45 protein-coding genes (2 of these 45 cut by a window edge) are annotated in these 57,671 nt (G+C 70.7%); 19 read left to right on the top strand and 26 right to left on the bottom strand.

Features of this window, described 5'->3' with window-relative positions; all coding sequences use genetic code 11:
• Positions 1–1,008, bottom strand: partial view of an ABC transporter ATP-binding protein gene (locus IEZ13_RS01500; protein WP_183215854.1) — the 5' portion only. 729 nt of this gene lie to the left of the window's left edge; 1,008 of the gene's 1,737 nt are visible here — the first part of the coding sequence; the start codon lies at positions 1,006–1,008; its stop codon lies beyond the left edge, outside the window.
• Entirely contained in the window at positions 1,002–1,616 is a 615-nt protein-coding gene (locus tag IEZ13_RS01495; RefSeq protein ID WP_183215852.1) for a TetR/AcrR family transcriptional regulator, read from the bottom strand. The genes IEZ13_RS01500 and IEZ13_RS01495 overlap by 7 nt, the downstream gene beginning before the upstream one ends.
• Positions 1,617–1,704: 88 nt before the next feature.
• On the opposite strand from IEZ13_RS01495, the gene IEZ13_RS01490 reads away from it, so the two are divergent.
• Complete coding sequence (locus tag IEZ13_RS01490) at positions 1,705–3,375, top strand: sulfatase-like hydrolase/transferase (protein ID WP_183215850.1); 1,671 nt, start codon at positions 1,705–1,707, stop codon at positions 3,373–3,375.
• Between the two features lie 56 nt (positions 3,376–3,431).
• Here IEZ13_RS01490 and IEZ13_RS01485 read toward each other — a convergent pair whose 3' ends face one another.
• Complete coding sequence (locus IEZ13_RS01485; protein ID WP_183215848.1) at positions 3,432–4,403, bottom strand: Acg family FMN-binding oxidoreductase; 972 nt, start codon at positions 4,401–4,403, stop codon at positions 3,432–3,434.
• Positions 4,404–4,463: 60 nt separating this feature from the next.
• Between IEZ13_RS01485 and IEZ13_RS01480 the strand changes: the two genes are divergently transcribed.
• Positions 4,464–5,003, top strand: coding sequence for a GNAT family N-acetyltransferase (locus tag IEZ13_RS01480; protein WP_183215846.1), 540 nt, complete (start codon positions 4,464–4,466; stop codon positions 5,001–5,003).
• Positions 5,004–5,013: 10 nt separating this feature from the next.
• A complete protein-coding gene (locus IEZ13_RS01475) occupies positions 5,014–5,691 on the top strand; it encodes an adenosylcobinamide amidohydrolase (protein ID WP_183215845.1) in 678 nt (225 codons plus the stop codon).
• Here the strand turns inward: IEZ13_RS01475 and IEZ13_RS01470 are convergent.
• Complete coding sequence (locus IEZ13_RS01470; protein ID WP_183215844.1) at positions 5,680–6,114, bottom strand: hypothetical protein; 435 nt, start codon at positions 6,112–6,114, stop codon at positions 5,680–5,682. The genes IEZ13_RS01475 and IEZ13_RS01470 overlap by 12 nt on opposite strands.
• 126 nt (positions 6,115–6,240) lie before the next feature.
• Here IEZ13_RS01470 and IEZ13_RS01465 point away from each other — a divergent pair, with 126 nt between their 5' ends.
• The 4 genes from IEZ13_RS01465 to IEZ13_RS01450 all read left to right on the top strand — a co-directional run bounded on the left by IEZ13_RS01465 (position 6,241) and on the right by IEZ13_RS01450 (position 11,636).
• Positions 6,241–7,218, top strand: a complete 978-nt coding sequence (locus IEZ13_RS01465) for a class I SAM-dependent methyltransferase (RefSeq protein ID WP_183215843.1) — start codon at positions 6,241–6,243, stop codon at positions 7,216–7,218.
• A gap of 713 nt (positions 7,219–7,931) precedes the next feature.
• Positions 7,932–8,441 carry an FBP domain-containing protein gene (locus tag IEZ13_RS01460; RefSeq protein WP_183215841.1) on the top strand — a complete coding sequence of 170 codons (510 nt, stop codon included), beginning with the start codon at positions 7,932–7,934 and terminating at the stop codon, positions 8,439–8,441.
• Positions 8,442–8,511: 70 nt separating this feature from the next.
• Positions 8,512–10,167: an NAD(P)/FAD-dependent oxidoreductase gene (locus IEZ13_RS01455; protein WP_183215839.1), complete on the top strand. Its 1,656-nt coding sequence runs from the start codon at positions 8,512–8,514 to the stop codon at positions 10,165–10,167.
• 2 nt (positions 10,168–10,169) lie between these two features.
• Positions 10,170–11,636, top strand: coding sequence for an ATP-binding protein (locus IEZ13_RS01450; protein ID WP_183215837.1), 1,467 nt, complete (start codon positions 10,170–10,172; stop codon positions 11,634–11,636).
• Between the two features lie 46 nt (positions 11,637–11,682).
• Here the strand turns inward: IEZ13_RS01450 and IEZ13_RS01445 are convergent, their stop codons facing one another.
• From IEZ13_RS01445 to IEZ13_RS01420, 6 genes are all read right to left on the bottom strand, one after another.
• Positions 11,683–13,242 carry a glucuronyl esterase domain-containing protein gene (locus tag IEZ13_RS01445; RefSeq protein WP_229794397.1) on the bottom strand — a complete coding sequence of 520 codons (1,560 nt, stop codon included), beginning with the start codon at positions 13,240–13,242 and terminating at the stop codon, positions 11,683–11,685.
• A 164-nt stretch (positions 13,243–13,406) separates the two neighbouring features.
• A complete protein-coding gene (locus IEZ13_RS01440) occupies positions 13,407–14,066 on the bottom strand; it encodes a hypothetical protein (protein ID WP_183215835.1) in 660 nt (219 codons plus the stop codon).
• 33 nt (positions 14,067–14,099) lie between these two features.
• On the bottom strand, positions 14,100–15,413 hold the full coding sequence (locus tag IEZ13_RS01435; RefSeq protein ID WP_183215833.1) for an MFS transporter: 1,314 nt from the start codon (positions 15,411–15,413) through the stop codon (positions 14,100–14,102).
• Positions 15,414–15,490: 77 nt separating this feature from the next.
• On the bottom strand, positions 15,491–17,260 hold the full coding sequence (locus tag IEZ13_RS01430; RefSeq protein ID WP_189285725.1) for a S9 family peptidase: 1,770 nt from the start codon (positions 17,258–17,260) through the stop codon (positions 15,491–15,493).
• Positions 17,261–17,276: 16 nt separating this feature from the next.
• Positions 17,277–19,043 carry an N-acetylglutaminylglutamine amidotransferase gene (locus IEZ13_RS01425; protein ID WP_183215829.1) on the bottom strand — a complete coding sequence of 589 codons (1,767 nt, stop codon included), beginning with the start codon at positions 19,041–19,043 and terminating at the stop codon, positions 17,277–17,279.
• 16 nt (positions 19,044–19,059) lie between these two features.
• Positions 19,060–21,636: a carboxylate--amine ligase/circularly permuted type 2 ATP-grasp protein gene (locus IEZ13_RS01420; protein WP_183215827.1), complete on the bottom strand. Its 2,577-nt coding sequence runs from the start codon at positions 21,634–21,636 to the stop codon at positions 19,060–19,062.
• Positions 21,637–21,826: 190 nt separating this feature from the next.
• On the opposite strand from IEZ13_RS01420, the gene IEZ13_RS01415 reads away from it, so the two are divergent.
• A complete protein-coding gene (locus tag IEZ13_RS01415) occupies positions 21,827–22,897 on the top strand; it encodes an NAD-dependent epimerase/dehydratase family protein (RefSeq protein ID WP_183215825.1) in 1,071 nt (356 codons plus the stop codon).
• A 117-nt stretch (positions 22,898–23,014) separates the two neighbouring features.
• Positions 23,015–25,141 carry a SulP family inorganic anion transporter gene (locus IEZ13_RS01410; protein WP_183215823.1) on the top strand — a complete coding sequence of 709 codons (2,127 nt, stop codon included), beginning with the start codon at positions 23,015–23,017 and terminating at the stop codon, positions 25,139–25,141.
• A gap of 472 nt (positions 25,142–25,613) precedes the next feature.
• On the opposite strand, the gene IEZ13_RS01405 is transcribed toward IEZ13_RS01410, so the two are convergent.
• From IEZ13_RS01405 to IEZ13_RS01365, 9 genes are all read right to left on the bottom strand, one after another.
• The gene (locus IEZ13_RS01405) at positions 25,614–26,402 is read right to left on the bottom strand and encodes a ComEA family DNA-binding protein (protein ID WP_183215821.1); all 789 of its coding nucleotides are present in this window, start codon (positions 26,400–26,402) and stop codon (positions 25,614–25,616) included.
• A gap of 38 nt (positions 26,403–26,440) precedes the next feature.
• Complete coding sequence (locus tag IEZ13_RS01400) at positions 26,441–26,944, bottom strand: hypothetical protein (RefSeq protein ID WP_183215819.1); 504 nt, start codon at positions 26,942–26,944, stop codon at positions 26,441–26,443.
• A complete protein-coding gene (locus IEZ13_RS01395; RefSeq protein WP_183215817.1) occupies positions 26,941–27,528 on the bottom strand; it encodes a YcxB family protein in 588 nt (195 codons plus the stop codon). The genes IEZ13_RS01400 and IEZ13_RS01395 overlap by 4 nt, the downstream gene beginning before the upstream one ends.
• A 63-nt stretch (positions 27,529–27,591) precedes the next feature.
• Positions 27,592–31,410 carry a discoidin domain-containing protein gene (locus tag IEZ13_RS01390; RefSeq protein WP_221244914.1) on the bottom strand — a complete coding sequence of 1,273 codons (3,819 nt, stop codon included), beginning with the start codon at positions 31,408–31,410 and terminating at the stop codon, positions 27,592–27,594.
• Positions 31,411–31,511: 101 nt separating this feature from the next.
• Positions 31,512–33,047 (bottom strand): alpha-amylase family glycosyl hydrolase, encoded by a 1,536-nt coding sequence (locus IEZ13_RS01385; protein WP_183215815.1) that lies wholly within the window; start codon positions 33,045–33,047, stop codon positions 31,512–31,514.
• A gap of 4 nt (positions 33,048–33,051) precedes the next feature.
• Positions 33,052–33,924 carry a carbohydrate ABC transporter permease gene (locus IEZ13_RS01380; protein ID WP_183215813.1) on the bottom strand — a complete coding sequence of 291 codons (873 nt, stop codon included), beginning with the start codon at positions 33,922–33,924 and terminating at the stop codon, positions 33,052–33,054.
• Positions 33,925–33,926: 2 nt separating this feature from the next.
• Positions 33,927–34,853 carry a carbohydrate ABC transporter permease gene (locus IEZ13_RS01375; protein WP_183215811.1) on the bottom strand — a complete coding sequence of 309 codons (927 nt, stop codon included), beginning with the start codon at positions 34,851–34,853 and terminating at the stop codon, positions 33,927–33,929.
• 2 nt (positions 34,854–34,855) lie between these two features.
• Complete coding sequence (locus tag IEZ13_RS01370; RefSeq protein WP_183215809.1) at positions 34,856–36,235, bottom strand: ABC transporter substrate-binding protein; 1,380 nt, start codon at positions 36,233–36,235, stop codon at positions 34,856–34,858.
• Positions 36,236–36,436: 201 nt separating this feature from the next.
• Entirely contained in the window at positions 36,437–37,438 is a 1,002-nt protein-coding gene (locus IEZ13_RS01365; protein WP_183215807.1) for a LacI family DNA-binding transcriptional regulator, read from the bottom strand.
• Positions 37,439–37,852: 414 nt separating this feature from the next.
• On the opposite strand from IEZ13_RS01365, the gene IEZ13_RS01360 reads away from it, so the two are divergent.
• From IEZ13_RS01360 to IEZ13_RS01340, 5 genes are all read left to right on the top strand, one after another.
• Complete coding sequence (locus IEZ13_RS01360) at positions 37,853–38,377, top strand: methyl-accepting chemotaxis protein (RefSeq protein WP_183215805.1); 525 nt, start codon at positions 37,853–37,855, stop codon at positions 38,375–38,377.
• A gap of 105 nt (positions 38,378–38,482) precedes the next feature.
• Positions 38,483–38,842, top strand: a complete 360-nt coding sequence (locus IEZ13_RS01355) for a YchJ family protein (RefSeq protein ID WP_306421488.1) — start codon at positions 38,483–38,485, stop codon at positions 38,840–38,842.
• 25 nt (positions 38,843–38,867) lie between these two features.
• Complete coding sequence (kynA, locus tag IEZ13_RS01350) at positions 38,868–39,719, top strand: tryptophan 2,3-dioxygenase (protein WP_183215801.1); 852 nt, start codon at positions 38,868–38,870, stop codon at positions 39,717–39,719.
• Positions 39,716–40,960: a kynureninase gene (gene kynU / locus IEZ13_RS01345; protein ID WP_183215799.1), complete on the top strand. Its 1,245-nt coding sequence runs from the start codon at positions 39,716–39,718 to the stop codon at positions 40,958–40,960. The genes kynA and kynU overlap by 4 nt, the downstream gene beginning before the upstream one ends.
• 305 nt (positions 40,961–41,265) lie before the next feature.
• Positions 41,266–42,264, top strand: a complete 999-nt coding sequence (locus IEZ13_RS01340) for an amidohydrolase family protein (protein ID WP_229794395.1) — start codon at positions 41,266–41,268, stop codon at positions 42,262–42,264.
• A 762-nt stretch (positions 42,265–43,026) separates the two neighbouring features.
• On the opposite strand, the gene IEZ13_RS01335 is transcribed toward IEZ13_RS01340, so the two are convergent.
• Positions 43,027–44,052 (bottom strand): Gfo/Idh/MocA family protein, encoded by a 1,026-nt coding sequence (locus tag IEZ13_RS01335; protein WP_183215797.1) that lies wholly within the window; start codon positions 44,050–44,052, stop codon positions 43,027–43,029.
• A gap of 280 nt (positions 44,053–44,332) precedes the next feature.
• Between IEZ13_RS01335 and IEZ13_RS01330 the strand changes: the two genes are divergently transcribed.
• On the top strand, positions 44,333–45,103 hold the full coding sequence (locus IEZ13_RS01330) for a methyltransferase domain-containing protein (RefSeq protein WP_229794394.1): 771 nt from the start codon (positions 44,333–44,335) through the stop codon (positions 45,101–45,103).
• Between the two features lie 123 nt (positions 45,104–45,226).
• On the opposite strand, the gene IEZ13_RS01325 is transcribed toward IEZ13_RS01330, so the two are convergent.
• The 4 genes from IEZ13_RS01325 to IEZ13_RS01310 form a co-directional block, all read right to left on the bottom strand.
• A complete protein-coding gene (locus IEZ13_RS01325; RefSeq protein WP_203833617.1) occupies positions 45,227–46,714 on the bottom strand; it encodes a glycoside hydrolase family 130 protein in 1,488 nt (495 codons plus the stop codon).
• Positions 46,711–47,793 carry a glycosyltransferase gene (locus IEZ13_RS01320; protein WP_183215793.1) on the bottom strand — a complete coding sequence of 361 codons (1,083 nt, stop codon included), beginning with the start codon at positions 47,791–47,793 and terminating at the stop codon, positions 46,711–46,713. Before IEZ13_RS01320 ends, IEZ13_RS01325 begins: the two co-directional genes overlap by 4 nt.
• Before the next feature lie 2 nt (positions 47,794–47,795).
• The gene (locus IEZ13_RS01315; RefSeq protein ID WP_183215791.1) at positions 47,796–48,959 is read right to left on the bottom strand and encodes a glycosyltransferase; all 1,164 of its coding nucleotides are present in this window, start codon (positions 48,957–48,959) and stop codon (positions 47,796–47,798) included.
• A 161-nt stretch (positions 48,960–49,120) separates the two neighbouring features.
• Positions 49,121–50,122 carry a glycosyltransferase family 4 protein gene (locus tag IEZ13_RS01310; RefSeq protein ID WP_183215789.1) on the bottom strand — a complete coding sequence of 334 codons (1,002 nt, stop codon included), beginning with the start codon at positions 50,120–50,122 and terminating at the stop codon, positions 49,121–49,123.
• Between the two features lie 82 nt (positions 50,123–50,204).
• Here IEZ13_RS01310 and IEZ13_RS01305 point away from each other — a divergent pair, with 82 nt between their 5' ends.
• Positions 50,205–51,893 carry an alpha-glucosidase gene (locus IEZ13_RS01305; RefSeq protein ID WP_183215787.1) on the top strand — a complete coding sequence of 563 codons (1,689 nt, stop codon included), beginning with the start codon at positions 50,205–50,207 and terminating at the stop codon, positions 51,891–51,893.
• Here the strand turns inward: IEZ13_RS01305 and IEZ13_RS01300 are convergent, their stop codons facing one another.
• Positions 51,894–52,679 carry an SDR family NAD(P)-dependent oxidoreductase gene (locus IEZ13_RS01300; RefSeq protein ID WP_183215785.1) on the bottom strand — a complete coding sequence of 262 codons (786 nt, stop codon included), beginning with the start codon at positions 52,677–52,679 and terminating at the stop codon, positions 51,894–51,896. It abuts the gene before it with no gap.
• A 64-nt stretch (positions 52,680–52,743) separates the two neighbouring features.
• Here IEZ13_RS01300 and IEZ13_RS01295 point away from each other — a divergent pair, with 64 nt between their 5' ends.
• On the top strand, positions 52,744–53,325 hold the full coding sequence (locus IEZ13_RS01295) for a TetR family transcriptional regulator (RefSeq protein WP_183215784.1): 582 nt from the start codon (positions 52,744–52,746) through the stop codon (positions 53,323–53,325).
• A gap of 200 nt (positions 53,326–53,525) precedes the next feature.
• Entirely contained in the window at positions 53,526–55,619 is a 2,094-nt protein-coding gene (locus IEZ13_RS01290) for an N-acetylmuramoyl-L-alanine amidase (protein ID WP_183215782.1), read from the top strand.
• Here the strand turns inward: IEZ13_RS01290 and IEZ13_RS01285 are convergent.
• Complete coding sequence (locus IEZ13_RS01285) at positions 55,584–56,786, bottom strand: FAD-dependent monooxygenase (RefSeq protein ID WP_183215780.1); 1,203 nt, start codon at positions 56,784–56,786, stop codon at positions 55,584–55,586. The two genes, IEZ13_RS01290 and IEZ13_RS01285, sit on opposite strands and share 36 nt — an antisense overlap.
• A 102-nt stretch (positions 56,787–56,888) precedes the next feature.
• On the opposite strand from IEZ13_RS01285, the gene IEZ13_RS01280 reads away from it, so the two are divergent.
• Positions 56,889–57,671, top strand: the 5' portion of a protein-coding gene (locus IEZ13_RS01280) for a TetR/AcrR family transcriptional regulator C-terminal domain-containing protein (protein WP_183215778.1). The gene runs 108 nt beyond the window's last position; the window shows 783 of its 891 coding nt (coding positions 1–783); its start codon is at positions 56,889–56,891; its stop codon lies off the right edge, out of view.

Raw genomic sequence — 57,671 nt, 5'->3', positions numbered from 1 at the left:
GAGTTCGAGTTCGCCGTGCCGCGACAGCGTGGTGACCGGCGCCGTGGGCGCCGCCACGCTGGACGCGGTGCTCAGCACCTCCTCGATCCGCTCGGCGCAGACCTCGGCGCGCGGCACCATCATGAACATGAAGGTGGCCATCATGATCGAGAAGAGGATCTGCATGAGGTAGCTGATGAACGCGGTGAGCTCGCCGACCTCCATGCCGCCCGAGTCGATCCGGTGACCGCCGTACCACAGCACCGCGACGCTGGACAGGTTCACGATCAGCAGCACGGTCGGGAACATCAGCGCCATGATCCGGCCGACCCGCAGCGACACGTCGGTGAGGTCGCCGTTGGCGATGCCGTAGCGCTCCCGCTCGTGGTCGTCCCGGACGAACGCGCGGATCACCCGGATGCCGGTGATCTGCTCGCGCATCACCTGGTTGACCCGGTCGAGACGCTCCTGCATCGACCGGAAGAGCGGCCGCATCCGCACGATGATCAGGCCGATTACGATGACCAGCAGCGGCACGATGGCCAGCAGCAGCGAGGACAGCGGCACGTCCAGCCGCAGCGCCAGCACGATTCCGCCGACGCACATGATCGGCGCCGAGACCATCAGCGTGAAGGTGAGCAGGACCAGCATCTGGATCTGCTGGACGTCGTTGGTGATCCGGGTGATCAGTGAGGGCGCGCCGAACTGGCCCACCTCACGTGTCGAGAAGCCCTGCACCCGGTTGAAGATCGAGGCGCGCAGGTCCCGGCCGACGGCCATCGCCGTCCGGGCGCCGAAGAACACCGCCACGCCCTGAGCGGCGATCTGGACCAGCGTGATGCCGAGCATCCCGGCGCCGACCCGCATCACGTAGCCGGTGTCGCCCTGGATCACGCCGTTGTCGATGATGTCCGCGTTGAGCGCGGGCAGGTAGAGCGTCGCGATGGTCTGGAGGAACTGGAAGAGCACCACCAGGGTGATGTCCTTCCGGTACGGGCCTAAATGTACTTTCAGTATCTTGATCAGCACTTCTCGTGCTCCGTTTCCCTCAACTGGATGCCGTCGAGCAGGAGGGACGCCAGGTCGGCGCCACTGAATTCGCCCGGCTCGCCGAAGGGGCCGAAGGCGTTGGCCCCGCAGTGCAGCAGGAGCAGCCGGGCCGCCCGCTCGGGGGTGATCCGCAACCGTGCCGCGTCGGGGGTGAAGACGCCGACGATGGCGTCGTGCAGCTGCTGCCGCGACGCGGCCATCCGGGCCTGCGCCTCCGGGTCCGGCGCGTTCGTGAAGATGAGCTTGCGGGCCTCGCTCATCAACTGCGCGTTCTCGGTGAACCGGCTGTGCACCAGCTCGGCCGCGGCGGCGACCCGGCCCCGCAGTGGGGTGGCCGGGTCGATCGCGGCCAGCGCGTCGAGGGTCGGCTGCGGGTCCAGCGCCTTGACCACCGAGCAGACCACGAGCTGGCTCTTGCTCTCGAAGACGCCGAAGATGGTGCCCTCGGCCACCCCGGCGGCATGGGCGATCTGCCGGGTGCTCACCTCCAGGCCGTGCTCGTGCAGCAGCGGGATGGTCGCCTCGATGAGGGCGGCCCGTCGTTCCTCCGGCGCCATGGCCGGGACGCGTCTTCGCCGGGAATCCATGGCGGCCAGCGTAATGAGCGAGCGCTCACTCATCCAGTGATTTAACCCGCGTCGAACCGGACCCGGGGGTCTGGCGTATGAAGAGAGCGTGAGCCCAACGAAGCCGTACCGGCGGATCATCCGGCACCTGACCACGGGATTCGCCGCCGTGCTGGTGTTCCTGGCGCTGATCGTGCCGGATCAGATCTTCCGGCTGCCGCCCGGCAATTCGGTCTTCACCGCGCTCCTGCGAGTTCCGGTCGAGGCGCTGATCGCCGGGGCACTCCTGCTCCTGCTTCCGGATCGGGGGCGCCTCGGCCGGTCCCGTCGCCCGCTCGCCGCCGGGCTCGGCGTCACCCTCGGGCTGCTGACCGTGGTCAAGCTGATCGACATCGGCTTCTTCGCGGTGCTGGCCCGCCGCTTCGACCCGGCCCTCGACTGGATCCTGTTCGACGACGGCTACACCGTGCTGGCCGACTCGATCGGCCGGGGCGCCGCCATCGCCGTCGCGATCGGCCTGGTGCTCTTCTCGATCGGGCTGGTGGCCACCATGACCTGGGCGGTGCTGCGGCTGAGCGGCATCCTCCAGAACCACCGCGCCTGGGCCTGGCGGGGCCTGGGCGCGGTGGGCGCCGCCTGGATCGCCCTGACCGCGATGAGCTTTCAGCTGATCGGCGGCATCCCGGTCGCCTCGCACACCGCCGCCGACCTGGCCGCGCACACCGCGCTCGCGCTGCCCAACGACCTGGCCGACCGGAAACGGTTCGCCGGGGAGGTGCGGGTGGACGCCTACGCGGACCGGCCGGCCGACAGCATGCTGACCGCCCTGCGCGACAAGGACGTGATCCTCTCGTTCGTGGAGAGCTACGGCCGCAACGCGCTGGAGGACCCCCGCTACAACACGGCCGTGCTGAACAGCCTCGCGGCCAACAGCGAGAAGCTGGCGGCGGCCGGGTTCGCCGCACGCACCGGCTGGCTCACCTCGTCCACCGCGGGCGGCGGCAGCTGGCTGGCCCACTCCACCTTCCAGTCCGGGCTGTGGATCGACAACGAGCGCCGCTACCGCAGTCTGGTCGCCACCGACCGGCTCACCCTCACCCGGGCCTTCCGTGACGCCGGGCACCGGACCGTCGGCATCGAGCCCGGGCACACCTTCGCCTGGCCGGAGGGCGACTTCTACGGGTACCAGCAGCTCTACGACTCACGGAACGTCGGCTACCAGGGCCCCTCGTTCAGCTGGTCCCGGATGCCCGACCAGTACGTGCTCTCCGCCTTCAACCGGCTGGAGTACTCCCGGACCGACCGGGGCCGGATGTTCGCCGAGATCACCCTGACGTCCAGCCACACCCCGTGGACGCCGGTGCCCGGCATGCTCGACTGGGACGCGATCGGCGACGGCAGCGTCTACGGCCCGTCGGCGGCCGCCGCGCCGAGCCCGGAGAGCCTGTGGAAGGACGAGAGCCGGGTCCGTACCGAGTACGCCCGCTCGATCGCCTACTCGATCGACAGCCTGCTCGGCTTCCTCACCGAGTACGCCGGTGACGACACCGTCATGATCTTCCTGGGCGACCACCCGCCGGCCCCGCTCGTCGCCGGGACCAGCGGCAACCGCGACGTCCCGGTCACCATCGTCGCCAAGGACGCGAAGGTTCTCGACCGGATCGCCTCCTGGGGCTGGGAGGACGGCATCAAACCCGGCCCGGCCGCCCCGATCTGGCGGATGGACACCTTCCGGGACCGTTTCCTGGCCGCCTTCGGACCCGAGGGCGACCCCCACTGACCACTCCTCCCGCCCTGAACCGGCCGGTTCCCCCTCGGGGGAGCCGGCCGGTTCTCTCAGCCGGGCACGATGTCGATGATCTGGCCGGCCGGCAGCCGGGGCGTCCTCGGTGGCGCCGAATGCGCCGGGTCCAGGGTGCCCAGCCGCATCGCGAGGTAGGGGAAGCCGACGTCGCCGAGCATCCGGCGCAGCGTCCGCCGGGTGTACGCGATCTCCACCGGCCCGCTCAACGGCAGCAGGTTGACCGCCTGCTCGGTCGCGGCCAGCCACAGCGCGCTCAGCGCCTCCCCGGCGCGCAGCCAGTCCTCCGGGCCGTCGCCGTCGCCGTACAGCACCGCGTACGTCGCCGCCCGGTCGTGCCCGCCACCGGCCGCCAGCGTGCCCCTCGTCCCGAAGTCACGCTCGGCGACCGTGGTGAGCGGCACCTCCTCGGGCAGCGCCGAGGCCGGGATCCCGGTCCCCTCGGCGCGCTCGCCGCCCACCCAGGCCGCGGTCTCCGCCACCAGCCGGCCGTCGGCGGACTCCGCGTGCTGCGCCCGGTCCACCGCCACGGCCAGCGCGATCACCTGGTCGCGGCCGAGGACGTGCAGCCGGCTCCCGGTCTCCTTGGTGACCTTCGCGAGGTGGCGCAGCGTGTCCTCGGGCACCCGCTCGTCGGTCACCGTCCGCCGGTCGGTCCGCCGGACCTGGAGCATCTGGAAGTGCCTGGTCGCCTCCGGGCGCGCCGGCACCTGCCGGACCGGCCGGATGACCGCCAGCGGCTCGTCGGCCGAATACTCCACCTCGTGGCGCCAGCCCTCGGCGTCCAGCGCCACCCGGGCGTGGTGCAGCGCTGTTCCGCAGCTCAGCAGCAGCATCCGGCCGGAGGGGTCCTGTTCGTGCAACTGGCGCTCGGCCACTCCGTACAGTTCGAGGGCGCCGTCCCGGACCACCCAGCGCCACGGCTGCGTGTTGTGGATCGACGGGGCGAACCGGGCGGCGTCCGCCGCCTGCACCAGCGCCCGCTTGACCTCGTCGGCGTGTCTCATACCTCTATCGTGCTTGCCCCGGTCGGCCGCCGGTACGGGCTTTGGGCCTACGCTGCCCCCGTGTTCTCGATCGAACTCACCGAAGACGCCGAACTGCGCCCCCTCGAACCCTGGCAGGCCGCCGAGTTCCTCGCCCACATGGACCGGGCCCGGGCCACCGTCGACCCGTGGATTCCGTGGGCCAGCGTCAGCACCGACCTGGCCAGCGCGACCGCCACCCTCCAGCGGTACGCCGACAACACCGCCCGCGACACCCAGCGGCTGTACGGCATCTGGCTCGACGGGACGCTGGTCGGCGGCACCATGTTCGTGGCCTTCGACGCCAGGAGCGGCAACTGCGAGGTCGGCTGCTGGCTGGAACCGGCCGCCACCGGGCGCGGGCTGATCACCCGGGCGGTCCGCGTGCTGATCGACTGGGCGATCAGGACCCGCGGCATGCACCGGGTCGAGTGGCACTGCAACCCGGCCAACACCGCCAGCTCCAACGTGGCCCGCCGTCTCGGGATGACGCGGGAGGCGCTGCTGCGGCAGTCGTACCCCTGGCAGGGCGTCCGCAACGACACCGAGATCTGGGCGGTCCTCGCCACCGAGTGGGCATAGGGTGGAGAGGATGTTCGCGGAACCGTCCCTCACCCATCGCCAGGAGGACGGCCTGGACGTGCCGATGCTGCTCTGGCGCTTCCCGCAGCCGCTGCTCGCCGCCTCCAGCGCGGTCCTCGGCGGCGGCACCGGGCCGCGTGAGTGGCTGGTCAACGCGTCCGTCGCGATGTCCTACGCCCGGCCCGACCCGGACGTGCACCTGGCCGGTCTGGCCGCCGGCCTCGGGCTCACCGGACCCGGCATCGGCCTGCTCACCGGCGTCGACGTGACCGACGTGGTGGCCGCTGACGACGACGGCGTGCAGGTCCACGCGACCGTCGGCCTGGGCGCCCCGATCCAGGCGGCCGACCCCGAGGCGACCGGCTTCGGCCACCGGCCCGGCACGATCAACATCGTCGTCTGGGTGCCGCAGCGGCTCGCCGACGGCGCCCTGATCAACGCGATCGCCACGGCCACCGAGGCGAAGGTTCAGGCGCTCGCCGAACTCGGGCTGGCCGCCACCGGCACGGCCACCGACGCGGTCTGCGTGCTCTGCCCGCTGGACGGGCCGCCGGCCGCCTACGGTGGCCCGCGTTCCCGGTGGGGCGCGCCGCTGGCCCGCGCCGTGCACCGCGCGGTCCTCGACGGCGGCGCCACCAATCTCGCCACCGGCCGCTCCTGGTCGGGCCGGGTCGAGTCACGGACGTAGGACGCCGCTGTCGATCAGGATCCGCCGGCCCTCGCCGTCGCGGAGGAACTCCACGAACGCGGCGGCCTCCGCGCCGGCCCCGTCCACGAGCACGACCCGCAGTTGCCCGATGGTCTCCACCTCGCCGGCGGCCACGGCGACCGGCTCGTCGGTCACCACGACCTCGGCCGATTCGTCCTCGCCCGGCGCCACCAGCACCTCGATGCTCGGATTCCGTGCCTCGAAGCCCTGCTCGACCGCCGGGAAGTCCTCCGCCAGCGACTTCGCCACGGCCACCCGCAGCTCGACCAGGCCGGCCTGCGGCCCGCTGCCCGGATCCACCGGCCCGGCCGGCCCCGACCCGTCCCTCGACCCGGATCCGACGCCCGCGCAGCCACCCGTGGCCAGCAGTCCGGCGACCAGCACGACCATCAGTTTTCGCATGCGTGTTTGACTGCCGGAAACGCGGGGACGTTCCCTACACCGACACAGTGCGATGACAAACTGTCACAAAAAGTACAACCGTTCTGCCGTTGCATACGTCACACCCGCACCGGCATGCTGAGGAGCGTGCCGGAACGCATCGCCGAAGTCACCGCCCTGCTCGCCGAGGTGCTGGCGCCGCGTGCCCCGCTCACCGTGATCGTCGACGGCGGCGATCCCGGCGCCGCGGCCGCGTTCGCCGCCCGCCTGGCCGCCGCCTTCCCGCCCACCGCCCGCGCCTGGAACGTCGACGCCGTCCTCGGCCTGACCGGCCCCGGCCCCGGCATGTTCGACTCCGCGCTCAACGTCCTCGAACCGGCCACCGACCAGGTCCTGGTCTTCCTCCGCGGCGGCCCCCGCCACCGGTTCGCCGAGGGCGACGGCGAGCGCCGCGCCCAGGTGGTGATCGACCACCGCGACCCGGACTGGCCGGTGATCCGCCACCTGCACCCCGACCTGGCCGACCCCGACCGGTGGTACCTGTCGGAGAGCCAGGCCTTCTTCGCCGCCCGCGCCGCAGGCTGGGACGCCAAGTTCGGCGACGACATGCCCCGCTACGCCGAGGCCGTCCGCCTGGCCGGCGTCCGCCCCGGCCACGTCGTGCTGGACGTGGGCTGCGGCACCGGCCGGGCGCTGCCGGCACTGTCCGCGGCCGCCGGCCCCACCGGCCGGGTGCTGGGCCTCGACTTCACCCCCGGCATGCTGGAGGCGGCCCGCAAGGCCGGCCGCGACGACGACGCCACGCTGGTCCTGGCCGATGCCCGCCGCCTGCCGGTCGCCGCCGCCTCCACCGACGTGATCTTCGCGGCCGGTCTGGTCCACCACCTCCCGGACCCGCTCGCCGGCCTGGCCGAGCTGGCCCGGGTCACCCGCCCCGGCGGCGTCCTGGCGATCTTCCATCCCACCGGCCGCGCCCAGCTGGCCACCCGTCACGGCCGCACCCTCCGTCCCGGCGAACCCATGAGCGAGGAGTGCCTCGGCCCCCTGCTCTCCGGTTCCGGCTGGCGCCTGCGCAGCTACGAGGACGTCCCGGACCGCTTCCTGGCCCTGGCCGACCGCCTCTGACCAGGCATTTCATTTTCGGTACGGGCTACGCCGCCCGCGCCGAATCCCGGCCGTCCCGCCGAGCCCCGCGAGGCCCGGCCGGGTCAAGCCTGTGCCGCGCCCGCCGGGCGTAGATCGGTGGCCGGGCGCGCCGCCGCCCTCTCCATTGCCGCCCCGGCCGCCCTCATTCCCGCTCCGCTGCCGCCGCCCCGCCCCAGTCGCCCAGCCCGCGGCAGTTCCCGGTTGCCCTGCCCGTGACCGTTCCCTACCGCTCAGCCCCGTTCACTGCCGTGGGTCGGCTCGGCGGTCACTGCCGTGGTCCACTCCGAAGTCGGAGTGGCCGCACACGCAAGCCCCCGCGTGCGCGCTCCCCGAGGTCATAGGTCGGGTAGGTCGCCACGGTGGGGTGAGCGTGTGCGTCTGCGAGGGCTGGGCGTGTGGGTGCTCACGGTGTCGGGGTGGTGTGCGATGGCTGGGGTCATTGGGTGGGTGGGCGCTCACGGTGTTGGGATCGCGCGGCCGCCCCGCTCGGGGGGAGGGCGGGGAGGCGGGGCGGCAATGGAGAGGGCGGCGGCGCGCCCGGCCACCGATCTACGCCCGGCGGGCGCGGCACAGGCTTGACCCGGCAGGGACTCGCGGGGCTCGGCGGGACTGCCGGGATTCGGTGGGGGGCGGCGCAGCCCGTACCGGAAATGGGGTGAGGCGAAGCCTGGTGTTGGGTTAGCTTCGCGGGCATGTTGGCACTCGGGGAGAGGGAGATTCGCAGCTCCTTCGTTAATTGCAGCAAGGGCGAGGCGAGCCGGATCAAGATGCCGCCGGGGTTGTCGGACGGCAGCATCCCCTGGACCGACCTGGACTTTCTCGGCTGGACCGATCCGGGGGCGCCGATGCGTGCGCTGCTCGTGGTGCCGGGGCAGGACGGGCCGACCGGGATCGTGCTGCGCCGGCCGGAGGCGATGCGGGCCAGTGCGACGCGGTCGAGCATGTGCCGGGTCTGTCTGACCGATCATGCCGCGTCGGGGGTATCGCTGTTCGTGGCGCCGCTGGCCGGGGCGGCGGGGCGCAACGGGAACAGCGTGGGGGAGTACCTCTGCTCGGACCTGGCCTGCTCGCTCTATCTGCGGGGCAAGCGCCAGCCGAGGATGCGGCTGGTCCGCCGGGAGGAGACGCTCACCCTGACCGAGCGGATCGACCGGGCGATGGCCAACCTGGCCGCCTTCACCACGCGGGTCGCCGCCGGCTGACGGTCACCCGGGGACCGCGCGGCATGGAAGGCTGTCGGGGGCTGCTTGAGAAGAGAGCTGAGGACCACACATGGGCCAAGCCGCGATCCTCACCGTCGACGACGACCCGTCGGTGTCCCGCGCCATCGCGCGCGACCTGCGCCGCCGTTACGGCGACCGGTACCGGATCGTCCGCGCGTCGTCCGGCGCCGAGGCGCTCGAGGTGCTGCGTGAGCTGAAGCTGCGCGGGAGCCGGGTGGCGGTGATGCTGGCCGACTACCGGATGCCGCAGATGAACGGCATCGAGTTCCTCGAGGAGGCGATGGACCTCTTCCCGTTCGCCCGGCGGGCACTGCTCACGGCGTACGCGGACACCGACGCCGCGATCCAGGCGATCAACGTGGTGGACGTCGACCACTACCTGCTCAAGCCGTGGGATCCGCCGGAGGAGAAGCTCTACCCGGTGCTGGACTCGCTGCTCGACGCCTGGCAGGCGACCGGCGACCGGGAGCAGCCGGACATCCGGGTGGTCGGGCACCGGTGGAGTGAGCCGTCCTTCCAGATCCGGGACTTCCTGGCGCGCAACCTGGTGCCGTACCGGTACTTCGGCGCCGACGAGCCGGAGGGCCGCCGCCTGTTGGAGGCCGCGGAGGCCGGGCCGGAGGCGGTGCCGCTGGTGGTGACCGCGGACGGGCGGGCGCTGTCCCGGCCGACCGTGCAGGAGGTGGCGCGGGCGGCCGGCCTGTCCACCGACCCTGGCCGCGACTTCTACGACCTGATCATCGTGGGCGGTGGGCCGGCCGGGCTCGGCGCCGCGGTGTACGGCGGCTCCGAGGGCCTCAAGACGCTCCTGATCGAGCGGCAGGCGGTCGGCGGCCAGGCCGGGCAGAGCTCCCGGATCGAGAACTACCTCGGCTTCCCGGACGGCATCTCCGGCGCCCAGCTCACCGACCGGGCGCGCCGGCAGGCCGACAAGTTCGCGGCCGAGACGCTGACCACCCGGGAGGTGGTGGGGCTCCGGACGGACGGGTCCGCGCGGACCCTCACGTTCGCCGACGGCGGCGAGGTCTCCGCGCACGCCGTGGTGCTCGCCACCGGGGTCTCGTACCGTCCGCTGCTGGCCGACGGGGTTGCCGGCCTGACCGGTTCGGGCGTGTTCTACGGGTCGGCGGCCACCGAGGGGCCGGCTTGCGCCGGCACCGACGTCTACATCGTCGGCGGCGCCAATTCGGCCGGTCAGGCCGCGTTGTTCTTCTCGAGGTACGCACGCCGCGTCACCCTCCTGGTACGCGGCGACTCGCTCGAGGCGTCCATGTCGTACTACCTGATCCAGCAGCTCGCCCAGGTGGAGAACATCGAGGTGCGGACCCGCTGTGAGGTGGTCGGGGCGCAGGGCACGGGCCACCTCCAGGCGATCACCGTCTGCGACAGCAAGAACGGTACGAAGGCGACCGTCGAGTGCGGATACCTGTTCGTGTTCATCGGCGCGGAGCCCCGGACCGACTGGCTCGGCGACACGGTGCTGCGCGACGAGCGGGGCTTCATCCGGACCGGGCCGGATCTGCTCGTCGGCGGAGAGCGGCCGCGGGGATGGGATCGCGACCGGGATCCGTTCTATCTGGAGAGCAGTGTCCCCGGCATCTTCGCCGCCGGCGACGTTCGAGCCAGCTCGGTGAAACGGGTGGCCTCGGCGGTCGGCGAGGGAGCGATGGCCGTCGCGCTGGTCCACCGCTACCTGGAGGCATAGCCATGTCCGACGTCGAGGAGATCCGGCTCGAGCCCTGCGAGCCGGGGGTTCTCACCCCGGCCGACCTGAGGACGCTGTTCCTGTTCGAGAAGCTGACCGACGAGCAGCTCGGCTGGCTGGCCACGCACGGTTGCACCATGCGGGTTCCGGCGGGCGGCCTGGTGGTTCGCGAGGGCGACCCGGCCGAGGCGTTCTTCGTGCTGCTCAGCGGCACGATCGCGCTGACCCGGCGGGTCGGTGAGGACGAGGTCACCACGATCCGGACCGAGCAGCGCGGCGTCTACATGGGCGCCACCCAGGCGTACCTGCGTGACGACGGTGTGCCCCGCAACTACATGGCGTCGATGCGGGCGCTGTCCGACAGCGAGTTCTTCATGGTGTCGGCGGCCGACTTCGGGTGGCTCATGCGGGAGTGGTTCCCGATGGCGATCCACCTGCTGGAGGGCCTGGCGCTGGGGATGCGCAGCTCGCAGGCCGCGATCGGGGAGCGGCAGCGGCTGGCCGCCCTCGGCGCGCTCTCGGCCGGCCTCATGCACGAGCTGAACAATCCGGCGGCGGCCGCCGCCCGGGCCACCAGCGCGCTGCGCCAGCGGGTCGCCGCCATGCGGATGAAACTCGGCAAGCTGGCGGCCGGCAAGGTGGCCCCGGACCGGCTCACCGCACTCCTGGAGTTGCAGGAGGAGGTGATCGAGCGGGCCGCCAAGTCACCCACGCTGACCGCGATGCAGACCGCCGACCTGGAGGACGCGCTCGGCGAGTGGATGGACGAGCGGAACATCACCGGCGGCTGGGACGTGGCCCCGGTCTTCGCCCAGGGCGGCATCGACACCGCGTGCCTCACCGAGCTGGAGTCCCGGCTGGCCTCGCCGGAGCTGCTCGACCAGGCGATCCACTGGATCGGGTACGCGCTGGAGACCGAACAGCTGATGAGCGACATCGAGGACGCCACCGGCCGGGTGTCGTCGCTGGTGCACTCGGCGAAGCAGTACTCGCACCTGGACCGGGCCGCACACCAGTGGATCGACGTGCACATCGGCCTGGAGAGCACGCTGGTCATGCTGGCCCACAAGATCGGCGACGGGGTCGAGGTGGTGAAGGAGTACGACCGGGAGCTGCCGCAGATCCCGGCCCACCCGGCCGAGCTGAACCAGGTGTGGACCAACCTGATCGACAACGCGGTCCAGGCCATGTCCGGTGCGGGCACGTTGACGATCCGGACGTTCAGGGAGGACGACCGGCTCGTGGTGTCGGTCGGGGACACCGGCCCCGGGGTGCCGCCGGAAATCCGTAAGCGGGTCTTCGAGCCGTTCTTCACCACCAAGCCGGTCGGTGAGGGCACCGGGCTGGGCCTGGACATCTCCTACCGGATCGTGGTCAACGGGCACGGCGGCGACATCTCGGTGGAGTCGCGGCCGGGTGACACGAGGTTCCTGGTCCGGCTGCCGTTCGCCGAACCCGCGTCGAGCTGAGGCGCCCGGGGGCGGCGGCCCCGTCGCGGCCGCCCCCGGCACCCCCTCAGGCGATCAGGCAGGAGATCGCCGGCCAGGTCCAGTTGCCGTTGTGCATCACGGTGAAGCCGAACGAGTTGCCGCTGCCGTTCGGCCGTGCGGTCAGCACCGTGTTGTTGCTGCTCAGGGTGGTCGCCGCATTCCAGCTGTTCTGGAAGTACTGCGGGGACCGGGCCGTGACGGTGACGACCCAGTTGGAGCCGCCGCTGACGTTGACGGTCAGGTTGAAGCGGTCGGCCCACTGCTGGCCCGCCGTGTAGGTGGTCGAACAGGAACCCGTCGGCGGTGAGCTCGACGAGGCCGAAGGGGTCGGCGAGGTGGAGCCGTCGAGACCGGGGGTCGTCCAGTCGCGCCATTCGGCCAGGTTTCCGGCGGCGCGGCTGGAGATCCGCATGACGCCCGCCGCGTTACCGGTCTTCAGCAGGAACTTCTGGATGTTCTGCCGGAGCGGCTCACGCCACTCGGCCCGGTTGGCGCAATGGTTGCCGTCCTGTACGTCCGACCAGTACGTGATGTTCCCGCCCGCCCCGAGCGCCTTGTAGACCTCCGCCCCGGCGAGCGCGGCCACACTCGCCGACCGTGGCCCGAGGTTGGCGATGTGCGGGTTGTCCATGATGAACAGCCCTCGCGGAGCGATCATCGCCACCGTCTCGTGGGTGTCCACCGGCAGCCGGGCGGGGCTGCCGGTGAACGAGCCGAACGCGTCGCCGAGCCACGGCTGCTCCCCGTACGCGCTGCTCAGGCTCTGTGCGCCCTCGCCGGGGACGCCGCGGAAGATCGGCGCGCCGGCGGTGCCCGACTCGATCGGCATGGTGAGGGCGATCCGCTGGTCGAACGCGCCGGTCACGAACGTGCCCTTGCCGAACCGCGAGCATCCGGTGACCCCGGTGGCGTCGCCGCGCAGGATCGAGCCGCCGGACTGCTCCAGCACGTCGATGATCCGGCTGACGCCCCACGCCCAGGCCACCAGCAGGCCGGTGGTGCTGTTCGAGCCGTAGACGCTGTAGAAGGCGCCCTGCTTGTTCGCCCGGCCGGTGCCCTCGCGGCCCACCGAGTACGGGTCGTATTTGATCACCGCGGCGCCGGCGGCCTTGATGGTGGCGGTGTCCGCGCCGAACCCGCCCAGCACCACCACCGCGGGGAACGGCCCGGTGCCGCTGGGCAGCTCGACCCCGGCGGAGAAGGAGGCGCTGCGGCCGTTGTGGCTGACGTTCACCGTGATGTTCGACGCCGAGACGGTGCCGGTGACGCTCGACGGCTTGGCCGGCTTCTCGCCGTAGACGAACTTCTCGGCCAGCTTCTTGATCTCGTTGCGCTGGCAGCGCCAGTCGGCCTGCGAGGTGATGCGGGTGCCGTTCAGCCGCTTGAACGGATCCGGCAGGCGGGTCACGGTGGGCAGCGAGCCGGCGTCCGGCAGCGCCGGGGCGGGACAGCTCACGCCCTCGTCCTCGACTCCGGCCGCGGCGGCGCGGGACTCGGTCGCGGCGGTCGCGCCGACGGCCACGGCGAGGGCCGTCAGCAGGGCGATGGCCGTTCTCCTGAGCAATGGGGGCGGGGACGGGCGCACGGGTCCTCCTCGGGGAGCGGGGGATCCCGGCGCGGCCGTGGGGATGCGGCCGGCACCGGGGCTGACACTCATCGATGGGCTGAGTATTTGACCCCGGTGCGCGACTGTCAATAACTATCGGAAACGTAACGGTAATGAATATCTGCTTATTACCTGTTCAGAGGCTATTCGACGGACTTTTCGATCGAGTCTATCCCGGCAGTTTCCGAAAGTTTCGGCTCCTCGGTGACGGTGGGCTCGCTGGTCGCCGTGGGCTCGGCCGTCTCCGCGGGTGACGACTGCGCGGGCGCGGACGGGCCGGTCTCCCCGGTGGCCGGCGCGGTCGGCTCGGCCGACGGCGTCACGCCCGACGGCTTCTCACCGGAGTCCTCGCTCACCGACTGGAACAGGATGGTCGGGCTGCCGGTGTCCCGCCCGTTCGTCACATCCGCCGCCGACCGTCCCGCGAACAGCTCCGCGGTCGTCAGCGTGCCCATCCCCAGGACGAAGAACGCGGCGGCCGCCAGCCCCACCCGCTTCCAGTGCACCCGGCGGTCGTTCTCCCCGGACGGAGCCTCGTCGGTGGCGGGCACGTCCGGGGTGCCGACCGCCGCCGGCGCGACCGTGAACGCCGTTTGCAGCCGTCTCGTCCCCCGGTCGATGAACCGGTGGTAGATCTCCGTGGCGATCGAACTGATCAGGCTCGCCACCGCGGCTCCGATCAGGGTGCCGGCGAGCCCCAGGAAGGAGCCGGCCACGGCGGCGGAGACGGCCGCGAGCGTGCCGGCGACGGTCTTCGGAATGTCGATACCGGACCAGAAGCGGCCCTGTGCCTGCTCGGACATGTCCTCCAGATCCTCTGCGCTGGACTCGGCGGGTCAGCTCTTCGCCTTAACCCCTCGGTCCGCCGCCAAACCCCGCCGCTCCGCCAGAACCGTCCACAGCGGGGGGACCACGATGCCCTCCCGGCGCCGGGCCAGCCGCCGGGTCCGCAGAATGCCTGCCACGCCCACGGCCGCCACCAGGAACTGCACCGACATCGCGACCTTGAAGTCGTCGATGTGATAGTCGTTACCGCCGCCGGTGCGGGCGTCCAGGATCAGCCCGATCAACTGGATGGTGATCAGCGACGCCACGAAGCCGCCCACGTTCACCACCCCGGTCGCGGTGCCCAGCCGGCTCGGCGGGTTGAAGCTGCGCGCGAAGTCGAACCCGATCATCGAACCCGGCCCGCCCAGGCCGAGCGCCACCACGAGCAGCACCAGCACCGGCAGCGGCGCCCGCCCCGGCCACGCGATGACCAGCGCCCAGGCGCCCATGTTGGCGGCCACGATCCCGAGCACCAGCTGGGAGCGGCGCAGCGGGTGCCGCTGGGTCAGCAGGCCCAGCACCGGCCCGGCCGCCATGCCGGTCACCACGAAGACGGTCAGCAGCACGCCCGCGGTGGCCCGGCTCAGACCCTCCCCGGCGATCAGGAACGGCACACCCCACATCAGCGCGAACACCGTGCCGGTGAACTGGGTGGTGAAGTGCGCCCACAGGCCCAGCCGGGTGCCCGGGTGCCGCCAGGAGCTGCCCAGGTCGGTGCCCAGCCGCTGCCAGCTCATCGCGCCGCCGCTGTTGATCCGCCGCTCCGGGGTGTCCCGCAGCGCGATCAGCGCCGCGACCGCCACGAACAGGCCGGTGCCGGCGGCGCCCAGGAAGCCGGTGGCCCAGCCCGCGCCGGCCAGCACGGCCGCCAGCGGCACGGCGGACAGCACCTGACCGATCTGGCCCATGATCCCGGTGAGCTGGGTGAGCACCGGCACCCGCCGGGCCGGGAACCAGGCCGGCACCAGGCGCAACACGCTGATGAAGGTCATCGCGTCCCCGGCGCCGACCAGCACCCGGGCGGTGATCGCGCCGCTCAGCCCGTCGGTGAACGCCATCAGGGTCTGCCCGGCGGCCATCACGAGCGCGCCGGACAGTACGAGCCTCAGTGATCCGAATCGGTCGAGCAGGAGCCCGACCGGGATCTGCAACCCGGCGTAGACGAGCAACTGGACGACGGCGAAGACGGCCAGCGCGCCCGCGCCGACGCCGAAACGCTCCTGCGCGTCGAGCCCGGCCACCCCGATCGAGCTGCGGTGCAGGACGGCGACGATGTACGCGGCCAGCCCGGCGGCCCACACCGCCCAGGGACGCAGGGGCATGGAGAGCCTTCCGCCGGTCGGGGTAACGTGCCCTCCAACCCTTCTCCCTTACCGGCACCCCGGCAACGTGCGTCTTCTCACTCGGCCGTCAAATAAAAGGACAGCCAGTCCAGGGTGACCCGCAGGAACTCGGCCCGCGCGGAGCGGTGCAGCAGTTCGTGGCCCTCGCCGGGGAAGAACAGGTAGCGGTGCGGGTGCCCGCGTTCGGTGAGCGACGCCACCACCCGCTCGGCCTCGATCACCGGCACGTTGCTGTCGTTCTCGCCGTGCACGATCAGCAGCGGGGCGCGCAGCCGGTCCAGCCGGTGCAGCGGGGACAGGTCACGCAGCAGGCCGGCATCGTGCACCGGATGGCCGTACTTGCTCACCGCGGCCGCCGCGATCCACGGTTCGGTGTGCCGATAGAAGCTATCGAAATCAGACATCCCGCAGATGTCGACGCCGACCGTGAACAGGTCCGGGAAGGCGGTCAGGGCGGCCAGCGTCAGGTAGCCGCCGTAGGAACGGCCCATGATCCCGACCCGCCCGGCGATCCCGGACTCCCGCAGGAACGTCACGCACGACCGGACGTCCTCGATCGCGTCGTAGCGGCGGGCGCCGTTGTCCGCTTCGACGAACGCGCGCCCGAACCCGGACGAGCCGCGCACGTTCGGGGCGAACACCGCGATGCCCCGGGCCACCAGCGACTGGAACAGCGGGCCGTGCCCGGGCCGCTCCTGCGCCTCCGGGCCGCCGTGGAACCACAGCACGGTCGGGTGCGGGCCCGGCGTACCGGGCCGGAAGAGCCACCCGGTGAGGGTGAGCCCGTCGTGCGCGGTGACCACCTCGAGCGTCGGGTGGACCGCCTCCGGCGAGGCCGGCGCCGCCGAGACCGCCCGCATCTCGCCGGTCTCGCGCCGCCAGATCCAGACGCCGTGCGGCCGGCCGGGCCCCTCCGCCGTGAAGGCGAGCGTGGCCGCGTCGAAGCTCCACGCCAGGCCGCCGACGACCGGGCCGGGCAGCGGCGACACCGGCTTCGGGCCGCGATCGCCGTCGTGGTCCAGGTCGATCAGCGCGGCCTCCGACTCGCCGCCCCGGACGTTGAACAACACCGCGGCGGTACGCCCGTCGGCGGTGATCGTGAAGTCCTCCACCTCGCCGCCCGAGGCAAGGACCTCCACGGCGTCACCGGCCATGCGGATCAGCGCCGGGAACTCGCCGTCCTGGCTGAGCGCGTAGACGCACCCGCCGCCCGGGCTGAACACCGCCTTCTCGCCCCGGGTGACCGGCTTCTCGGTGCCGGTGGACAGGTCCCGCAGCATGATCTCGCGGGCGCCGCGCGGCCCGTACCGCAGAAGCGCGAAGCGCCCGGCCGGGTCCACGTCCAGAAGCGAGAGAAGGTCGCCTCGCGCGACCACCGTCCTGGTCTCCGCGGTGACGTCGATCAGGATCGCGCTGGTCAGGTTCTCGGTGAGGGCCAGCACCGGGCGGCCCGGCAGCCAGCGCATGTCGTCCGCCGTGTCGTCGCCGAAGCCGGCGACCTGATGCAGGTCGGAGCCGTCCGGCCGGACCAGCCACACCTCCTGCCGGGGCGCGCCGCCCGGGGCGGTCCGGCAGGCGAGCCAGCCGCCGCCGGACGACCAGGCGACCGCCGACACCGGCTCCGGGCCGGTGTCGACGCGGAACGTCAGCTCACTGTCGACCGGCTGCACCCAGACCGCCGGCGCGCCGCCCCGGTCGGAGACGTACGCCATGTGCCGCCCGTCCGGTGACAGGGTGGGCGACCAGTTCCCGGCGATCTCCGGCTCGACGCGGTTCCAGCCCGCGGGAAGCACTGTCACGTCGACGCGGTGGAGCTGACCCGTCATCTAGATTCCCCTGCTTCTAATCGAGCACTGTCTGGAGCCACATCTCCAGCAGCGCGAGCTGCCACAACTGATTCGCCCCGAGCGTGGTGCGCGGGGTGTTCGGGTCGGCGAGCAGCGCCGACACGTACTCCGGCCGGAACAGCGCCCGCTCCCGGGCGGCCGGCGCGTGCAGCGCGTCCCGGACCATGTCGAGCACCGGGCCCTCCAGGTGCCGGATGCCGGGCACCGGGAAGTAGCCTTTCGGCCGGTCGATGACCGCGTCGGGAACCAGCCCGCGGGCCGCCTCCTTGAGCACTCCCTTGCCGTCGTGGGCCAGTTTCAGCTCGGGCGGGCAGGCCGCCGCGAGCTCGACCAGTTCGTGATCCAGGAACGGTACGCGTGCCTCCAGCCCCCACGCCATGGTCATGTTGTCGACCCGTTTGACCGGATCGTCGACGAGCATCACCTGCGAGTCGAGCCGGAGCGCCGCGTCGACCGCGGTGGTCGCCCCGGGCCGGCCGAAGCTCTCCGCCACGAACTCCCGCGCCAGGTCCAGATCGACCGTCCAGGCGGGATTCAGCTGCCGGGCCAGTTCGGCGTGCGTGCGGTCGAAGAACTCCTTCGCGTACGCCTCGACGGCCTGTTCCCGGGGCACGCCGGCGAGGGGCGGGTACCAGCTGTAGCCGGCGAAGATCTCGTCGGCGCCCTGCCCAGATTGCACCACCTTGACATGCTTTGCAACGTCTTCACTGAGCAGATTGAACGCGATGCAGTCGTGGCTCACCATCGGCTCGCTCATCGCGCCGACGGTCCGCTCCACGGCCGGCAGGAACCGCTCGTGACCGATCCTGATCTGGTGGTGAGTGGTCTGGAAATGCTTGGCCACAATGTCCGAGAACTCGAACTCGTCCCCGCTCTCCCCGCCGCCGGCCTCGAACCCGATGCTGAACGTGGTCAGCCCCGCCTGCCCCCGCTCGGCCAGCAGCGCCACGATGAGGCTGGAGTCCAGCCCGCCGGAGAGCAGCACCCCGACCGGCACGTCGGCGACCATCCGCCGCTCCACCGCCTGCCGCAGCTTGTCGCGGACCGCCGCCGCCCAGTCGGCCCGCTCCAGCGTGCGCTCGAAGGACGCCTCCCAATACACCCGCTCGGTAGACGTGCCGTCCGCCCGGATCACCCGGAGCGTGGCCGGCGGCAGCTTGCGGACCCCGGCCAGGATCGTGCGCGGCGCCGGCACCACCGAGTGGAACGTCATGTAGTGCTGCAACGCCACCCGGTCGAGGGTGGTGTCCACACCGCCCGCGGCGAGCAGCGCGGGCAGCGTGGAGGCGAACCGCAGCCGCCCCGGCGACTCGGCCAGGTAGAGCGGCTTGATCCCGAGCCGGTCGCGGGCCAGCGTCACGGTCCCGCTGTCGTGCTCCACCACGGCGAAGGCGAACATCCCGAGGAAACGGGTGACGCAGTCGGCGCCCCACCGGTGGTACGCCTTGAGGATCACCTCGGTGTCCGAACCGGAGAAGAACGTGTAGCCGTCCTTCTCCAGCTCCAGGCGCAACTGCCGGTAGTTGTAGACACAGCCGTTGAAGACCACCGTCAGGCCCAGCCGGTCATCGGTCATCGGCTGGGCGCCGGCCTCCGACAGGTCGATGATCTTCAGTCGCCGGTGACCGAGAGTGATCCGTCCGTTCGTCCAGAGCCCGTGGCCGTCCGGGCCGCGGGACGCCAGGCAGGGCAGCATCCGCCGGACCGCTTCGGTGTCCGCGGGCCGGTCGCCGTAACGGATCTCGCCGGCGATTCCACACATGAGATACCTCCTGATATCAGCCGAGCAACCAGGTGTCCTTCGATCCGCCACCCCGCGAGGAGTTGACGATCATGCTGCCGGCGGGCGCCACCCGGGTCAGGGCGGCCGGGGCCACCACCGACTCCTTTCCGGTGAAGACGAACGCCCGCAGGTCGACGTGCCGCGGGGCGAGCCGGTGCCCGTCGAAGACCGGATGGGTGGAGAGCTCGACCAGCTCCTGCGCCACCCAGCGGTGCGGGGCGGCCCGGATCTGCCGGCGCAGCGCCTCCAGGTCGGCGGGGCTCGCGTGCGGGCCGATCACGATCCGGTCGCCGCCGTAGCCGTCGACCGGCTTGCAGACCAGCTCGCCGAGACGGCTCAGCACCTCGGCACGCTGCTCCGGGATCCCGCACAGATAGGTGGGCACGTCCGCGAGCAGCGGCTTCTGGCCCAGGTAGTACTCGATGAGGCGGGGGACGAAGGCGTACACCGCCTTGTCGTCGGCCACCCCGTTGCCGAGCGCGTTGGCCAGCACCACGGTGTCCGCGTGCAGCGCGGACACCAGGCTGGGGCCGAGCGGCATGCCGTCCGCGCCCGGCGAGTGCACCAGACTGTCCTCGCCCATGCGCAGGTAGATGACGTCGACCGGGCGCCGGTGGCCGTCCCGCAGCCGCCACACCCGGCCCTCGTCGACGAACAGCTCGGTGCTGCGGACCACCGGCACCTCCATGGCCTCGGCGAGCATCCGGTGCTCGAACCAGGCCGAGTCGTCCGGACCCTGACTGAGTACGACGAGCGCCGGATCGTCGCCGGCGGCCGGGCCGGCCGCCTCCAGCAGGGCCCGCTTCAGCAGGCGCGGGGTCTCCTCCACCGAGATCAGCGCGGCCGGGCGGGGCAGCTCGGGCAGGACGCTCCAGGTGAGACGGCGGTTCTGCATGGCGTACGCGATCCCGGACGGCACCCGCAGGTTGTCCTCCAGCACGCACCACTTCCCGGCCCCGTCACGGACCAGGTCGACCCCGGCCACCTGGGCGCGGACCGCCGGCCGGCTGATCAGGGCGCCGCTGGCCCGCAGCTCCGGCGACCCGTCGATCACCCAGTCGGGCACGATGCCGTCGGCCACCACCTGCCGGTCGCCGTAGACGTCGTTGAGGAACGCGTCGAGCGCCCGGACCCGCTGCACCAGGCCCTCGGTGAGGTGCCGCCAGTCGCCGGCCGGCACGATCCGGGGCACCAGGTCGAACGGGAACAGCCGGGTGGCGGCCTCACCGGCCACACTGAACGTGATCCCACGGGCGCGCTGCTCGTCGTCGCGGTGGTCCTCGCGCTGCCGCAGGCCGGTGGCGCCGAGCGAGGTGAGCACCGGCAGGATCCCGGAGTAGGCGGGGGAGACGCGCCCGCCCGGGAAGGCCTCGTCGCCGTCGGCCACGTACGCCTCGATCAGCGCCGGCGCCGGGGCGCCCGCCGGGCCCGTCTCGGTCACCCCGCCGCGGGTCTCGGCCACCAGCGCGTCGACCACGTCGGAGAGCCGGCCGCGCCGGGCCAGGGCGCGCCGCTGCCGGGCCGCCGAGCTGCCCCGGCTCAGCGCCCGCAGGGTGAGGTCGAAGACCTGGTCCCAGTCGCCCAGCTCCTCCAGTTGCGGGCGCAGCTCACCGACCAGGCGCTCCACCGCGACGGCGGCCGGCACCGGGACCGGCGAGCGGGGCAGGTCCAGCAGGTCGCCCTCCAGACCGGACCGGGCGGCCCGCCACATCGCGGCCCGGTGCAGCGGCGGCCGCGGATCCGGGAGGGGGACACCGGCCCGGTGCTCGATCCGGGCGCGCAGCACGAGCGCGCGGAACAGCCCGGCCAACAGCACCACGGTCTCCACGTCGGGGCTGGCGTCGGTGACCCGCAGTTCCACGGTGGGCACGTGCGCCGACGGCCGGACGTCGAAGTAGACCATCTTCGGGTCACTGATCGTCCCGGACGCGATCAGGTCGCTGACCAGGGCCTCGTGCTCCTGCGCCGAGTGCAGCCGGCCACTGTCGCCGGCGGTCGGCCAGCGCATCCACACCAGGGAGCGGACGCTGGCGTACCCGGAGTCCTCACCCATCCAGTAGGGCGAGCTGGCGGAGAGCCCGAGCAGCACCGGCAGCACCGGCGTCACCCGCTGGGCGACCGCGACCGCCTCGTCCGGGTCCGGCACCCCGACGTGCACCTGGGCGCCGCAGATCAGCTGCTCGCGGACGAGCATCTGGTACTCGTGCAGCATCCGTTGGTAGCGGGACGTCGGGGTGACCGGCAGCGCGTCCAGGTCGACCAGCGGTACGGTGCCGGCCGCGACCAGCCCGAGGCCCAGCGACTCGGCCACCCCGATCGCCGTACGCCGCCGCGCGACGATCCCGGCCCGCAGATCGTCCAGGGTGGCGCTGACCGGGGTGTTGGTCTCCACCACCGACCGGTGCAGTTCGGCCGAGAAGTGTGCCTCGTCCAACCGGTCCAGGATCTCCGGCGCCCGGGGAACCAGCTCACGGGTGCCGAGGTCGACGACGTGGAGTTCCTCCTCCACACCGAGGGTGAGTGCGGCCCGTTCGGGGACGCGCGGATCCGACGCCTGTAGTGACTCCGTCATCGAGACCGCCTCTGCATAGGTTCAGCCCGGTTTCGCCGGAGCCTTTCCATAGGATGTAGCGAATCTGTGACGTGCCCGTTTCGCGCCGCGGTCAAGCATGACGATGGCGACACTCCAGCCCGGGCCGGAGGTCCTTTGCAGCTCACCGGTAGTGTCGCCCGGTGACGCCCGACACCCGCGGAGGTCCTTCATGAGCAGCGTCGTCGTAATCACCGGATCGGCCGGTCTGATCGGTTCGGAGGCGGTCCGGCACTTCGCCGCCCTCGGCATGGACGTGGTCGGGGTCGACAACGACATGCGCGGCTACTTCTTCGGTGCCGACGGCTCCACCCAGTGGAACCTCCAGCGCCTGGTGAAGGAGGTCGGCGACCGGTACACCCACCACAGCGTCGACATCCGGGACCGGGACGGGCTGGACCGGCTCTTCGCCGAGCTGGGGTCGAACATCGGGCTGGTCATCCACGCCGCCGCGCAGCCCAGCCACGACTGGGCGGCCCGCGAGCCGTTCACCGACTTCGACGTGAACGCGGTCGGCACGATCAACATGCTCGAGGCGACCCGGCGGCACGCGATCGACGCGCCGTTCATCTTCACCTCGACCAACAAGGTGTACGGCGACACGCCCAACTCGCTGCCGCTGGTCGAGCTGGAGACGCGGTACGAGCTGCCCGAGGACCACCGGTGGTACGGCGGCATCGACGAGACCATGACGATCGACAACAGCATGCACTCGGTCTTCGGCGCCTCGAAGGTGGCGGCCGACATCATGGTCCAGGAGTACGGCCGCTACTTCGACATGCCGACCGCGGTCTTCCGGGGCGGCACGCTGACCGGTCCCGGCCACTCGGCGGCCGAGCTGCACGGCTTCCTGGCGTACGTGATGCGCTGCGTGATGGAGCAGCGGACGTACAAGATCTTCGGCTACAAGGGCAAGATGGTCCGCGACGCCATCCACTCGCACGACCTGATCACCGCGTTCGAGGCGTTCCACAAGGCGCCGCGGGTGGCCGAGATCTACAACATGGGCGGCGGCCGGTTCTCCAACTGCTCGCACATCGAGGCTTTCAAGATCGCTTCGGAGATCACCGGTCTGGAGGCCCGTACCGAGTACGTGGACCAGGCCCGGCAGGGCGACCACCAGTGGTGGATCAGCGGCACCGGCCGGTTCGAGGAGCACTACCCGGACTGGAAGCTGACCTACGACGTGCCGGCCATCCTGCGGGAGATCTACGAGGCCAACCACGAGGTCTGGAAGTCCTGACGCATAGTTATGCGCCCGAGTGCCGCCCGGTGATCCACTGGGCGGCACTTTCTGTGTACTTACTGTAAGGGCCGCTTAGTTAATCACCCGTTAACCGACCTTCGGTACATTACCGAAATGTCCGACTTGACGCAGATCCTGCGCCGGGACTTGCCGGCGTCCATCGTCGTATTCCTGATCGCCATTCCGTTGTCCCTCGGCATCGCCGCGGCGTCCGGGGCCCCGTTGCTCTCCGGGCTGGTGGCCGCCGTCGTCGGCGGCATCGTCGCGGGCGCCCTGGGCGGCGCCCCGTTACAGGTCAGCGGCCCGGCCGCCGGCCTCACCGTGATAGTCGCCGGCGCCGTCGCCGACTTCGGATTCGCCGGCACGGCCGCCATCGTCGCGGTCGCCGGCCTGGTGCAGATCCTCCTCGGCACGTCCCGGATGGGCCGCGCCGCCCTGGCCCTGTCACCCGCGGTCGTACACGGCATGCTCGCCGGCATCGGACTGGTCATCGCGCTCAGCCAGGTGCACGTCATGCTCGGCGGCACCCCGCAGAGCTCCGCCTGGCGCAACCTGCGCGACCTGCCCGGCCAGATCGCCGCCCACCACGGCGCGGCCGCCGTGCTCGGCATCCTCACCGTCGCCGTCCTGGTGTTCTGGCCCCGCCTGATCCGCAGCTCGATGCTCCCGGCCGCCCTGGTCGCGGTGGTGTCGATGACCGCGATCGCCGCCGCCACCGGCGCCGACGTGGCCCGGGTCGACCTGCCCGACGAACCGCTCGCCGGGCTGATCACACCAAGCTGGCCGGACGCCCCGGTCCGTGAGATCGCCGTGGCCGTCCTCACCATCGCCCTGGTCGCCAGCGTCGAGTCGCTGCTCTCCGCGGTCGCCGTCGACCGGCTGCACGACGGCCCGCGCGCCAACCTCAACCGGGAACTGGTCGCCCAGGGCGCCGCCAACACGGCATCCGGCCTGCTCGGCGGGCTCCCGGTGACCGGCGTGATCGTGCGCAGCTCCACCAACGTGGCGGCCGGCGCGCGTACCCGGGCCTCGGCGATCCTGCACGGCGTCTGGGTCGCGGTGTTCGTGCTGCTCTGCGCCGGCCTGCTGGAGACCATCCCGATGGCGGTGCTGGCCGCCGTACTGATCGTGGTCGGACTCCGGCTGGTCAGCCTGGCCCAGATCCGCACCTACGCCCGGCACCGGGAACTGCCCACCTACCTGGTCACCGCCCTCGGCGTGGTCGCCACCGACCTGCTCACCGGCGTCGCCCTCGGCATGATCACCGCGGCGCTGCTGATCCTCTGGCGGCTCACCCGCTCCGAGATCCGCCGGGTCGAACGCGCCCCCGGCGACTGGCTGGTCACCATCAACGGCACCCTGTCCTTCGTCGAGTCGGCCCGCCTAACCCGCGAGCTGGGCGGCGTGCCGGGCGGCAGCGACGTCGACCTCGAACTCCACCTCGACTACCTGGACCACGGCGCCTACGAGACGATCCGCGACTGGTGCTCGGCACACGAGCGGACCAGCGGCACGGTCCGGATCCGCGAAGTGCACGACTCCTGGTTCTCCCAGGCCACCTCGGGCCGGCTGGGCAGCGGCAAACGCACCCCGCGGGTGCTCGGCTCCTGGTCCCGCTGGCAGGACATGGACCAGCAGCGCCGCGGCGCCATGGCGGCCGGCATCGCCGAGTTCGAGCGCACCGTGGCCCCGCTGGTCCGGCCACACCTGGCCGACCTGGCCCGCGACGGTCAACGGCCGCAGCAGCTCTTCATCACCTGCGCCGACTCCCGGCTGGTCCCCAACCTGATCACCGCGAGCGGCCCGGGCGACCTGTTCTGCGTCCGCAACGTCGGCAACATCGTGCCCCCGCACGGCGCCGGCGACGTCTCGGCCGGCGCGGCCGTCGAATACGCCGTCGACGTCCTCGGCGTCACCACCATCACGGTCTGCGGCCACTCCGGCTGCGGGGCCGTCCGCGCCCTGATGAGCGGCGCGGCCCTGCCCGGCTCCGCACTCGGCGACTGGCTCGCCCTCTCCGGGGTCGACTTCGGCGACGCCGCCGACGAGGAACGCTGCTGCACCGACAACGTCGTGCGGCAACTCGCCAACCTGCGCACCTATCCGGCGGTCCGGGCCGCCGAGGCGGCCGGCCGCCTGCGCCTCACCGGCATGTACTTCGACCTCGCCGAAGCCCGGATGTACGAGGTCGATCCGGTCCTCGGCGACGCCCGCCCCATCTCGTCGATCCCGGCCGCCTGACATCAAAGCCCGTTTCCGGTACGTGGTGGAACGCCCCCGAAGAATCGTGGCCGTTCCGCCCTGCCACGCGATCGCCCTGCGGCCTCCCGGCCGTAGCGCGCCCACGCGTTCTCGCGCTCTCGCGATTCTCGCGGTGATCTTGGACGTTTTCCCACCGCTGGGGGTGGTCAATCGTTCAAGATCGCGCCGGGCGGGAGTGGCGCTCTTACCGCGCGCCCTGGCCGTGCGGCGCCAGCCGCACGGGCCACCGGGTCCGGCTCGTTGCGCCGACCAGCGCACACGTAACGGTTTGCGTGGTCGCCCGCCCGCGTCATGGCGGCAGGCCGGGCACACGGACGGCGCGACGTGGTCGCCCGCCGGGCCGGACAGCGCGGGCGGCGGACGGCAGTGGGGCAATTGACCAGCAGGGTCAGCGCTGACGGCCAGCCGAACAAGATCGACAACCACGCACACGATCGGCAGGGGTGCTCGGTCAGCGGGGCATGAACACCAGGCGGTCTCGGAACTGGGCCAGTTTTTCGGGGGTCAGGCCGTCGCAGTAGACCAGCAACTCGTCCGGGCTGGTGAAACCGTTGTGCAGGTCGCGGGCCTCGGCGATGCGGTCGGCTAGCGGGCGCTCGATCCGCAGGGCGCGGGCCAGCCACTCGGCGGGGACGTGGTTGACGTCGACGAGGCCGCCGTCGTCGTACTCGCGGCCCGGCAGGTCGGGGCGGCCGATCATCAGCTCGGACGCGATGGACGGCTGCTCGGCCTGGACCCGGCGGGCCTCCTCCCGGCGGGCGGCCCGCCACTGCGCCTTGGCCAGCGCCGGATCGACGGCCGGCGCCCGGTTCCAGTCCGGGCGCGGCGGCGGGTAGTGGGTCAGGCGGGGGCGGGGGGTGGCTCTGCCGTACGCCGGAGGTTGGGGTCGGGGTTGGGGGTTTCGGCTGAAGAACTCGGCCCGGACCCGCTGCTGGAGGAATCCGACGTGGAACGTCCCGGCCACCCACAGGACCATGGAGACCATGCTGAGCAGGATCGCCGCCGTCGAATCCGAGCCGTCACTCGTCACCGCCGAGCCCGCGCAGTTGCCGAAGAACGCCACGAAGTAGACGCCGGAGAGGATCAGGTGCGTCCGTGAGCGGAGCTTGATCGCACCGGCCAGCACCATCGGGGCCGTCCCCAGCCCGCAGGTCAGCAACGGGACGAGAAACCACCAGAAGGTGACCGGCGGTTCCGGCGGTCGCTGCCATCCGGCACGGGCTCGCGGATCGGGCTGCATGCCACGACGGTAGAACCGGACATCAAGCGACACCAGGGTCAGCGCCGTGACCAGGGCAGAAGGCCCCCGGACAGCGGCGGCAGCAGGGTGCGGCGCCGGAGGAAGTCGTCGAGCAGCGCGTCGGGCACCGGCAACTCCGGGCGGGGCAGGTCGACGTGGCCCGAGTCGTTCAGTCTCAGGCGGTAACGGTCCCGATGGATGGCCACCGAACGGACCAGTGCCCAGTTCCACACCTTGCGGCTCTCCGCGGTGCGGACCTCGACCCCGTCGTCGGTGACCGTCCAGATCTCCGGGAGCGGCGTGATCACCCGCCGGGCCCGGCGCGGGCGGGTGCGGATCTCGATGCCGATCGCGCCCAGCCCGGTGATCGCCAGGACCGCGGCGGACACGGTGAACGGGCCCGGGGCGTCCAGCCACAGGCCGAGCGCTGTTCCGGCGACCCCGGCCAGGACCAGCGGCGCGACGAGCGGGATGAGCCGGCGCGGGGCCCGGCGCAGCGGGGGCAACGGCTCGTTCCGGCTGATCTCGAGATGCACGGTCATGCCGCCGGCGATTCCGCGGACGAACTGGTGGCGGAGTCCGGGCGGTCGGGGACGATGGCGGAGTCCAGGTGGTCGGGGCCGATGCTGGATTCCGGGCGGTCGACCACCGCGCAGAGGAAGGTCCGCAGCTCGGCGTCCTGTTCCGGGGTGAGCGGCGCCCGCGGGATGTCGACGGCCTGACCGGTCCTGGTGCGCAGCAGGTAGGCGTCGTCCAGTACGAACATCGCCTCGAACGCCGACCATTCGTACCCGGTGGACGACTCGGCCGTGGACGCGACGAGCCGCTCGTCGGTGAGCACCCAGTCGTGCGGGGTCAGCTCGGCTACCGGCACCGGAGCGGTCCGGCGGGCCGCCCGCACGGCCAGCCACCGTGCGAACCCGATCGCCGCGATCGCCGCCAGGATCAGCAGGCCCCCGGTCACCAGGGCGTTCGGGCTGAACTCACCGCCCACCACGATGAACACGGCCACGATCCCGATCGGATACACCACGGCGGACAGCATCTTGGCGGCCCGCGAGGTCCGGTCCGGGAACCTGTTCCGGTAGTACTCGGGGGAGCGGGTGTCGGTGAACTCGATGTGCACCGATGGATCTTACGAATGTGCCCGCACCCGGGGTGGGCGCGGGCACATTCATCCCCGTGTCGCTCAGTTTCGCGTGATGGTGAAGGTGGTCGTCGGGTTCTCGATGTCGCGGTAGTTGTCGCTCAACTGGAGGTTGGTGAAGGTGGCCGAGCCGACCGCCGGCCCCTGGCCCGCCTCCGGCATCGGGTTGGCCCAGATTCCGTAGCCGGACTTCGCGTCGAACTGGTCGCCGCTCTTCTTCGCCCCGGTGATCGACACGTTGGTGAAGATCGTGTCCTTGATCGGGTTCTGCGGCTGGCCGCCCACATAGTTGGTCTGGAACATGATCCCGGAGTAGGTGGGGTCGACGATGTCGACGTTGTTCACCCGGATGCCCTGGAACACCTTGGACGCGGAGAACACCCAGATCGCCGGGAACACCTGGCTGCCCCAGAAGTGGCCGCCCGCCCGGACGATCGAGATGTTCTCGAACACGGTCGGCGGGCTGGCGCCGAAACCGTTCATCGGGTAGCCGAAGTCCAGCGAGCTGATCGTGATGCCCGAGTAGACCAGGGTGTCCGCGATGTAGATGTTCTTGAACGTGTTGGCGTACCCGCCGTAGACCGCGATGCCGGCGGCCCGCCAGGTCAGCGTGGTGGACAGGTTCGAGTAGACGTTGTTGATCTCGTCGGAGCCGCCGGCGTCGATGGCGGAGAACAGCGCGAAGCTGTCGTCACCGGTGGCCCGGGCGTCGTTGTTGTCGACCAGGTTGTCGGTGCTGCCGTTGGTCATGTTGACGCCGTCGGCGAACATGTTCCGGATCCGCGAGTTGGTGATCTTCATCCGGTCGGTGTTCGCGCCCCAGTAGAGGCACACCGTGTGTTCGGCCCAGATGTTGTCGATCGTGATGTCGGCGACGTTGGCCAGGTCGAACACCTTGCCGGGGCCGTCGATGCGGATCGTGTAGTTGCCGAAGAACGCGAAGTTCGCGAACGTCGAGCCGTTGGCGGTGGCGTCGGCCCGGAAGCCGGCGTCCGTCTCGGACTGGGTGGACGGAGTGTGGAAGCGGGTGTACCAGGGACCGGCGCCGATGACCCGCAGCGACCGCCCGTACACCTGGAACTTGTTGCTCGTCTGGTAGTCGCCGGCCGGCAGGTAGACGCCCAGCTTGGTGGCGTCCTGACGGGCGGCGTCCAGTGCGTTCTGCACCGACTGGTGGTCGAATCCGGCCGGCACGACATAGCGGGACGGATCCGGGTTGGCGATCGGGGCGACCTGCTCAAGGTTGATGAAGTCGATGGCGATGTTGCCGGTGTTGACTGCATCCTTCTGTAGCTTGACCGTACTTCCGGCAGGTATTGATCCAGTCAACATGATGTTGGCTTCGTCGTAGATGTGGCGCGGACCGGTCCCCGAGTTCTGCGGGTTGGTCTCGTTGCCGTACAGCCAGGCGAAACGAGAGGTCAGCGGCAACGTCCTGTTGAGCGTGCCGTTGACGTACACGTTGATCGAGCTGGTCGTGCCGTCCGGGATGGAGAACCGCGCCACCACCGTGTTGGTCGCCGCGCGGGTGGTCCACTGCACGTACGAGCCGGTCTGGTTGAGCGTGACCGCCTTTCGGCCGGACGCCTCGCCGGCCAGGTCACCGACGATCCGGTTCGGGCCGACGACCTGCGCGCCGCCGCCGGTCTGACCGTCCTCGGCCTCGTACATGTCGTACGGCATGTTCGCGCCACGCCCCACGAAGAACGGCTTCTCACTGGTGTTGTTGCCCTGCTTCACCGGCAGCTCGTTGGTGTCGCTCGCGACCACCGTCCGAACCGTGTACTTACCGTTGACCGCGGTCCAGGTGCCCAGGTTGATCGACGGCGACGAGGCGCCGGCGGCCAGGGGGCCGGTCCACGAGCCGGTGAACGTCCTCACCACGGAGGCGCCGTTCAGGATCGTCACGGTGACGCCGTGCGCGCCGCCGCCGCTGGGCGCGGTGCCCTGGTTCTTCAGCGTCGCCGAGAAGGTGACGGTGTTGCCGGCCGCCGGGTTGCCCGGGGACCAGGAGACCACCGAGGCGACCAGGTCGGAACTGCTGACCGGCGCCACGACCAGGTTGTTCGGGCTGTTGTAGGAGTTGTTGGCGTCGTTGGTCTCGATGACCGTGTTCGCCTCGTCGACCTTCGCGCTGACCGCGTAGGTGCCCGCGTCCCGCGCGCCGATCGAGGCGGTGACGGTCGCGGTGGCGCCGGCCGCCAGAGCGCCCACCGAGGCGGTGCCGGCCTTCGCCGTACCCAGGTAGAAGTTGACCTCGGAGGCGGGAGACGCGGCCGTGCCCGCGTTGCGCACGGTGGCGGACAGCGTGATCGCGTCGGTCTCGACCGGTGTCGCCGGGGAGGTCGAGACGGCCGTGACCGTGAGGTCCGGGTTCGGCGCCGGGGTGCCGACGACCTGGAGTTCCGCGACCTGGCCGCTGGGCGCGCCGGTGTTGGCGGTGAAGGACAGACGGACGTCCGCGGTGGTCGCGCTCACCGGCACGGTCACCGTGTTGCCACTCGCCGGATTGAAGCTGTACGTCGCGGAGCCCACGATCGTGGTGTACGCGGACGCCGACTGCTCCCGCCCGAGGATCGCGAACGTCTGCTGCCGCGCGCCCCACTCGGTGGCCGGGTTCAGCTTGACCACCACCGACGACACGGTGGCGTTGGCGCCCAGCTTGACCGTCAGGTTCGCGGGGTACGCGCTGCCCTCCCAGTAGGTGGCGGTGTCGTTGTCGTTCGCGTTCGCGGCCACGAAGGTGTGGATCACCGAGGACGCCTCGATCGGCTTGCCGACCGCCATGTTCGCGCCGTTCTGCGGGGTCCCGGTGCGGGTGACCGTGTTGCCGGCCGCCGACTCGTTGCCGGCCGCGTCACGGGCCTTCACGTAGTAGGCGACGGTCGCCGTGTCCGGCTGGCTGTCGGTGTACGTGGTCTGCGTGACCGTGGTCTTCAAGGTCCCGTTGGCGTACACGTTGTAGCCGGTCACGCCCACGTTGTCGGTCGACGCGCCCCAGGCCAGGCGGATCTGCCCGGCCGCCGGCTGGGTGTAGGACAGCGTCCCCGGCGTGGTCGGCGCCTGGCTGTCACCGGAGGCGCCGGTACGGGTCACCGTGTTGCTGTCAGCCGAGACGTTGCCGGCCGCGTCCTTGGCCCGCACGTAGTACTGCACGGTCGCCGAGTCGGGCTGGTTGTCGGTGAAGGTCAGCACGTTGCCGGCCACCGACGTACGCAGGACACCGTTGGCGTAGACGTCGTAGCCGGTGACGCCCACGTTGTCGGTCGACGCGTTCCAGGTCAGCCGGATCTGTCCGCTCGCCGGCTCGGTGTAGGCGAGGTTGCCGGGCGCGGTCGGCGCCTGGCTGTCCCCGGCCACCGGGCCGTAGATCTCCAGTTCGGAGAGCTGCCCGGCGGGCCACGCCGTGTTGCCGGTGAAGTTCAGCCGGACGAAGCGCGCGCTCGCCGTACCGAAATCGATCGTCACCGTGTTGCCGGAGGACGGGTTGAAGCTGTACCCGGCGCTGGCCTTGAGATCGCTGAACGAGGTGCCGGTCGTGCTGCCCTGAATGGACAGTGTCTGGGTGCGGGTGTTCCAGGCGGTGGCCGGCGGCAGCTTGAGGACGGCCTGGTTCACCTGGGTGGCGGTGCCGAGGTCGACCTGGAGCCACTGCGGGAAGGCGTTGTTGGCGCTCTCCCAGTAGGTGTTGGCGTTGCCGTCGCCGGCGTTCCCGGCCGGGTAGACGTCGGTGTGGCTGGAGGCGCTGAAGGTCTTGCCGGCCGCGAGGTTCGGTCCGGCGGCCGTGGCGGGCGGGGCGTGCACGAGGGCGGCGATCACGCTCGCGGCCGCCACCGCGGCTATGAACCTGAATCTGGACATGAGGGAGCGCACCTTTCTTCCAGTCTTTCCGGGGAAGGTGTTTCTCGAGAACCGGCGGGTGGCCCGGTGGAGAGCCGCCCGCCGGCGTATCAGGAGCCGCCTCAGAGGCGCAGCCAGACCGCGGTGTCCCGGGGGAGGAGGTCACCGTCGAGCGGGCTGCTGGCGAGCAGGATGCCCCGGTGCTCCGGCAGGGACACCGGTGCGCCGGAGAGGTTGAGCACGCAGGCGAAATCCGTCCCGCGGGTCCAGGCGAGCACGTCCTCGCCACGGTCCAGCCAGGCGAAGTCGTGGCCGGTGAAGGTGCGCAGGCGGATCGCCGACCGGTAGAGCTCCAGCATCGAGCTGGGGTCACCGGTCTGGGCCTGGACGGTCCGGTCCTTCCACTCGGCCGGCTGCGGAAGCCACGGGGCGCCGGTGGTGAAGTCGTAGGGCGGCTCGTCGCCTGACCAGGGCATCGGTACGCGGCAGCCGTCGCGGGTGTGGCCGCGTCGCGCGTACATCGGATCTTGAATTTGATCCTCAGGAATCGCCTCGTTCTCCCAGAGGCCCAGCTCCTCACCCTGGTAGATGTAGGCCGAGCCGGGCAGTGCGAGGGTGAGCAGCGCGGCCGCCCGGGCCCGCCGGGTGCCCAGTTCCAGGTCGACCGGGGTGCCGTCGAGGTTGTTCTCGAAACTGAACGTGGTGTCGGCGCGGCCGTAGCGGGTCACGTGCCGGGTGACGTCGTGATTGGACAGCACCCAGGTGGGCGGGGCGCCGACGTGCGCGTGCGCGCCTAGGGTGCGGTTGACGCAGTCGCGCATGAGCCGCGGATCCCAGGCGCAGCCCAGGAAGTCGAAGTTGAACGCCGCGTGCAGTTCGTCCGGGCGCAGGTAGTTGGTGAACCGCTCGACGTCCGGCATCCACACCTCGCCGATCAGGGCACGGCCTTCGTATTCGTCGGCGATCCGGCGCCAGGAGCGGTAGACGTCGTGCACCGCGTCCAGGTCGTGGAACGGGTGCGGCTGTCCCTCGACGACCTCGGGCAGCGCCGGGTCCTTGAACAGCAGCGCCGCCGAGTCGATCCGGATGCCGTCGGCGCCCCGGTCGAACCAGAACCGCAGGATGCTCTCGAACTCGGCTTGGACGTCGGGATGCTCCCAGTTCAGGTCGGGCTGCTCCGGGGTGAACAGGTGCAGGTACCACGTGTCGTCGTCGACCCGGGTCCAGGCGGTCCCGCCGAACTCCCCCACCCAGTTTGTAGGCATATTTTGGCTTTTACGGAACCAAAAATAGTCCCGCTCCGGGCCACCGGCGAGGGCCGCTTTGAACCACGGATGCTCACTGGAGATGTGGTTCGGGACGATGTCGACGATGATCCGGATGCCGGCCTCGTGCGCCTCCTCGATCAGTGCCTCCGCCTCGGCCAGGTCGCCGAAGACCGGATCGATGTCACGGAAGTCGGACACGTCGTACCCGGCATCCGCCATCGGGGAGGGGTACCAGGGACTCATCCAGATCGCGTCGACGCCGAGGTCTCTCAGGTGGCCGAGCCGGGCGCGGATGCCGGCGATGTCACCGACCCCGTCACCGTCGCCATCGGCGAAACTGCGCGGATAGACCTGGTAGATCACGGCGTCACGCCACCACTGCATTGTCATCCCGTTATCCCTTGAGGCTGCCTGCGGTCAGGCCGGACATGATGTTGCGCTGGAAGATCAGGAAGATGACCACGGTCGGGAGCGCCGCGATGACCGACGCGGCGACCACCACGTTCTGCGGGGTGCCGGCCGCGAAGGCGTAGATGCCGACGCTGATCGTGCGGGTCTCCGGGTGCGGCATGACCAGCAGCGGCCAGAGGAAGTCCTTCCACACCGCGGTCACCGCGAAGATCGACACCACGCCCAGGATCGGCCGTGACATCGGCAGGATGATCGACCAGAGGGTACGCAGGGGCGTGGCCCCGTCCACGAAGGCGGCCGCCATGATCTCTTCCGGGATCGAGTCGAAGAAACGCTTGAGCAGGAAGATGTTGAAGGCGTTGGCGACCATCGGCAGCCAGATCGCGAACGGTGAGTCGATCAGGCTGAGGTTCAGCACCGGCAGGTCGATCACGGTCTGGTACTGCGGGACGATCAGCACCATGGCCGGGATCATCAGGGTCGCCAGCATGGCGCCGAGGATCACGTTGCCGAACGCCGGCCGCAGCTTGGACAGCGCGTACGCCGCCGCGGTGTCGAACACGAGCTGGAACAGCACCGCGCCGGCCGCGTAGTAGAACGTGTTGAACAGCAGCTTCGCCAGGTCGAGCTGGGTCCACGCGTCGACGTAGTTCTGCGGCTGCGGATCCTGCGGGAACAGCGTCGGCGGTGTCTGCGCGATCTCCTGGCCCGACTTGAGGGCGCCGGTGACCATCCAGTACAGCGGCCCGAGGAAGACGAGGGTGAACCCCACGACGACGACGGTCAGCAGCGTCCAGTAGATCACCCGGCCGCGGCCGCGCCGGAGCTGAGCGTGCGAGATGAGTGTCCGGGTCATGGTCAGTCCTTCGTGCTCAACCGCAGGTAGACGGCGGAGAAGGCGGCCAGGACCACGAGCATGATCACACCGAGGGCCGCGGCGCCGTTCAGGTCGTTCTGGAAGAAGCCGTGCTGGTAGATCAGGTATGCCACGGAGGTCGCCGAGTCCTGCGTGCCGGCGCCGTTGGCCAGGATCAGCGGCTCGATGAAGAGCTGCATGGTGGCGACGATCTGCATCATGGCGAGCAGCGCCAGGATCAGCCGGGTCTGCGGGATGGTGACGTGCCAGATCCGTTTCCAGATGCCGGCGCCGTCCAGTTCGGCGGCCTCGTACAGATCTCCGGAGATGTTCTGCAGTGACGCCAGATAGATCAGCACCGCGCCGCCCATGTTCATCCAGGTGGAGGCGAGCACCATGGCCGGCATCGTCATGGTCGGCGACTGCATCCACTCCGACGTGGGCAGGTGCAGGAATGTCAGAATCGCGTTGAAGAGACCGGCCTCGCTCGGGTCGTAGGCGTAGTACTTGAAGAGGAAGAGCGCCGACGCCGGCGGCAGCATGACCGGCAGGTAGACCAGCACCCGCAGGTAACCCTTGGCGTGCCGGAACTCGTTGAGCACGATCGCCACGAAGAACGGCACCGCGAACCCGACGATCAGCGCCAACCCGGTGAAGTAGAAGGTGTTCTTCCAGGCGACCCAGAAACTCGGGTCGTCGATGATCCGGAGGTAGTTGTCCCAGCCCACCCAGGTGGTCACACCGCGACGGGTGCGCTGGAAGCTCATCACCAGCCCGCGGATCATCGGGTACCACATGAAGAGGGCGAAGCAGAGGACCGCGCCGATCAGGAAGGCGTGCCCGGTCAGGTTGTCGCGGATCTTGCGGCGACTCTTCGGGGAGACCCCCGCCTCGGCTTTCACCGGGGCGGGGGCAGTCATGACCGCCATGCTCAGCTACCGGCCGCCAGCAGTTGGTTGACCTTTTCCTCGGCGGTCTTGAGCAGCGTGTCGACGTTCGCCTTCGGGTCGGTCAGGACCCCGGACATCGCCGAGTCGAGGATCGCGTAGATCGCCTGTGCGTCCCGCGGCTCACCCACGATCGGGAGTTGCTTGTTCTCGAAGAGCGCGAAGTTCTCCACCGGCACGTTCGCGTTCGCCTTGCGCAGGTCGAACTCCTGCTTCTGTGCCTCGCTGCCGTTCGCGAACAGCAGCGGCTGCGGCAGGCCGACCGGGTAGTTCTGCGGCTTGGCCCGCACGTAGTCGAACTGGCCCTTGCCCGGCGTCAGCTTCTGGTAGGCGATCCACTTCAGACCGGCCTCCACCTGCTCCTTGGTGAGGTCCTTCTTGAAGAAGTAGCCCTCGCCACCGCCGAGCGTGCCCTTGCCCAGGTCGCTCTGGCCCGGCAGCGGCGCGACCGCCCAGTCCTCGAACTTGCCCTTGAACTGGCTGACGATCGCCTGGGTGGTGTCCGGCGCGCCGATGAACATGCCGACCTTGCCGGCCGCCGCGTTGGTCAGCAGGTCACCCCACTGGAGGAGCTGGCGGCTGCCCATGCTGTCGTCGCCGTACCGCATGTCCTTGAGGTTCTGCAGGACCTGCTTGCCCTCGGCGCTGTTGAACGCGGCCTTCTTGCCGTCCTCGGACAGGACCCGGCCGCCCTGCGAGTAGAGCAGCGAGGTGAAGTGCCAGCCGCCGGTGTTGCCGGCGCTGTACTCCGCGTAACCGGCCACGCTCTTGTCGGCGGCGGAGATCTTCTTGGCCGCCTCCCGCACCTCGGCCCAGGTCTTCGGCGGGTTGTTGACGTCCAGGCCGGCCTTCTGGAACAGCGTCTTGTTGTAGACCAGGCCCATCGAGTAGTTCTTCACCGGTACGCCGTACAGCTTGCCGCCGTCGGTGAAGACCTCCTTGAGCGCCGGGTCGACGCTGTCCCAGGTCGAGACGGTGTCCTTGTTGACGTACGGCGTGATGTCCATGGCCTGGCCGGAGTCCAGCACCTGCTGGAGGTCGGTCATGTAGCCGTAGAAGACGTCGGTGGTGGTGCCACCGGCCAGGCGCGCGGTGAAGTCCGGCGGGTTGTTGCACTGCTGACCGACGCTGATGCTCTTGATGACGATGTCGGGGTTCTGCTTCTGGAACTCGGCCACATCCGCGTTCCAGTTGTCGAGCAGCTCCTTCTGGGCGGCGACCGGCTGGCAGTCGACCGTGATGGTCACCTTGCCGGCGGCATCCGAGCCGTCGTCGTCGCTCTTCGTGGAGCACGCCGTAAGGCTGAGCCCCAGGCCGGCCACGAGCGCGAGCGCCGCAACCTTCCGGTACTGCGGTACGGACATCTGTCCATCCCTTCGGAACGGGTTCTATCGCTTATTTAGGAGTCCTCGTAGTGAGTGGGGTCACTGTAACGAGACGAGCATGTTGCCGCAAGGTTTCGATTTTCTCTTGCAAGAACACGACTGTGCGTCGGCTGTCTCGAACCCGGACACAAAAAAGGCCGCCGACCACATGGTCGGCGGCCTCGTTCGGCCTGGTGGAACTCAGTCTCGGGGGGCGGGTCCCGTCGAGCCCCGAACCACCAGCTCCGGCTCGAACAGCAGCTCGTCGGAGAACTCTCGGGCCTCGTCGATCTGGCTCACCAGCAGGTCCACAGCGGCCTGGCCCATCGTCTCGATCGGCTGCCGCACCGTGGTCAGCGGCGGATCGGTGCAGGTCATGAACGCGGAGTCGTCGAAGCCCACCACCGAGACGTCACCCGGCACCGAACGGCCCAGCCGTCGCGCCGCCCGGATCGCGCCCAGGGCCAGCACGTCACTGGCACAGATGATGCCGGTCACCCCGCGCTCCACCAGCCGGGTCGCCGCGACCCGCGCCCCCTCCATGGAGAAGCTGGACCGCTCGACCCGCGCCGCGGCGTCCTCCGCGCCGGCCACCTGGAGCATCGCGGCCAGCTTCCGCCGGGACGGGATGTGCCCCTCCGGGCCGAGCACCATGCCGATCCGCTCATGGCCCAGGGAGCGCAGATGCCCGTAGGCCTGCTCGACCGCCACCGCGTCGTCCGTCGACACCCGGGGAAAGCCCAGTTCGTCGACACCGGCGTTGACCAGCACCACCGGCAGGCCGCGCTCGGTCAGCCGCCGGTAGTGCTCGTGCGAGGCGTCGGCCAGCGCATACGACCCCCCGGCGAAGATCACGCCGGAGACCTGGTGGTCCAGCAGCATCTCCACGTAATCCGACTCCGGCACACCGCCGATCGTCCGCGCGCACAGGGCCGGCGTGAATCCGCGCTGCGCGAGCGAACCGGTCACCACCTCGGCCAGCGCCGGGAAGATCGGGTTCTGCAACTCGGGCAGGACCAGGCCGACGAGCCGGGCCCGCTCCCCGCGGAGTTTGGTGGGCCGCTCGTAGCCCAGCACGTCCAGGGCGGTGAGCACCGACGTGCGGGTGGCCTCGGAGACGCCGCTGCGCCCGTTGAGCACCCGGCTGACGGTCGCCTCACTGACCCCGGCCTTCTTAGCCACCTCGGCTAGACGTTTGGTCACCCCGGAATCCTACGTCAGATCCTTGCAAAAACCGAACCACGTTTCGCGGCGGTCTTGCATCCGTTTGCGACGCCGATGGTTCTCCGGCGGTTCGGTAGTGAGCATATTTCACCCGGTGTCGCGGTGGGCCCCCGCATGAAGCGGTTAAGCCGTCGCTCTCCGCGATGTCGCGGTCGTCATCGCTTTCAAACCCCTTTCCGGTACGGGACTCCCCGTCCCCGACCGCAGGTGACGCCGTCCCGTGGCGCACCGCGATCTCACTGCCCGGTCCCGCCCGCGAGGCGCTTCCGGGCGAAGATCGGTGGTCCGTGCGGCGCCAGCCACCCGGTCAGGCCGGATCGGGGAAAACGCTTCGCGGTTGGTGGGCGGGATGGGATGTTTTGCGGAGACCGGTAGAGAGGGGTCGCCACCACCATGTCCGACTGGGATCAGAATGACGGCTACTCCGACGATCTGCGGGACCCGTCCGGTTCCGGCCAGAACGACTGGTCGGCGCAGAACCGGCAGCGGGACTCGGTGCACCGGCTGGCCAACGTCAGCAACGACATGGCCACCGCCACCCAGGCGGCGGTGCATGCGGCCGAGACCGCGGTGCAGGTCATCCAGCGACTGGAGGCCAGCAGCACGGAGATCGGCAAGGTGGTGCAGTTGATCGCCACCATCGCCAAACAGACCAACCTGCTGGCGCTGAACGCGACGATCGAGGCCGCCCGGGCCGGCGAGGCGGGCCGCGGGTTCGCCGTCGTGGCCAGCGAGGTCAAGGACCTGGCCAACGAGACGGCCACCGCCACCAGCGAGATCGGCACCCAGGTCGGCGGCATCCGGGCCGACACCCAGAACGCGGTGTCCGCCATCGAGGAGATGCAGGGGCTGATCGAGGAACTCGACCGTTGCCAGAAAGTGATCAGCGGCATCGTGATCGAGCAGCAGGCCGGCTGACCTGCGCCGACGCGGAACTGTGGATAACTTCGGGGGCCGCCCGCGGGCTGGGGGAGACTGGGGCGCATGGCTCGCAGATCCCCCAAGCCCCGGAAAACCTCTGCCGTGTGCCCGTGCGGGCGCCCGGCGTACGAGGACTGTTGTGGAAGCCTGCACGGCGGAAAGGCGGCGGCGGACCCGGAAGCGCTGATGCGCTCGCGCTTCAGCGCCTATGCGCTGGACCGGGTCGACTACGTGCTGGCGACGTGGCATCCACAGACGCGCCCGGCGACCCTGGAGACGGATCCCGGGGTGCGCTGGACGCGTCTTGAGGTGCTGGGCCACAGCGGGGGCGGGGTCTTCGACGCGGAGGGGACGGTCGAGTTCCGCGCGCATTTCACCGATGGCGGGCGGACCGGCGTGATGACGGAGAAGAGTCGATTCGTCAGGCACGACGGCCGTTGGGTCTACTGGGGGCCGCTGTGATCTCCTTGGGACCGGAGGTGGAGTGATGTCGGCACAGCGGCCGCTCGAGAACGGCATCGTCAGGGACTTCAAGGTCAATCTCTCGTATGGTGAGTACCTTCACCTCGCGGAGATCCTGGGCGGGCAGCACCCGGTGAGCGTGCCCGAGCACCATGACGAGCTGCTCTTCATCGTTCAGCATCAGACATCCGAGCTCTGGCTGAAACTGATCATCCATGAGCTGCGGGCGGTCCAGGTCTGGCTGGCCAAGGACGAGTTGCGTCCCGCGCTCAAGGGGCTCGCCCGGGTCAAGCACATCCAGCGCACCCTCACCGAGCAGTGGTCGGTGCTGGCCACCCTGACCCCGACGGAGTACGCGCAGTTCCGCAGCTTCCTCGGCACGTCGTCCGGCTTCCAGAGCTACCAGTACCGGGCGATCGAGTTCCTGCTCGGCAACAAGAACCGGCACATGCTGTCGATCTTCGACGACCAGCCCGAAGCGCGTGCCCTGCTGGAGGACGCGCTGGCCAGCCCGAGCGTCTACGACGAGTTCCTGCACTTCCTGGCCCGGCGCGGGCACGGCGTACCGGCCTCGATCCTGGAGCGGGACGTCACCGAAGCCTACGAGTACCAGCCCGACCTGGTGCCCGTGTTCCAGCAGATCTACGAGAACGCCGAACACAACTGGGACGTCTACGAGGCCTGCGAGGAACTCGTCGACCTGGAGGAGAACTTCCAGTTGTGGCGGTTCCGGCACCTCAAGACCGTGGAGCGGACGATCGGCTTCAAACGGGGCACCGGAGGATCCAGCGGGGTCGGCTTTCTGAAGGCCGCTCTCGATCTGACATTCTTCCCCGAGCTCTATGCCGTCCGCACCGAAATCGGAGTGCCCCATTGACCTCCTCCCCGACCGCTGACCTGCTCGCCCGTGCCGCCGATCTGGACGCGGCCGACCCCCTCGCGTCGTTCCGGGAGCAGTTCATCACCCCGCCGCCGGCCGAGCTGCTCTCCTACCTCGACGGCAACTCGCTGGGCCGGCCGTTGGAGGCGACCGCCCGGCTCGTCGACGAGTTCATCCGCGAGCAGTGGGGCGGGCGGCTCATCCGCGGCTGGGACGAGGGCTGGCTGGAGTGGCCGCTCACCCTCGGCGACCGGCTCGGCTCGGTCGCCCTCGGCGCCGGCCCCGGCCAGGTGGTGATCGCCGACTCCACCACGGTCCTGATCTACAAGCTGGCCCGCGCCGCGGTGGACGCCCGGCCGGGCCGCCGCAAGGTGGTGCTGGACACCGACAACTTCCCCACCGATCGGTACGTGCTGGAGGGCATCGCCGCCGAACGCGACCTGGAACTCGTCTGGATCGAGACCGACCCGGCCACCGGCATCGACCCGGCACAGGTCGCCGGCGTGGTGGACGCGGATACCGCTCTGGTGCTGTTCAGCCACGTGGCGTACCGGTCGGGGTGGCTCGCCGACGTGGCCGAGATCAACCGGATCGCGCACGAGGCCGGCGCGCTGGCCATGTGGGACCTGTGCCATTCCGCCGGCTCGGTGCCGATCGAGCTGGACGCGTGGGGCGTCGACCTGGCGGTCGGGTGCACCTACAAGTACCTCAACGGCGGCCCGGGAGCGCCGGCGTTCGCCTACCTGCGGCGCGAGTCGCAGGGCGAGCTGCGGCAGCCGATCCAGGGGTGGATGGGGCACCGGGCATCATTCGAGATGGGCCCCGGCTACGAGGCGGCCGACGGGATCCGGGCGCTGCTCAGCGGCACCCCGCCGATCCTCGCCATGGTGCCGCTGCACGCCAACCTGGACATGCTCGCGGCCGCCGGGATCGACGCCGTCCGGGCCAAGTCGCTACTGCTCACCGACTACGTTCTGGAACTGGCCGACGAGTGGCTGGCCCCGCACGGCGTCACCGTGACGAGCCCACGCGACCCCGATCGGCGCGGCGGCCACGTGACGCTGCGGCGGGACGGTTTCCGCGAGTTCCTGGAGCCGCTGTGGGACAGCGGGGTGATCCCCGACTACCGCCGCCCGGACGGCCTGCGCATCGGCCCGGCGCCGTTGAGCACCAGCTTCACCGAGGTCCACCAGGGCCTCACCGTGCTCCGCGACCTGCTTCGGGCGAACCCCCGGTGACCGATCCCACCACGCCGCCAACCGACTCGACGTCGCCGGCGGCCGATCCCACCCCGCCAACGACGGATCCGGCGTCCCTGACGGTTGATCCCGCAGCGCCGGAGGCCGATTCGGCGTCGTCGGACAGCGGTTGTGAGAAGTCCTCGACTGAGCCGGCCTGCTGTGGTTCGGCGGGCGGTTGCGGTTTGTCAGCGCTGCGTCGCAGCAGCGGTCCTCGACCTTCGGTGACCGTCGCCGAGGAAACCGAGATCCCACCGTCTGCCATCCCACCGTCTGCCATCGCGCCGGGGGCTCCGGAGTGGCTGGTGGCGGAGACCGTCTGGTGGGGTGGGCGGCTGCGGTCCGGGGTGGCCCTGCGGGTCGCGCCGGACGGGCGGGTGCGGCCGGTGCCCGCTGAACTCGCGCCCGACGGTGACGGCACACGGCGCTTCCCGGGCACGCTGCTTCCGGGGCTGGTGGATGCGCACGTGCACTCGGCGCTGGTCGATCTGGGCACGGTCCGGGCCGGTGGGATCGCCGAGGTGTGGGATCTGGGCGGCGTTCCCGAGAAGGTCGCCGCTCTCGCCGAGCGGTCCCGGAAACCAGACGCCGTCCTGCCACGGATCCGCTATGCCGGACCGTTCCTGACCGCTCCCGGCGGTTACCCGAGCGATCGCCCGTGGGCATCGGCGGGCAGCTGGCGAGAGATCTGCTCGGAGGCCGACGCCGACAAAGCGGTGGCCGAGGCCCGGTCCGCCGGCGCGAGCCTGATCAAGGTCACCGCGCACGCCGGCGGGCCGATGCCGGCCCCGGCCACGCTGGCCGCGCTGGTCGCCTCGGCGCGGGCCGCCGGGCTGCCGGTGGTGGTGCACGCGGAGGGCGCCGGAACGGTAGCCGCCGCCCACGCGGCCGGTGCCGACATGCTGGCGCACACACCCTGGACCGAGCGGCTCGACGACGACCTGCTGCGTGCCTGCGCGCAGCGGATGACCTGGATCAGCACGCTGGACATCCACGGCTGGGGCGAGCCGGACCCGGCATCCGGGATCGCCGTCGACAACCTCCGGCGCTTCCTGGAGTACGGCGGAAACGTCCGCTACGGCACCGACCTGGGTAACGGCCCGCTCCCACCGGGCATCAACATCCGTGAGATCCGGTTGCTGCTGTCGGCGGGCCTGACCCCGGACGGCGTCCTCGCCGCGATGACCGAGACCGACAGTTCGACGATCTCCTGGATCCCGGGCGGCCTGGACCTAGCCGACCTCCCGGACTCGCTGGCCACTGCCCGGGTAGTCGGCCCTGACATCCACCCCCGGGCTCTCTGAGGGAAACCACCTCCGAGAACCCGCCGACCACCGTGTTCCGCGCTGACCGCGTTCCGCGCTGACCGCGTTCCGCGCTGACCTCGTTCCGCGCTGACCGCGCTCCCCGTCAACCGCGCTCCCCGACGGCCACGGCATCCCGAGAGTTGTGCACTCACGCCCCCGCTCGTCGCGGTCAGTGCTCTCCAGGTGCGCGCCCCCACTGGCCTGGGCATATCGCGAGTTGCTTCCCACGGCCGTGCTCCCACAGATCTTGGACGATTGCCCACCGCCTCCGGTGGCGAATCGTCCAAGGTTGGGTCGAGCTTCTGGGCGTGCTCGCGAGGTCTGGGTGGGTGGGTGGTTGAGCAAGCTGCTCGGCGCGTTCTTGGACGATTGCCCACCGCCTCCGGTGGCGAATCGTCCAAGGTTGGGTCGAGCTTCTGGGCGTGCTCGCGAGGTCTGGGTGGGTGGGTGGTTGAGCAAGCTGCTCGGCGCGATCTTGGACGATTGCCCACCGCCTTCGGTGGCGAATCGTCCAAAGTTGGGCCGAGCTTGGTGGGCGTGCGTGCGAGGTCTGTGTGGGCGGTTGAGCGATTCGCTCGGCGCGTTCTTGGTCGTTTCTCCACCGCGTCGGGTGGACAAACGACCACGATCGCGTGACAGCGGCAGCGGCAGCGGCTGTGGTGGTGGTGGCTGTGTGGCGGCAGCGGTGGCAGGGGCAGCGGCCGGGGCAGAGGGAAGGTGGGAGGCCGTCGGGACGGGGTGGCCGTGTCGGGGGAGGGGCTAGAGGGTTACTGCGACGCCCTGTGTGGCGCTGGTGCGGGCCGCGTCGAGGATCTCCATGGCGCGGACCGAGTCCCACGGGTCGACCGGGAGCGGGCCCTCGCCGAGGATCGCCGAGGCGACGGCCGGGTAGAACGTGTCCCAGCGGCCGCGGCAGCTCTCGACCGGGGCGCCGGTGGCGCCGCGGAAGAGGTGACCCCAGCGGTGCTCGGGTTCGACGCCCCAGCGGTCGCCGAGTTTGGCGGGGCTCCGACCGGCCTTCAGCATGTCCTCCTGGCAGTCGAGGAGGGCCGAGATGTAGGTGCCGGCGGTGCCACTGACCCGGAAACGCGGGCCGGGGCCGGCCTGCCGCCAGCTGCCCCACAGGTGCGACTCGACGCCGTTCTCGTGGTGCAGGGCCAGGAAGAAGTCGTCGTCGAGGCCGCCGTCGGGGCCGTGCACCTCGGCGTACACGCGGGTGGCCGGGCCGTGCAGTTGCAGCGCCTGGTCGACGAGGTGTGAGCCGAAGTCGAGGAGGGTGCCGCCGCCGGCGTCCTTGGGCAGGCGGTCGGGCGCCCAGCGTTCCATCCGCGACTCGAAGCGCCGGACCGTGCCGAGCGAACCGTTCTCCATCAGCTTGCGGATGGTGAGCAGGTCGGAGTCCCACCGCCGGTTCTGGTAGACGGTGAGCGGGACGCCCGCCTCCTCGGCGGTGGTGACCAGCTTGCGCGCGGTGTCGGCGTCCAGGGCGAACGGTTTGTCGACGACCACCGCGAGACCGGCAGCGATCGCCTCGTACGCCAGCGCGGCGTGGGTGGCGGCGGGCGTGGAGATGGCCACCGCCTGGACTCCGTCGGCGGCCAGGGCGGCGATCGAGTCGTACGCCGTGACGCCCGGAAGCTCCTCCGAGATCTGGGCCCGGCGTTCCTCGGACGTGGTGACCACGCCGACGAAATCGATGTTCTCCGCCGACGCGATCAGCGGCGCGTGGAACACCCGGCCGCCGGTGCCGTAGCCGACCAGCCCGAACTTCACCCGTTCGATCATGTCCGGAAGTTTTACACATCGGTTGCCGGCCTGTTGCCTGTGATTCCACTCGTCACGTGTGACGCATGGAACATCACGGTCTGTGTGGGTTGGTTCCTCCGGCCGGACGTGTGCGGATGCCGCACACTCGCCGGTCGATCTAGCGAAAGGGCAGGTGCCGCGCCTGTCGGATGGATGACGAGGAGCCCCGAACGGTGGCGTGGAGATGAACAATTGCGGGATGGAACCCGCGCAGAAGGACCGGACGCCCTTTTCCGACATCGATGCCTTATCGGCTCAGATGTCGGAAATCGTGCTCGACGCGCTCACCGCCATGGGCCGCCATCCGGAGATCCAGCGGGTGCGCCGCGTCGCGTTCGACTCGCTCGGCCCGCGGCCGGGGCAGCGGCTGCTCGACGCGGGTTCCGGCTCCGGTGACGTGGCCCGGATGCTGGCGGGGATGGTCGGCGGGTCCGGTGAGGTGCTCGCTGTCGACTACTCGGCGTCGCTGACGGCGACCGCGATCGACCGTCACGACGGCAGCAACGTGCGCTACCTGACCGGTGACGTCTGCGCCCTCGACCTGCCGGACGACTGCGTCGACGGGGTCTGGTGCGAGCGGGTCCTCCAGCACGTGGACGACGCCGACCGGGCGATCGGCGAGCTGGCCCGGGTGACGCGCCCCGGCGGCCGAATCTGCCTCGTCGACACCGACTGGGGTTCGCTCGCCTTCGACGGCATGCCGGCCGGTCTGGGCGAGGTGGTGATGGCGCACGTCCGCGGGCACTTCACCCCGAAACAGCACGACATGGGGCGTACGCTGCGGCGCCGGTTGGTCGCGGCCGGCCTGACCCGGCTGAGCGCGACCCCGGTCACCTGCTTCTTCGCCACTCCCGAATCGGCCGCCGTGGTGCTCCCGATGGTCAACCCGGAGGTGCCTGTCGAGGTCTGGGCCACCCCGCCGGGCCTGCGCGACGAGTGGCTGGCCTGCGTGGAGGCGGCCGGCGCGAGCGGCACCTTCCTGGCCGTCCTCACCATCTGGGTGGTGACGGGGACGGTCCCCGGCCGCTGAACCCTGACCGAGGACGGTCCCCGGCCGCCTGATCCCTGACCGAGGACGGTCCCCGCCCGCCTGATCCCTGACCGAGGACGGTCCCCGGCCGCCTGATTCCTGACCGGGGACGGTCCCGGGCCGCTAACCCCCGACCGGCTGCATGCGGCGCAGCAGGTCGTCCAGCGGCATGCTGGCGAAGCCGATCCGTACGTCACTGGAGGCGTACGGCAGCCAGAACCGGTCGTCGTGGATGAGCCCGCCGCAGGAGTAGAGCACGTTCGGCACGTACCCCTCGCGTTCGACCTCGTCCGGGTCGATCAGCCCCTGCGGCAGGTCGGCGATGACCCGCTCGGGATTGTCCAGGTCGAGCAGCATGGCGCCGATGCCGTAGCGCCGCATCGGGCCGACACCGTGGGTGAGCACCAGCCAGCCGGCCTCGGTCTCGATCGGTGACCCGCAGTTGCCGACCTGGATCAGTTCCCAGCCGCGGTGCGGCACGAGCAGCGGGCCGGCCGGCTGCCAGCGGTGCTGCTCGTCACGCACGGTCAGGCCCAGGGTCTCGCCGTCGGAGCGGCAGAGCGCCATCTTCTTCCCTCCGACGTAGCGGGGGAACAGCGCCATGCCCTTGTTGCGGGCGGCCGGGCCCTGGAGCGTGGTCACCTCGAAGTGCCGCAGATCCTTCGAGTAGATGACCCGCCCGGAGATGTTGAACCCGTCGTACGCGGTGTAGGTCGCCTGATAGGCGGGCCGCCCGTCCGGGTCGACCACCTGCACGAACCGGGCGTCCTCCATGCCCTTGCTCTCGCTCGGCGTGGCCGGCCAGAGCACCCGCTGGTGCAGCGGAATGGTGGCCGGAAACGTCACCGCATAGTCGTCGCCGACGATCCGGCGGATCAGCTCGAGGCTCATCGGGGTGGTCGGCCGGGCCAGCAGCTCGGTCGGCAGGTGGCCGATGATCTCCTCGAACACCGTGTCGTCGTAGCGTTCGGGGAGAGCGTTGAGCACGTACGCCGAGGCCTCGTTGTCCATGTCCTCGTCGCCGAGCGCCGCGACCAACTGGTGCCTCATGTGCTTGGCGCCGACCCGGTTGCCGATCATCAGCGGGCCGTCGCGGTCCTCCAACCGGATGGCCGCGCCGGGCCCGAGCACCACGCTGCAGAACCCGATCGACGAGATGTGCCCCTCGCCGATCTGGCGCAGGCTGAGCGCGGCCCGGACCTCCCCGGGTTCCAGGTCGCCCTGGTCCGGATGCGGCACCATCGACGGGTTGCAGAGCGCCGCGGCCTCCACCGAGAACTCGTGGCTGAAGTACGCCCCGATCAGGGTGCGTGCGGCCGGCGACAGCTCGATGTGCGACGGCACCCGGTGCTGCACCACCTCGTAGTGGTGCTGGAAGACGCCGAGGATGTCGTGGTGCCGTCCGGAGAACTGGCTCAGCACGTCGTCCAGCTGGTTGTTGATGTCGGCCTCGTCGAGTCGCAGGATGCGCTCGATGAGGCTGGACGCCCGGTTGTGGGCGACTTGCGCGTCTTCGCCCGGGACGAAGAGCTTGATCACGACGCGCCGGTCGTCCGGCGTCATGGTGATGTTGTGACGGGTGATGTCGATGGTGTTCACCGTTGCTGTCACGCTAGGCCGCCTGACGGTCTGGTCGCGCTCCGGCTCGCGAGCGTTCGCGCATGCTGCAGCGTGGAGACGAGCGCGAGGGTGGATTCGGCTCCTTGGTTCACATTAGGACCATTAGCCTTCAACCCGTCATAACATCCGCCAGTCTCGCTATCGGACATCACCGTTCCGGTGTCGTTGTCGCCGAAGAACCAGGCGATCGCCTGGAAGAGCGGCGCGTCCCAGCCGTCGTCGCCGGTCACCGCGGCCGCCGTGGCGCAGGCGTCGGCCGTGGCCGCGGCCTCGATCGGCTGCTGGTCGTACCGGTGGCGCGGCACGCCCGGCCGCCAGCCACCGACCGGGACGGTGGACAGGTGCCCGTCGTTCTCCTGCATCCGGCACAGCCACGTCAGCATCCGGAGCCCGTCGGTGAGCAGGCCCTCGTCGCCGAGGAGATCCCCGGCCGAGATGATCACCTCGGGGAGCGCCGGGTTCGCATAGGTGAGCTCCGGTTCCGGCCAGATCCACTCCGGATCCGGGCCGGGTGTCCCGATCGCCGTGGCCGCGTCGCCGAGCAGGTCCGCGGCCGCCCGGTCGTGCGGATCGGCGCGGAGCACCTCGGCGGCGCCCAGCCCGGCGAACGCCATCGCCCGCGGCCAGGTCGACCGGCAGGCCACGCCCTGCCGGAAGGCGTTGGCCGCCTCCCGGCGGATCCACGCGGACGGGCCGCGGGCCGCGGCCGTGCCCAGCCCCCACATGGCCCGGCCCCACCAGTCGCCGAAGCTCGGCTCGTCCAGCCAACGGCGGTCGTAGCTCAGCCGGTTGCGAAAACCCCCGTCGGCGCCCTGCGCGTGGGTGAGGAACGCCAGATAGCGCTCGGCCAGCCGGACCAGATCCGGTCCGGGACGGGGTTCGCGGGACGCGACGAGCAGGCCCCGCGACACGTCGTCCACGCAGTAGCCGTGCTCGCGCCGGGCGATCGCGTTGCGGGCGTGTTCGAGCAGCCCGGTGTCGTCGGAGAGCCGGAACACGTGGTCCCAGCGAGGGGAGGGAAGGTCGTTGAGTCGGATCGGCGGCGGAACCAGCCGCAGTGACAGTCCCATGCCTATGCCGGAATCGTGGCGGCGGCGGCGGCGGCGAGCGGACGGCGGGCGGCGATCAGCCTTGCGGCCAGCGCCTGGTAGCGGGCGGCCACCGCGGGCCAGCGCAGGGTCGGCCCGCCGCCCAGCCCGGCCAGCCGGCCCGGTAGGCCCGGCTCGGCGAGCACGTGCCGGATCGCCACCGCCATCGCCTCCGGATCCTGATGGGGTACGAGCAGCCCCGGCCCGTCCGCGAGCAGTTCCACCGCGTGCGGGAACTCGGTCGCCACCACCGGGATGCCGGCGGCCACCGCCTCGATCAGCACACCCGAGGTGACCTGCTCGGTGGAGTCGTACGGCAGCACCACGGCGTCGGCCGACCGGATCAGCCGGGACAGTTCGGCCGGCTCCAGGTACACGTCGGACCAGCGGACGCAGTCGTCCACCCCGAGGTCCGCGGCGAGTTCCTTGAGCGAGTCGCGGTAGACGTCACCCTGCTGTTCGAGCACATGCGGATGGGTACGGCCGGCGACCGTGTAGACCGGGCGCGGGCGTACGTCGTCGAGGTGGGCGAGGGCCCGCAGCGCCCATTCGATGCCCTTGCCCGGCCCGAGCAGGCCCCAGGTGAGCAGGTGCGGGCGGTCGTGTTCTTCGCGCGGGGCGCCGGTGTAGCTGCCGGCCCCGTGCGGGATCATGGTGATCTTGCGCTGGTCGACGTCGTACCGGGTGGTGAGTCGCTGCCGGGCGGTGTCCGTCATGGTCACCACGGCGTCGGCGGTGGCCACGATCTGCTCCAGCACCCCACGCTGCAACGGGTCGGGGTTGGCCAGCACGGTGTGCAGCACCACGATCCCGGGCACGCGCAGCGCCCGCAGCACCGGCAGCACCTCGGCGCCGGCGTCGCCCGGGTAGATGCCGTACTCGTGCTGGATGATCGCCGCGTCGAAACAGTTCAGCGCGGTGGCGGCGGCCACCCAGCCGCCGGCCCGGTCGGTGTTCCAGGTGTGCACGACCCGCGGTGCGGCCCGGTCGAGCGCTATCCCTCCGCTGGTGTTCTCGTAGGCGAGTAGGCGTACCACGCCTGATCCGCCGGCGCCGCCGGTGAGGTGGGTGGCGAGTGCCGCATTGAAAGTCGCCAAACCGCATTGAGTGGGGGGATAAGTGCTCAAAAACCCGTATGTCGCGGGCATTACTGGGCCTTTCTCTCCTCGGCCGGCTGCAAACTTGCAGCACGGACTCAGCGCGCGCGGGCACCGTGCCGTACACCGCGGGTGAACAGCGCAAAGTCGGCACCGGAATAGAGCCTGGTTAACGCGCAATTCACATTGCGACGTTAACAAGATCTAGCTATTCAGCTGATGATGTTCCGGTAAATCGCCAAGTACTGGTCCACCATCCGGTCGGCCGAGAAGCGTTCCCGGGCGCGCGCCGAACAGGCCGCCCGGTCGATGTCCGCGATCCTTTGCACCGCGGCAACCGCTTCGTCGGCCCCATCGACGAGGTAGCCGGTCACCCCCTCGTCCACCACTTCCGGCATCGACCCTTTCCGGTACGCGATGACGGGCGTCCCGCAGGCCATCGACTCGACCACGGACAGCCCGAACGGCTCGGCGAACCGGATCGGGTGCAGCAGCGCCGCACCGGAGCCGAGGATCGTCCCCCGCTCGTCCGGGCCGATCGAGCCCAGATAGACCACCCGCTCGCCGTCGATGAGGGGTTCCACGCATTCGGCGAAATACTCCCGGTCCTGCACGATTCCGCAGATCACCAGCCGGCGGCCGGCCCGCCGGGCGATCTCGATGGCGATGTCGGTGCCCTTGTCCGGATGGATCCGCCCGAACAGGATCAGATCGTCGCCGCCGTCGGCGTGGAACGGCAGCTCGCTCAGGTCGACGCCGTGGTGGACGGTGGCCAGATAGTCCAGGTCGGGGGAGCGGTCACTGTCCGAGATCGAGACGAAGTGCGACCGGGCCCGCCGATACGCCGGCAGGATGTTGTTCCCCGAGAAGCCGTGCACCGTGGTCAGCATCGGGGTCCGGCAGTGCGCCGAGAACGCCAGCGGAAGCCAGTCCAGGTGGTTGTGGATCAGGTCGAACCCGCCGGACCGCTCCAGCGCGTAACTGACGTGGATGGCTTCCCAGACCCGGCCGTCGATGTCGGCGTTCTCCTCGTAACCGGTCGGCACGACACCGTCGAGGGTGGCCTTGGTGACCGAGTCCAGAGTGGCGAAGAGCGTGACGTCGACGCCGCGTTCGGTCAGCCCTTCGGCGAGCAGGCTGGTGATCAGTTCCCACGGGCCGTAGTGCAGCGGCGGCGTGCGCCAGGCGATCGGCCCCAGAAGCGCAATCCTCATGACAAACCAGAACTCTCGCCCATAACCACCTGGTCAGTATGCATCTCCGGTAGCGGGCCCGTTTACGTGTTAGAGAAGACCAATGACGGATTCGTGGTGGAAGAAGTCGGTCGTTTACCAGATCTACCCGCGCAGCTTCGCCGACGCGGACGGCGACGGCATGGGCGACCTGCGGGGCGTCATCGATCACCTCGACCATCTCGCCGAGCTCGGCGTCGACGTGCTCTGGCTCTCCCCCGTCTACCCCTCGCCGCAGGACGACAACGGTTACGACATCAGCGACTACCAGGACATCGAGCCGCTCTTCGGCACTCTGGAGATCTTCGACGAGCTGCTGGCCGGGGCACACGCCCGGAACATGAAGATCATCATGGATCTGGTGGTGAACCACAGCTCCGACGAGCACCGGTGGTTCCAGGAGAGCCGCTCCTCGACGGACAGCCCGAAACGTGACTGGTACTGGTGGCGGCCCGCCCGTCCCGGCATGGAACCGGGCGCCCCGGGCGCCGAGCCGACCAACTGGGGCTCCGTCTTCGGCGGCCCCTCCTGGGAGTACGACGAGAAGACCGGCGAGTACTACCTGCACCTGTTCTCGAAGAAGCAGCCCGACCTCAACTGGGAGAACCCGGAGGTCCGGCAGGCCGTCTACGCCATGATGCGCTGGTGGCTGGACCGCGGCGTGGACGGCTTCCGGATGGACGTCATCAACATGATCTCCAAGGACGTCAGCCTCCCGGACGGCCGGCTGACCGCGGGATCGGTGTACGCCGACGGCTCCGCGTCCTTCATCGGCGGCCCCCGCCTGCACGAGTTCCTCCAGGAGATGCACCGCGAGGTCTTCGAGGGCCGCGACGGCCTGCTGACCGTCGGCGAGATGCCCGGCGTCACCGTGGACGAGGCCGTCCTGCACACCGATCCGCAACGGCACGAGGTCGACATGGTCTTCCAGTTCGACCACGTCTGGGTCGACCGTGGACCGGACCCGTGGCTGCTCGTCCCGCTCCAGCTCACCGCGCTCAAGGCGATCCTCGGCCGCTGGCAGGCCGGCCTCGCCGACGTCGGCTGGAACAGTCTCTACTGGAACAACCACGACCAGCCCCGGGTGGTCTCCCGGTACGGCGACGACAGCCCCGCCCACCGGTCCGCCTCCGCCAAGATGCTCGGCACCGTCCTGCACCTGCACCGCGGTACGCCCTACGTCTACCAGGGCGAGGAACTCGGGATGACCAACTACCCGTTCGGCGGCATCGACGAGTTCCGCGACATCGAGGCCCTCGGGCAGTACCGGCAGGCGGTAGAACTCGAAGGGCGTACCCCTGAGGAGGTTTTGACGGTGTTGCGGGCCCGCGGCCGGGACAACGCCCGCACACCGATGCAGTGGGACGACTCCCCGCACGGCGGCTTCACCACCGGCACACCGTGGCTGTCGGTGAACCCCAACCATGCCGAGATCAACGCGAAGGCGCAGCGGGCCGACCCGGACTCGGTCTTCCACTACTACCGGCGACTGATCCAACTGCGGAAGACCGAGCCCGCGGTGGCCGACGGCGACTTCACCATGCTGCTGCCGCACGACGAGCGTGTCTACGCCTTCACCCGTCGTCTCGGGAGCACCGAGCTGCTGGTGATCGGCAACTTCTCCGGCGTGGAGGCGCACGCCGCGATCGACGGGTGGGACGGCGCCGAACTGCTGCTGACCAACCTGGAGCCACCGGCCGGCGGGCTGCGCCTGGCCCCCTGGCAGGCCGTCGTCTACCGCCGCTCGGTCTGACTATCCGGTCCGGCGCATCATCGCGCCGAGCGCGGCCGTCGTGACCCGCCGCCCGGCCAGCCGCCCAGCGTTGATCATCAGGCTGTTCATCCGGCCGGTGATCAGGCTGGGCGGCGGGTTGCGCCGGTCCAGCGCCCGCAGCGCCAGGTCGACCACCCGGTCGGCGTGCATCCGCCGGGTGCCGCCGTCGGCGCCCTGACCGGCCACGTCGAAGAACTCCGTCTCGGTGGCGCCCGGCGACAGTGCCATCACCCGCAGCCCGGTGCCGCGCGACTCGGACCAGAGCGCCTCGGTGAAGCTGAGCACGTAGGCCTTGGTCGCCGCGTACACCGCCAGGGTCGGGCCCGGCTGGTAGCCGGCGATGCTCGCCACGTTGAGCAGCACCCCACCGGGCTGGGCGCGCAACCGCTCGATGAACGCCCGGCTGATCTCGGTCAGGCTGGTGACGTTGAGGGTGATCTCGTCGGTGATCCGCTGTGGATCCGCCTCGTGGAAGAGCTGGTGCGTGCCGAACCCGGCGTTGTTGATCAGGCTGGTCACCTCGAGCCCGCGCTCGGCCACCGCGGCGCTCAGCTTCGCGCCCGCGCCCGGCGCGGCCAGGTCCATCGTGATCGGGGTGACGGTCACGTTCGGCAGCTCGGCGGCCAGGCTCTCCAGCCGGCCGGTGCGCCGGGCGACGAGCACCAGGTCGGAGCCGCGGGCGGCCAGGCGCCGGGCGAACAGGGCGCCGAGCCCCGAGCTGGCCCCGGTGATCAGGGTGGTCTGGTTGCGATAATCGACGGCCATGGGTGGCACGCTATGCCGATTTGGCACTCAGTGTCAATCAGGCATGGCGTGTTAGGGTGCGGTCATGTCGCTCTGGTCCCGGACCCGCAACACCGTCTACCGCGAGATCACCGCGACCGCGATGGCGCTGTTCCTGGAGCGCGGCTTCGACGCCACCACCATCGACGACATCGCCGCGGCCGCCGGCATCTCCCGGCGGTCGTTCTTCCGTTACTTCGGCACCAAGGAGGACGTCGTCCTCGGTGACCTCATCGCCAGCGGCGACCTGGTCCGCCAGGCGCTGGAGGCCCGCCCCGACGACGAGGAGGTGTGGGCCGCGCTGCGCAACGCACTGCACAGCGTCAAGGACACCGCCTTCGACGAGCCGACCATGCTGAAGATCTTCACGATGGTCCACGAGACCCCCTCGCTGCGTGCCCGCAGCATCGAGAAACACCTCCAATGGCAGGCGCTGCTCACCCCCGAGGTCCGCCGCCGGCTGGGCGCCGATCCCGCGGACCCCTTGGATGTACGCGCGGATGCGCTCGTCGCCACCGTCATCACCTGTCTGGACGTGGCGGGCGACGCCTGGACCCGTTGCAACGGCGCGGTTCCCCTGGAAACCCTCTTCGACGCGGCGGCGGCCGCCGTCCGGTCCACTCCCTGACCGGTCACCGATCTCTCGGATTCAGGCGATACAGCCCCGGTTTGGTCGATATTGTGATCATCTGTGTATTAGCTCAGCAATCACCAGATATGAGCAATTTTCACAGATATTCCCACCGGCCTCGTCAGTCCCAGGCATGGTGTCAGGTGGCCCCGGACCATCCGAAATGACCGCTTCTGCCGGTGGCCGGGGGAGTTTCCATGCGCCGCAACCGGCTCACCGCACGTCTCGTCGCCGCCCTGATGGCCGCCACTCCGGCGGTGGCTGTCGCGACCACCGGAGGGACCGCGGCGAATCCGCCCACTCCGGCTGAGCCGGTGCTCCAGACCTTCGCCTTGACCGTGCACCGTGCGGAAGCGGCGGGGCGGATGCGGCTGGTCGCGGATCGGGGCGGGGCGCGTACCGCGGAGTTGGCGCGCCGGGCGACGGAGCCGTTCAGCCTGGTCGGCGTCACCTGGAGCGACCCGAAGGCGGTGCCGGCCGGGGCCATCGAGGTGCGTACCAGGGGCGCGGCGACCGGGCGGTGGACGTCCTGGCAGCGGCTGGAGACCGACAATCCGGATGCTTCCGCCGGAGCCGGTGGCTCGGATGTCCGCGGGGCGAGCGACCCGCTCTGGGTGGGGCCGTCGGACGGCGTCCAGGCACGGGTGATCGGCGCCGTCCTGCCCACCGGCCTGCGTGTCGACCTGATCAACCCGGACGCCCGGGAGACCACGACAGCGTCCGGTGTCGCCGCCCGGGTCCCGGCCGCCGGGAGAGCGGCGGGGCGTGCGGAGCGGGCCGGGGTCGCGAGCAAGGTGGCGCTGCCGCTGCGACCGGTGCCGAGGATGGTGACCCGGGCCGGCTGGCGGGCCGACGAGTCGATCGTCGAGGAGCCGCCCGAGTACACCGGCGCCGTGCAGGTGATGTTCGTACACCACACCGCGACCGGGAACGGCTACGGCTGCGCGCAGTCGGCGGGAATCGTCCGGGGGATCGAGGGGTACCACGTCCGGAGCAAGGGCTGGAACGACATCGGTTACAACTTCCTGGTCGACAAGTGCGGGCAGATCTTCGAAGGGCGCGCGGGCGGGGTGCACCGGTCCGTGCTCGGCGCGCACACGCTCGGTTTCAACGCGAACGCCAGCGCGATCGCGGTGATCGGCGACTACGGGTCGGTGGCGGTTCCGGCGAGGGCGCGGGCCGCGGTGGCGCAGGTGGCGGCGTACAAGCTGGGGGCCGGGAGGAATTCGGCGCTCGGCCGGGTGCGGCTCGTCTCCACCGGCAGCGACCGCTACCCGGCCGGGAAGGCGGCGGTTCTGTACCGGATCTCCGGGCACCGGGACACCGGGCGGACCGAGTGCCCGGGGAACTCGCTCTACGCGCTGCTCCCGTCGATCCGCCGGATGGCGGGGGCGGCTCCGTCCGGGCTGCGGTACCGGGGGGTCAACCAGGCCAACCGGCGGGCCGGCCGCTACTACACCAAGGGGCCGGCCGGACCGGCCTGGGATCTGGACACCCCGACCCGGATGCTGGACCGCTTCGAGGTGTGGGTGGACGGCCGGCTCGCGGCGGCGGTGCCCGGCGGGCACCGGCAGGCTCCGGTGCGGCTGACCCCGGGCGAGCACCTGGTCACCGTCAAGGCGGTGCACCTGTCCGGCCGGATCGCCACGACCAGCGCGAAGGTCGTCGCGGACGCGGTCGCGCCCGCCTTCACGCGTGCGCCGCTCGTGTCGCTGCGGGAGGGCGCGGTCGGCGCCACCGCCCCGGTCCGGGTCGACTGGGGGCTCAGTGACACCTCCGGCGTCCGATCGGTACGGGTCTCCGGCGAGACCCTGACCGGCGCCGCCCGGGGGATCACCGACACCGTACGGCTCGGCGCTCCCGAGACCTGGTCGGTGAGCGTCACCGACCAGGCCGGGAACACGAGGAACGGCGCGGTCACCCGTACCCCCGTGGTGTTGACCGAGGCCGGGGCGCCGCGGACCGGAACCTGGCGCACCGTGCGCGACCGTGGGCATCTCGGCGGCGCAGCCGGCGCCGCATCGGCCGCCGGATCGTCGCTGACCTGGCGTTTCACCGGAAGCTCGGTGGCTCTGCTGGCGGCCCGGACCGCGATGTCCGGCCGGGTCCGGGTCTATCTGGACGGCGCGTTCCAGGGAGTCGTGGATCTGCGGTCCGGCGAGCCCCAGTACCGGAGGTCGGTGTGGACACGGACGTGGCGGAGCAGCGGCACCCACACCGTCCGAGTGCGGGCCGAGGGCACCACGGGCCGTCCGTCAGTGGTGCTGGACGGGCTCGTCTATCTGCGCTGACAGCGCCGGATAGTCACGCAACGTGATCCGCTCAGCCTTGCTGAACTGCCGTTCGGCGATCTGACGGGACGGCCACCGGGTCATCATCCGGGTGGAGAACGCCCGTAGGCGGATCGCCGTCCGGCTCATCGGCGCGAACATCGCCATCCCGCCGGGCGGCAGTTCGAGGCCACTCTCCACGTAGTCCGCCATCGCATCCTGATAAGTCGCGAAGGCCCGCTCCGGATCGGCCGCCCGGGTCAGCTCGCCGGCCAGCACGTACCCGCCGACCAGGCTCATGCTGGTGCCCAGTCCGGCCAGTGGTGACCCGCAGTAACCGGCGTCGCCGAGCAGCACGGCCCGGCCGCGCCACCAGCGGTCCACCCGGACCTGGTTGATCGAGTCGAAGTAGAAGTCGCCGGCGCCCGGCATCGCGGCCAGCAGCTCCGGGATCCGCCACCCGGCCCCGGTCATCCGATCGCTGACCAGGCGTTCGGCGTCGGCCCGGGTCAGCCGCTCGTAGCTCGGGTCCGGGTGCCGGAAGCTCAGCCCCGCCTTCGCGGTGCAGCCGTTTTTCGGGCGCAGGTAGGCGACCCGGCCGCCGGGCGCGTTGTACATCAGCATCCAGTGGTCGAGGTCGCCCGGGTCTCCGACGGTGAAGTACGCGGTGTAGCCGCCGAGGTAGCGGACGAACCGTTCCCGCGGCCCGAAGGCGAGCTCCCGGACACCGGAGTGGACACCGTCGGCGCCGATCACCACGTCGTACCGCTCGGTGCCGCCGCTCGCGAACGTCACCGTCCGGTCGTCGATGGCGGTGACCCGGTCGCCGAACCGGTAGTCGACGCCGGGTGTGGCGTCGAGCAGGATCCGGGCCAGGTCGCCACGGGCGATCTCGATCTCGGCGACGATGCCCTCACCGCCGAACGCGTCGGCCGGCATCTCGGCGAGCCGTCGCCCGGTTCCGTCGACCATGGCCCAGCCGCGCTCGTCGACCTGGCGCCGCCGGATCGTCTCGCGCAGGCCCATCCGCTCGACCACGGTGCGGGCCACGCCCCGTACGTCGACCGCGTGCCCGCCGGGGCGCGGCTCCGCCGTCCGTTCCACCACGGTCACCTCGGCGCCGGCCCGGTGCAGCCAGAACGCGCACGCCGGCCCGGCGATCCCGGCGCCGGAGATCAGTACACGCATTTCCCCGCTCCTCTGCGTACTCTGTACATCGATGTACTAGACGCTAAGGCCGAGTTCAGAAACGGCAAAGCCGCACTAGTACGGGGAGGCTGGTGTACTACCGTGGACGCGCCCTACCGCAGGATCGTCGCCGACATCCGCGACCGCATCGAGGCCGGTGTACTACGTCCCGGCGACCGGGTGCCGTCGGCCCGGGTCATCACCCGCGAGTGGGGCGTCGCCATCGCCACCGCCACCAAGGCGCACGCCGCGCTGCGTGACGAGGGCCTGACCGTGGCCCGGCCCGGCGTCGGCACGGTCGTGGCCGGGCCGGTCCCGCCGCGCGACACCGACCTGAGCCGGGACCGGATCGTGGCCGCGGCCATCGCTCTCGCCGACCGCGACGGGATGGCCGAGCTGTCCATGCGCCGGATCGCCGCCGAGCTGGACGTGGCGACCATGTCCCTCTACCGGCACGTGCCGGGCCGCGACGAGCTGATCGTCGCCATGATCGACGGGGCGCTCGGTGAGCTGCGGGTGCCGGCCCGGCACACCGGCGACTGGCGGGCCGACCTGGCGTCCTGTGCCCGCGCCGTGTGGCAGATCTTCCAGCGGCACCCGTGGCTGGCCCTGTCCATGTCGCTGACCCGGCCGCAGCCGGCGGCCAACGCGCTCCGCCTCGGCGAATGGATCATGAGCACGGTGAAGCCGACCGGACTCGCCGTCACCGACCGGTTCATGGTGCAGGTGCTGCTGTTCAGTTTCGTGCGCGGCGTGGCGAGCGCGCTCGAACCGGAGGCGCAGGCGATGCGGGACACCGGACTGACCGACGACGAGTGGATGGAGCAGCAGGGCGCCGCCTTCGAGCGGTTCGCCGCGCGGCATCCCGCACCGCACTACGAGCAG

It is taken from the genome of Actinoplanes campanulatus, assembly GCF_014647795.1.
Taxonomy (GTDB): domain Bacteria; phylum Actinomycetota; class Actinomycetes; order Mycobacteriales; family Micromonosporaceae; genus Actinoplanes; species Actinoplanes campanulatus.
The sequence above is the reverse complement of the archived record's forward strand: the minus strand, read 5'-3'. Positions and strand labels throughout refer to the sequence as shown.

Coding starts and splice junctions, on each gene's coding strand:
- IEZ13_RS01495 (WP_183215852.1), bottom strand. CDS start 1,616: ATGGATTCCCGGCGAAGACGCGTCCCGGCCATGGCGCCGGAGGAACGA.
- IEZ13_RS01485 (WP_183215848.1), bottom strand. CDS start 4,403: ATGAGACACGCCGACGAGGTCAAGCGGGCGCTGGTGCAGGCGGCGGAC.
- IEZ13_RS01475 (WP_183215845.1), top strand. CDS start 5,014: ATGTTCGCGGAACCGTCCCTCACCCATCGCCAGGAGGACGGCCTGGAC.
- IEZ13_RS01470 (WP_183215844.1), bottom strand. CDS start 6,114: ATGCGAAAACTGATGGTCGTGCTGGTCGCCGGACTGCTGGCCACGGGT.
- IEZ13_RS01460 (WP_183215841.1), top strand. CDS start 7,932: ATGTTGGCACTCGGGGAGAGGGAGATTCGCAGCTCCTTCGTTAATTGC.
- IEZ13_RS01455 (WP_183215839.1), top strand. CDS start 8,512: ATGGGCCAAGCCGCGATCCTCACCGTCGACGACGACCCGTCGGTGTCC.
- IEZ13_RS01450 (WP_183215837.1), top strand. CDS start 10,170: ATGTCCGACGTCGAGGAGATCCGGCTCGAGCCCTGCGAGCCGGGGGTT.
- IEZ13_RS01440 (WP_183215835.1), bottom strand. CDS start 14,066: ATGTCCGAGCAGGCACAGGGCCGCTTCTGGTCCGGTATCGACATTCCG.
- IEZ13_RS01435 (WP_183215833.1), bottom strand. CDS start 15,413: ATGCCCCTGCGTCCCTGGGCGGTGTGGGCCGCCGGGCTGGCCGCGTAC.
- IEZ13_RS01430 (WP_189285725.1), bottom strand. CDS start 17,260: ATGACGGGTCAGCTCCACCGCGTCGACGTGACAGTGCTTCCCGCGGGC.
- IEZ13_RS01425 (WP_183215829.1), bottom strand. CDS start 19,043: ATGTGTGGAATCGCCGGCGAGATCCGTTACGGCGACCGGCCCGCGGAC.
- IEZ13_RS01420 (WP_183215827.1), bottom strand. CDS start 21,636: ATGACGGAGTCACTACAGGCGTCGGATCCGCGCGTCCCCGAACGGGCC.
- IEZ13_RS01415 (WP_183215825.1), top strand. CDS start 21,827: ATGAGCAGCGTCGTCGTAATCACCGGATCGGCCGGTCTGATCGGTTCG.
- IEZ13_RS01410 (WP_183215823.1), top strand. CDS start 23,015: ATGTCCGACTTGACGCAGATCCTGCGCCGGGACTTGCCGGCGTCCATC.
- IEZ13_RS01405 (WP_183215821.1), bottom strand. CDS start 26,402: ATGCAGCCCGATCCGCGAGCCCGTGCCGGATGGCAGCGACCGCCGGAA.
- IEZ13_RS01400 (WP_183215819.1), bottom strand. CDS start 26,944: ATGACCGTGCATCTCGAGATCAGCCGGAACGAGCCGTTGCCCCCGCTG.
- IEZ13_RS01390 (WP_221244914.1), bottom strand. CDS start 31,410: ATGTCCAGATTCAGGTTCATAGCCGCGGTGGCGGCCGCGAGCGTGATC.
- IEZ13_RS01385 (WP_183215815.1), bottom strand. CDS start 33,047: ATGACAATGCAGTGGTGGCGTGACGCCGTGATCTACCAGGTCTATCCG.
- IEZ13_RS01380 (WP_183215813.1), bottom strand. CDS start 33,924: ATGACCCGGACACTCATCTCGCACGCTCAGCTCCGGCGCGGCCGCGGC.
- IEZ13_RS01375 (WP_183215811.1), bottom strand. CDS start 34,853: ATGGCGGTCATGACTGCCCCCGCCCCGGTGAAAGCCGAGGCGGGGGTC.
- IEZ13_RS01370 (WP_183215809.1), bottom strand. CDS start 36,235: ATGTCCGTACCGCAGTACCGGAAGGTTGCGGCGCTCGCGCTCGTGGCC.
- IEZ13_RS01360 (WP_183215805.1), top strand. CDS start 37,853: ATGTCCGACTGGGATCAGAATGACGGCTACTCCGACGATCTGCGGGAC.
- kynA (WP_183215801.1), top strand. CDS start 38,868: ATGTCGGCACAGCGGCCGCTCGAGAACGGCATCGTCAGGGACTTCAAG.
- IEZ13_RS01335 (WP_183215797.1), bottom strand. CDS start 44,052: ATGATCGAACGGGTGAAGTTCGGGCTGGTCGGCTACGGCACCGGCGGC.
- IEZ13_RS01330 (WP_229794394.1), top strand. CDS start 44,333: ATGTCGGAAATCGTGCTCGACGCGCTCACCGCCATGGGCCGCCATCCG.
- IEZ13_RS01320 (WP_183215793.1), bottom strand. CDS start 47,793: ATGGGACTGTCACTGCGGCTGGTTCCGCCGCCGATCCGACTCAACGAC.
- IEZ13_RS01315 (WP_183215791.1), bottom strand. CDS start 48,959: ATGCCCGCGACATACGGGTTTTTGAGCACTTATCCCCCCACTCAATGC.
- IEZ13_RS01310 (WP_183215789.1), bottom strand. CDS start 50,122: ATGAGGATTGCGCTTCTGGGGCCGATCGCCTGGCGCACGCCGCCGCTG.
- IEZ13_RS01305 (WP_183215787.1), top strand. CDS start 50,205: ATGACGGATTCGTGGTGGAAGAAGTCGGTCGTTTACCAGATCTACCCG.
- IEZ13_RS01300 (WP_183215785.1), bottom strand. CDS start 52,679: ATGGCCGTCGATTATCGCAACCAGACCACCCTGATCACCGGGGCCAGC.
- IEZ13_RS01295 (WP_183215784.1), top strand. CDS start 52,744: ATGTCGCTCTGGTCCCGGACCCGCAACACCGTCTACCGCGAGATCACC.
- IEZ13_RS01290 (WP_183215782.1), top strand. CDS start 53,526: ATGCGCCGCAACCGGCTCACCGCACGTCTCGTCGCCGCCCTGATGGCC.
- IEZ13_RS01285 (WP_183215780.1), bottom strand. CDS start 56,786: ATGCGTGTACTGATCTCCGGCGCCGGGATCGCCGGGCCGGCGTGCGCG.